At 63.8% G+C, this 57,671-nt stretch carries 48 protein-coding genes (2 of these 48 cut by a window edge); 31 read left to right on the plus strand and 17 right to left on the minus strand.

From position 1 onward, the window contains the following. The 3 genes from AB6807_RS35540 to AB6807_RS35550 all read right to left on the minus strand — a co-directional run. Nucleotides 1-362: the 5' end (the start) of a hypothetical protein gene (locus AB6807_RS35540; RefSeq protein ID WP_371088247.1), read on the minus strand. 820 nt of this gene lie to the left of the window's left edge; only the first 362 of its 1,182 coding nucleotides appear in the window; the start codon lies at nt 360-362; its stop codon lies beyond the left edge, outside the window. Further along, nucleotides 359-3,346 (minus strand): patatin-like phospholipase family protein, encoded by a 2,988-nt coding sequence (locus tag AB6807_RS35545; RefSeq protein ID WP_371088248.1) that lies wholly within the window; start codon nt 3,344-3,346, stop codon nt 359-361. The genes AB6807_RS35540 and AB6807_RS35545 overlap by 4 nt, the downstream gene beginning before the upstream one ends. Nucleotides 3,347-3,592: 246 nt before the next feature. Next, nucleotides 3,593-4,981: a glycoside hydrolase domain-containing protein gene (locus AB6807_RS35550; protein WP_371088249.1), complete on the minus strand. Its 1,389-nt coding sequence runs from the start codon at nt 4,979-4,981 to the stop codon at nt 3,593-3,595. 652 nt (nt 4,982-5,633) lie between these two features. On the opposite strand from AB6807_RS35550, the gene AB6807_RS35555 reads away from it, so the two are divergent. Further along, nucleotides 5,634-6,236, plus strand: a complete 603-nt coding sequence (locus AB6807_RS35555; RefSeq protein ID WP_371088250.1) for a PIN domain-containing protein — start codon at nt 5,634-5,636, stop codon at nt 6,234-6,236. Between the two features lie 712 nt (nt 6,237-6,948). Continuing rightward, nucleotides 6,949-7,593 carry a JAB domain-containing protein gene (locus AB6807_RS35560; protein WP_371088251.1) on the plus strand — a complete coding sequence of 215 codons (645 nt, stop codon included), beginning with the start codon at nt 6,949-6,951 and terminating at the stop codon, nt 7,591-7,593. 462 nt (nt 7,594-8,055) lie between these two features. Here the strand turns inward: AB6807_RS35560 and AB6807_RS35565 are convergent, their stop codons facing one another. Together AB6807_RS35565 and AB6807_RS35570 are read right to left on the minus strand one after the other, a co-directional pair. Next, nucleotides 8,056-8,517, minus strand: a complete 462-nt coding sequence (locus tag AB6807_RS35565; RefSeq protein WP_371088252.1) for a PIN domain-containing protein — start codon at nt 8,515-8,517, stop codon at nt 8,056-8,058. Next, nucleotides 8,518-8,991: a helix-turn-helix domain-containing protein gene (locus AB6807_RS35570; protein ID WP_371088253.1), complete on the minus strand. Its 474-nt coding sequence runs from the start codon at nt 8,989-8,991 to the stop codon at nt 8,518-8,520. A gap of 200 nt (nt 8,992-9,191) precedes the next feature. Between AB6807_RS35570 and AB6807_RS35575 the strand changes: the two genes are divergently transcribed. Next, nucleotides 9,192-9,329, plus strand: coding sequence for a JAB domain-containing protein (locus AB6807_RS35575; protein ID WP_371088254.1), 138 nt, complete (start codon nt 9,192-9,194; stop codon nt 9,327-9,329). A gap of 531 nt (nt 9,330-9,860) precedes the next feature. Continuing rightward, complete coding sequence (locus AB6807_RS35580; RefSeq protein WP_371088255.1) at nt 9,861-11,036, plus strand: ArdC family protein; 1,176 nt, start codon at nt 9,861-9,863, stop codon at nt 11,034-11,036. A 374-nt stretch (nt 11,037-11,410) separates the two neighbouring features. Here the strand turns inward: AB6807_RS35580 and aroQ are convergent, their stop codons facing one another. The 4 genes from aroQ to AB6807_RS35600 form a co-directional block, all read right to left on the minus strand. Then, nucleotides 11,411-11,854: a type II 3-dehydroquinate dehydratase gene (aroQ, locus tag AB6807_RS35585; RefSeq protein WP_371088256.1), complete on the minus strand. Its 444-nt coding sequence runs from the start codon at nt 11,852-11,854 to the stop codon at nt 11,411-11,413. Nucleotides 11,855-11,884: 30 nt separating this feature from the next. Further along, entirely contained in the window at nt 11,885-13,171 is a 1,287-nt protein-coding gene (locus tag AB6807_RS35590; protein WP_371088257.1) for a TRAP transporter large permease, read from the minus strand. Next, a complete protein-coding gene (locus AB6807_RS35595; RefSeq protein WP_116914304.1) occupies nt 13,168-13,734 on the minus strand; it encodes a TRAP transporter small permease in 567 nt (188 codons plus the stop codon). The genes AB6807_RS35590 and AB6807_RS35595 overlap by 4 nt, the downstream gene beginning before the upstream one ends. A gap of 115 nt (nt 13,735-13,849) precedes the next feature. Continuing rightward, nucleotides 13,850-14,860 carry a TRAP transporter substrate-binding protein gene (locus AB6807_RS35600; RefSeq protein WP_371088258.1) on the minus strand — a complete coding sequence of 337 codons (1,011 nt, stop codon included), beginning with the start codon at nt 14,858-14,860 and terminating at the stop codon, nt 13,850-13,852. 150 nt (nt 14,861-15,010) lie between these two features. On the opposite strand from AB6807_RS35600, the gene AB6807_RS35605 reads away from it, so the two are divergent. From AB6807_RS35605 to AB6807_RS35620, 4 genes are all read left to right on the plus strand, one after another. Further along, nucleotides 15,011-15,691 carry a GntR family transcriptional regulator gene (locus AB6807_RS35605; RefSeq protein WP_371088259.1) on the plus strand — a complete coding sequence of 227 codons (681 nt, stop codon included), beginning with the start codon at nt 15,011-15,013 and terminating at the stop codon, nt 15,689-15,691. Nucleotides 15,692-15,701: 10 nt separating this feature from the next. Further along, complete coding sequence (locus AB6807_RS35610; RefSeq protein WP_371088260.1) at nt 15,702-16,745, plus strand: Gfo/Idh/MocA family protein; 1,044 nt, start codon at nt 15,702-15,704, stop codon at nt 16,743-16,745. A 56-nt stretch (nt 16,746-16,801) separates the two neighbouring features. Beyond that, nucleotides 16,802-17,446 carry a hypothetical protein gene (locus AB6807_RS35615; RefSeq protein WP_371088261.1) on the plus strand — a complete coding sequence of 215 codons (645 nt, stop codon included), beginning with the start codon at nt 16,802-16,804 and terminating at the stop codon, nt 17,444-17,446. 1,619 nt (nt 17,447-19,065) lie between these two features. Further along, on the plus strand, nt 19,066-21,069 hold the full coding sequence (locus tag AB6807_RS35620) for a ParB/RepB/Spo0J family partition protein (protein WP_371088262.1): 2,004 nt from the start codon (nt 19,066-19,068) through the stop codon (nt 21,067-21,069). Between the two features lie 64 nt (nt 21,070-21,133). Here AB6807_RS35620 and AB6807_RS35625 read toward each other — a convergent pair whose 3' ends face one another. From AB6807_RS35625 to AB6807_RS35635, 3 genes are read right to left on the minus strand one after another with little or no spacing between them, the layout of a single operon-like run. Then, entirely contained in the window at nt 21,134-21,625 is a 492-nt protein-coding gene (locus tag AB6807_RS35625; RefSeq protein WP_116914298.1) for a hypothetical protein, read from the minus strand. A 4-nt stretch (nt 21,626-21,629) separates the two neighbouring features. Next, nucleotides 21,630-22,388: a StbB family protein gene (gene stbB / locus AB6807_RS35630; RefSeq protein ID WP_371088263.1), complete on the minus strand. Its 759-nt coding sequence runs from the start codon at nt 22,386-22,388 to the stop codon at nt 21,630-21,632. Then, complete coding sequence (locus AB6807_RS35635) at nt 22,385-22,816, minus strand: hypothetical protein (RefSeq protein ID WP_371088264.1); 432 nt, start codon at nt 22,814-22,816, stop codon at nt 22,385-22,387. The genes stbB and AB6807_RS35635 overlap by 4 nt, the downstream gene beginning before the upstream one ends. 481 nt (nt 22,817-23,297) lie before the next feature. Between AB6807_RS35635 and AB6807_RS35640 the strand changes: the two genes are divergently transcribed. From AB6807_RS35640 to mobF, 3 genes are read left to right on the plus strand one after another with little or no spacing between them, the layout of a single operon-like run. Then, nucleotides 23,298-23,654 (plus strand): hypothetical protein, encoded by a 357-nt coding sequence (locus tag AB6807_RS35640; RefSeq protein ID WP_371088265.1) that lies wholly within the window; start codon nt 23,298-23,300, stop codon nt 23,652-23,654. Continuing rightward, nucleotides 23,651-25,246, plus strand: a complete 1,596-nt coding sequence (locus tag AB6807_RS35645) for a type IV secretion system DNA-binding domain-containing protein (protein ID WP_371088266.1) — start codon at nt 23,651-23,653, stop codon at nt 25,244-25,246. Before AB6807_RS35640 ends, AB6807_RS35645 begins: the two co-directional genes overlap by 4 nt. Nucleotides 25,247-25,258: 12 nt before the next feature. Beyond that, nucleotides 25,259-28,264 carry a MobF family relaxase gene (gene mobF, locus AB6807_RS35650; RefSeq protein ID WP_371088267.1) on the plus strand — a complete coding sequence of 1,002 codons (3,006 nt, stop codon included), beginning with the start codon at nt 25,259-25,261 and terminating at the stop codon, nt 28,262-28,264. A gap of 103 nt (nt 28,265-28,367) precedes the next feature. Here mobF and AB6807_RS35655 read toward each other — a convergent pair whose 3' ends face one another. Next, complete coding sequence (locus AB6807_RS35655) at nt 28,368-29,210, minus strand: helix-turn-helix domain-containing protein (protein ID WP_132749195.1); 843 nt, start codon at nt 29,208-29,210, stop codon at nt 28,368-28,370. A 130-nt stretch (nt 29,211-29,340) separates the two neighbouring features. Here AB6807_RS35655 and AB6807_RS35660 point away from each other — a divergent pair, with 130 nt between their 5' ends. From AB6807_RS35660 to AB6807_RS35735, 16 genes are all read left to right on the plus strand, one after another. After that, entirely contained in the window at nt 29,341-29,967 is a 627-nt protein-coding gene (locus tag AB6807_RS35660; protein ID WP_371088268.1) for a lytic transglycosylase domain-containing protein, read from the plus strand. Between the two features lie 45 nt (nt 29,968-30,012). After that, the gene (locus AB6807_RS35665; RefSeq protein ID WP_371088269.1) at nt 30,013-30,384 is read left to right on the plus strand and encodes a hypothetical protein; all 372 of its coding nucleotides are present in this window, start codon (nt 30,013-30,015) and stop codon (nt 30,382-30,384) included. Between the two features lie 8 nt (nt 30,385-30,392). Beyond that, nucleotides 30,393-30,722 (plus strand): hypothetical protein, encoded by a 330-nt coding sequence (locus AB6807_RS35670; protein ID WP_371088270.1) that lies wholly within the window; start codon nt 30,393-30,395, stop codon nt 30,720-30,722. Beyond that, complete coding sequence (locus AB6807_RS35675; RefSeq protein WP_371088271.1) at nt 30,722-33,229, plus strand: conjugal transfer protein TrbE; 2,508 nt, start codon at nt 30,722-30,724, stop codon at nt 33,227-33,229. The genes AB6807_RS35670 and AB6807_RS35675 overlap by 1 nt, the downstream gene beginning before the upstream one ends. After that, entirely contained in the window at nt 33,229-33,951 is a 723-nt protein-coding gene (gene virB5 / locus AB6807_RS35680) for a P-type DNA transfer protein VirB5 (protein WP_371088272.1), read from the plus strand. The genes AB6807_RS35675 and virB5 overlap by 1 nt, the downstream gene beginning before the upstream one ends. A 2-nt stretch (nt 33,952-33,953) precedes the next feature. Next, nucleotides 33,954-34,220: a hypothetical protein gene (locus AB6807_RS35685; protein ID WP_371088273.1), complete on the plus strand. Its 267-nt coding sequence runs from the start codon at nt 33,954-33,956 to the stop codon at nt 34,218-34,220. A gap of 34 nt (nt 34,221-34,254) precedes the next feature. Then, nucleotides 34,255-35,211, plus strand: coding sequence for a type IV secretion system protein (locus AB6807_RS35690; RefSeq protein WP_371088274.1), 957 nt, complete (start codon nt 34,255-34,257; stop codon nt 35,209-35,211). Nucleotides 35,212-35,371: 160 nt separating this feature from the next. Then, on the plus strand, nt 35,372-36,154 hold the full coding sequence (locus AB6807_RS35695; protein ID WP_371088275.1) for a virB8 family protein: 783 nt from the start codon (nt 35,372-35,374) through the stop codon (nt 36,152-36,154). Between the two features lie 23 nt (nt 36,155-36,177). Next, nucleotides 36,178-36,963, plus strand: coding sequence for a TrbG/VirB9 family P-type conjugative transfer protein (locus AB6807_RS35700; protein ID WP_371088276.1), 786 nt, complete (start codon nt 36,178-36,180; stop codon nt 36,961-36,963). 4 nt (nt 36,964-36,967) lie between these two features. Continuing rightward, entirely contained in the window at nt 36,968-38,203 is a 1,236-nt protein-coding gene (locus AB6807_RS35705; protein WP_371088277.1) for a TrbI/VirB10 family protein, read from the plus strand. Between the two features lie 26 nt (nt 38,204-38,229). Next, a complete protein-coding gene (gene virB11 / locus AB6807_RS35710) occupies nt 38,230-39,270 on the plus strand; it encodes a P-type DNA transfer ATPase VirB11 (protein ID WP_371088278.1) in 1,041 nt (346 codons plus the stop codon). Nucleotides 39,271-39,617: 347 nt separating this feature from the next. Next, nucleotides 39,618-40,652, plus strand: coding sequence for an OmpA family protein (locus AB6807_RS35715; RefSeq protein ID WP_371088279.1), 1,035 nt, complete (start codon nt 39,618-39,620; stop codon nt 40,650-40,652). 2,605 nt (nt 40,653-43,257) lie between these two features. Then, entirely contained in the window at nt 43,258-44,757 is a 1,500-nt protein-coding gene (locus tag AB6807_RS35720; protein WP_286517847.1) for an ATPase domain-containing protein, read from the plus strand. 4 nt (nt 44,758-44,761) lie between these two features. Then, nucleotides 44,762-46,483, plus strand: coding sequence for a response regulator (locus AB6807_RS35725; RefSeq protein WP_371088280.1), 1,722 nt, complete (start codon nt 44,762-44,764; stop codon nt 46,481-46,483). After that, on the plus strand, nt 46,480-48,669 hold the full coding sequence (locus AB6807_RS35730; protein ID WP_371088281.1) for an ATP-binding protein: 2,190 nt from the start codon (nt 46,480-46,482) through the stop codon (nt 48,667-48,669). The genes AB6807_RS35725 and AB6807_RS35730 overlap by 4 nt, the downstream gene beginning before the upstream one ends. A gap of 294 nt (nt 48,670-48,963) precedes the next feature. After that, nucleotides 48,964-49,998: an IS110 family transposase gene (locus AB6807_RS35735; RefSeq protein WP_371088282.1), complete on the plus strand. Its 1,035-nt coding sequence runs from the start codon at nt 48,964-48,966 to the stop codon at nt 49,996-49,998. Nucleotides 49,999-51,208: 1,210 nt separating this feature from the next. On the opposite strand, the gene AB6807_RS35740 is transcribed toward AB6807_RS35735, so the two are convergent. The 3 genes from AB6807_RS35740 to AB6807_RS35750 form a co-directional block, all read right to left on the minus strand. Further along, a complete protein-coding gene (locus AB6807_RS35740) occupies nt 51,209-53,605 on the minus strand; it encodes a catecholate siderophore receptor Fiu (RefSeq protein ID WP_371088283.1) in 2,397 nt (798 codons plus the stop codon). Between the two features lie 497 nt (nt 53,606-54,102). Continuing rightward, entirely contained in the window at nt 54,103-54,387 is a 285-nt protein-coding gene (locus AB6807_RS35745) for a hypothetical protein (protein WP_371088284.1), read from the minus strand. Nucleotides 54,388-54,449: 62 nt separating this feature from the next. Then, nucleotides 54,450-55,373: an SOS response-associated peptidase family protein gene (locus AB6807_RS35750; RefSeq protein WP_371088285.1), complete on the minus strand. Its 924-nt coding sequence runs from the start codon at nt 55,371-55,373 to the stop codon at nt 54,450-54,452. 400 nt (nt 55,374-55,773) lie between these two features. Here AB6807_RS35750 and AB6807_RS35755 point away from each other — a divergent pair, with 400 nt between their 5' ends. The 3 genes from AB6807_RS35755 (at nt 55,774) to AB6807_RS35765 (ending at nt 56,950) form a co-directional block, all read left to right on the plus strand. After that, entirely contained in the window at nt 55,774-56,019 is a 246-nt protein-coding gene (locus AB6807_RS35755) for a hypothetical protein (protein WP_116914028.1), read from the plus strand. A 348-nt stretch (nt 56,020-56,367) separates the two neighbouring features. Continuing rightward, nucleotides 56,368-56,637: a hypothetical protein gene (locus tag AB6807_RS35760; RefSeq protein ID WP_371088286.1), complete on the plus strand. Its 270-nt coding sequence runs from the start codon at nt 56,368-56,370 to the stop codon at nt 56,635-56,637. A 94-nt stretch (nt 56,638-56,731) separates the two neighbouring features. Next, nucleotides 56,732-56,950, plus strand: coding sequence for a hypothetical protein (locus AB6807_RS35765; RefSeq protein WP_116914030.1), 219 nt, complete (start codon nt 56,732-56,734; stop codon nt 56,948-56,950). A gap of 20 nt (nt 56,951-56,970) precedes the next feature. On the opposite strand, the gene AB6807_RS35770 is transcribed toward AB6807_RS35765, so the two are convergent. After that, on the minus strand, nt 56,971-57,165 hold the full coding sequence (locus AB6807_RS35770) for a hypothetical protein (RefSeq protein WP_371088287.1): 195 nt from the start codon (nt 57,163-57,165) through the stop codon (nt 56,971-56,973). 145 nt (nt 57,166-57,310) lie between these two features. Here AB6807_RS35770 and imuA point away from each other — a divergent pair, with 145 nt between their 5' ends. Continuing rightward, a protein-coding gene (gene imuA / locus AB6807_RS35775) for a translesion DNA synthesis-associated protein ImuA (RefSeq protein ID WP_116914032.1) crosses the window boundary here: on the plus strand, nt 57,311-57,671 show its 5' end (the start). The gene runs 506 nt beyond the window's last position; the window shows 361 of its 867 coding nt (coding positions 1-361); the start codon lies at nt 57,311-57,313; its stop codon lies beyond the right edge, outside the window.

Consider the following 57,671-nt stretch of genomic DNA (forward strand, 5'->3'; position numbering starts at 1 on the left):
GAATAGAGTGTTGTGATCTCGCGGTATGCCCACGTCGCGTAGCCGATGAAGTAGACGGTGTACATGTCCGTCAAGAGGTTGTCAGCCCAGACAAGAAGCTCGGGCACGCCGATGAAAAATGGAGCGCCGTACAAGCGCTTCGGTGCATCGATGGCGTTTTTCAGTGTCGCTTTGCAGGCTGTCGGTGTATCCAGCGTGAGCGCCTGCAAAGCACAGGCTTCGCCTTGTGCGTTGAGCAACCAGGTGTTCAACACACCCAGGGTCAGAAGCAAAACGAACGTGAAGGCCCCCAAAATGGCGACCCAGTGCGCTTCGGTCCATTCGAGGTTCGAAGGTTTCAGGAGCGGGCGCGTGTAAGTCATGGCCGGTTCCCTGCGGTGGCGAAAGCGTTCTTAGCAAGGCACGCCTCGCCGAGTTGCTCGCCCAGTTTTCGATAGCTCTCGAATTGACTTTCCGAGAAGAATTGGTCGACCGTCGTCTCGTGTGGAAAGAGCGTGTTTTTTCGCGAGTAGGCAAACACGTCGACGCCGAGCTTGCGTATGGCGACGAGCGTCGGCTTGATGATGACGATGGTGCCCATGACCGTGCCGTAGTTGATCGTTCCGCGCACAAAGCCGTCGGACCTGTCCTGCCTTTCCTCAGAAGTCCCCAATCTGTCGAGATTGAAATCAATCTCGACGCCGAAATCGATTCGGCACTTGCGCACCAGGTTGGCCAGATCCTCCATCCCGCGTGCGGAGTCCGCGGTGGCGTCGACGGCCAGTATCATGGTGCACCTGCGACGCACCAACTCATAGACCCCGGAGTTGTCAAAGTGGCCGCCGTCCGAGAGGTAGACGAAATTGCTGGTCTCGTTGGTGTATCCAAACAGTTCGTGCAGCAGGCAGAAGAGACCAAAGACCGGACTTGACCTACGCCATCCCAGCCGCCAGAGCGGGTTTGGGGACCAACGGCCCAGACGGGCATTGAACACCGTCAGCAAGAACGCCAGGGCGGGCGTCGTGGCTGCCCCGCGGTTCGGACTGAGTGCGGCCCCGGAGGTCGCCATCGCCATTCCAAGCGTGAAGGTCTTCCCTTCGTCCTGCTCAGAGGCCCACTCCGTGGTCGGGCGGTAGCCGCCCACGCGCATGACCCCGGCACTCATGGCCGTTGCGCCCATGGAGTCTCCAGTGCTCGGGCCCAAGGCGAAACCGCACTGGTTCGGGGTGAACGTGAAAGATGCAGCCTTGCGTTCTTGCCATGCCAAGTTGCTGCCTTGCGTGATGTTGATGGCTGCATTCAGGATGTGGTGCGGTCGAACCGGAATGCTCGAATCCATTTTTGTGTGCCGCATGTTGCACAGGTACACGTCATCCTTGTCATCGAAGCCGGTGAAAGGGTGTGCCGTGCGCCTCGCCTGTCGGCTCGCACCGAGATAACAACGTATCAGTCGGGTCTTGTACATGTTGTGCAGAGAAAACTTGTTCACGTCCACGCGTGAGCCGAACAGCACGAAGATGACGAAGCAGAACATGAATGCAATGCCCGAGACACCCATGTTGAGGACGCCATCACAGCTCAGCGGTGGATTGGTGACCGTGATGTGCGGACTGTCAAACCCGTTTGGTGCCACGCAGACTTGGGCCGCGTACTTTTGCAGCGCAAAGCTTTCAGTGGCGAATTGCCGCAGTGACTTGTGCTCTGGCACCAAGGGCGCCATCGTCACGACGGCCGCCTTGCCAGGCTCTGCCTTGACGAAGAGTTCGACTTGCTGCGAAGTAGGGCGATGGTTCCAGATGTCGGGTCGCCTGGCGCATTCCTGCTTGCCGACACAGCCGCCGATGTACTCCATGGCCACGCCCGTGGTCGCGGCTACCCCCCAAAGCATTCCGACAACCACCAAGACGAGCGCCGTGCTCAGTACCGCGCTGCGCGCGGTGTCTAACAGCGGGGAACGGACTTCATCCTGCTTTTTTCGAGCGGGCGTGAACAGCGTCGCCACCAGGCTGACGAGCCATCCTGTACCTGCGATCGCGGCAAACCACTGCCCGCTGCGGTCGTCAACCCAACGGTAGATGGCCGCGCTGTAGAAGGACAGCAGGAACAGACCCAACCAGGACACTCCAAGTATGGCAAACCATGCATTCATGCGGGACCACCACTCCCGGGTGCGCTCGGTGTACGTTCGCCCAATGAGCCCGACCAGGACCGATCCCACGATTCCGAAGGTCAGCAGCAAGGCCGGTGGACCGAAGGTCAGAAGCGCTGCGGCACGCTCTACCGTGTTGTCCGAAGTGACCGTGATCAGCTCGATGAATGCGCGCAACAGAAGACCGCCGACGAGCAGCGCTCCCGCGTAAGCGAGGACATAGACACCCGCCTCGCGGATCAGTGAGGGCAACGTGCGGCCGCCCAACACCTGAAGAATCGCCCAGAAACCACCTCCCGATGCCAAGAGCGTCGTCGCGATGATCGCAATGGCGCTGAGATCACCGGTGAAGCCCGTGGCCTTGCCGAACAAAGCGATGCTGCCGAGAAGGGCCGTGATCAGCCCGGGAATCACGACGATACCCAGCACGCCCCAGGTCGAATTCATCAACGCGATCCTCTGCCCGGTGTCGAGCGCCATCGTGCGCGACAGATGAAAGGCAATGGCCAGCGGAAACAGGAAGAAGCCCATCCAGGATGCGGCGTAGCCCAGTTCCTTGTCGAGATACGCAACGGCATACATCGTCGGATGCAGAAGCAGGCGAGGACCGAGAAAGAAAAGGCAGAGGAAGGAAACGAAGATGATCAGGTTCAAGGCGACGTTGCGCAGCCAGGTCGCCACCACTGTCATCGAGTCAGCTGACAGCATGCCGAGGCTGGGTGTCAGGTAGTTGCTGTAGCGGCGCAACCAAGTCACTTCGTCGGCTTCCTTGGGGCCATCCCTTGCGGCCAGCGCCTTGCAGACTTCCGGCAGTCCCTTGCGATAGATCCATGCAGAGAGCCAGGCGCCGATGTAGCCGCCACCCGAGACGGTGGACAGATAGTCAACGTGGTGCAGCTGGTCCTTTTTTGCGAGCGCTTGCAGGACGCCCAGACAGAAGGTCGCAGAACGGATGCCCCCGCCGGACAGCGCGAGACCTGTGCGAGATTCACTGGCCTGCGAGGGCGCTGAACCGTTGGGATTCGTTCGAGGCGGATCAGAACTCGGTTTTGCAGACAAAGAAAGTTTGCCCTCGAGACGATCGCGTGCCACCTTGATGGCCGCAAGCTCCGAGGCTAGGACATCGGCGAACTTGAGCAGCTTTGCTGCCTCGGGAGGCTCGCTGGGTGTCCCGCCCAAAGGTTGCTCCTCGGCTTCCGAGACCGTGCTTATAAGCATGACCTACTCCTGCAAAGGACGATGCTGCGCCGCGGCGCATGCACCGGCATTGATCTTCCCAATGGCGCAGAGCAGCGCGCTCCCCGGCCCTGTCAATGGTCAGTGCCCGCCGAGTCGAACGGCAAAGCTCAGGGCTGCATGCCGTCGCCGCGTCATGACCATAGGCGGCAACTGCTTCGTCACTGTCGCCGTCGTCGGCGACGTTCTCGTGAACGGGACCGAGGCGATGCGTCTGTCATTGCGACCTCAGGGCCGAAGAAAATACTCGGTCGCCGTCTTGCCGTCTTTTCCGTGTGCGGATCGCGTGTGGGGCTCGTTGGCCGTGTTCTGGTTGTCGGTGACCAGCATCCTGTCGTCGTCGATGGCCTTGATCACGAGGTACACGTGATCTGAGCCTGGCGGGTCCGTGCTGTCGTACGCGGCGCCGACATCGCCGGGCTGCTGCTGTCCGACGGCGATCCGACTCCAGCCGCGCTTCTCGAGTCGGGCGGCCAGTTTGCCGGCACCGACCGTCATCTCCACCATGATGCCGGACTGGCGCAGCAAAGCACTCAAGTGAGCGGCACAGCCATTCTTGGGGTAACCGGCCACTGCGGATTTGGCTTCCTTCCTTGCTGCGGCGATTCCTTCGGCGGAACTGCCGTTGTCGATGAGCGTTTGCACAAAGGACGCATCAGATCCAGCGAGGGGCGCGGGTGGTGTCGCCTCCGGTATCGCGCGCATCGCAGACAGGTGCGTCGCGCTCCCCAACCGCGCGTTGGCCCCATCAATGAGGAATCCGGTGTTGACATAGCCGTCCACGGCGCCATCGCCTTGCAGATCGATCGACGTCCATGTCCCTGTCGTTGCCAGCGAATGAACCTGCGTGCCGTATGGAAGAAGTCTCTGGATGCCAAACTCGGTGCCAGGTCCCTCTCTCAAGCGAAGCCCGTTGCGGGCGTTCACAACCTTCGCAGGCGCCGTGCCCAGGGCTGCGACCGCCGGCACCGGCAGCACGAAGTCGCCGATGCTTATACCGGCTCCGACCGTGTTCGGGTCGCAGCGAACGCCTGCGATGGTGGTGTCCATCGCCTGCAGCAGCGTCCAGCGTCTCGAATCTAGGAACTGCTTGTATCCCGTCCACCCCGTCGATTGCGCAAGCCAGGTCAGCTGTACCATGTCGGCTTCGAGCAGCGCCTGGCAGACCGCGCCGCTGCCGTAGACACCCAGCAGATACGTGGCGCCGCCATTGTCTTGCGCGAGGGCCTGCGCAACCCCTTCGAAGTAAGGGATGACGCGTTTGTTGATCGCGTCCTTGCCCTTGCGAGGATCGGCATCGGTGTCCACGCCGAAATAGATGGCAGTCCCCGCCGGCTGTTCGATGGTGTGTTGCGCATACATGCGCGCGTAGGCACCGTCCTTGAGGCCCGCGTCATTGTCGAAGTAGTCGATGTCGTCGCCATACCGGCCTTCATAGACGATGCCGATTCTCAAGCCCGCGCTCGAGAGTGCCAGCGCTTCAGGGCGATGCAGGCGCTTCGCCGCGCTGGGAACCGAATCGCGCGTGTAGTAGCGCATGACAGTCTCCACGCCCGCACTTCGCAAAGCTGCGGCATATTTCTCGCAAGGGTAAGACACGTCGATGATCCGGGTCATGCTTTTCTCCTCGAAAGTGAAGGGGCGTGCGCGCGGGCCTTGAGGCGGTGACGTCTTAACGTGCGGGAAAATTCCAATCGACGGCGTGGCTATGACGCAGCACCTGGGTCCCGGATGGCAACGTGAAATGCCTGCTCAACGTCCCGCGCGTTCGTGCGGCCGGCGCGTTCAAGCATCGTCAGCGCAGGTTGGTGGAGGGATGCCGGCCCCTGCGTGGCTTGCTGCTCGACACGTCACGCCGTGTCGGATGCAGATCTGATTCGGTGCGCATCACGAGGTCCGGGCAGGGCACGCGCTGTCGCGCCGCAAGAGCATCCAAGGCCATGTCCGTCTCCTCGCATCGTTCGATGCGTCTTTATAGATTTGTGCGTGGAGTCTGTCTCTCCTATATATACGGGAGGGCGGAGTTGTCCAGAACGCTCATCGAGCGCGACTTCGCTGCGCGCGTCGGCCAAAGCACGCTCTTGTTGCGAGCACGGCTGGTGGATTGGCAGGTGGGTAACCATCTTCTGTGCGCCGGCAACAGCGCCACCACGGACATCTGCGCAGTCCAGTCAAAGGCGGGCGACGCAGAGTCGGTGCCCGATTGCAAAACGATGGGTGAGCGGCCTTTGGCTATGATCCCGTTGCACCATCCAACTCAAAATTACAAATGGGCCTGCGCATCAACTATGTCTTCATCGACTACGAGAACGTGCAGCCAGAGGCGCTGTCGGTCCTCCATGAGGATCACTTCCGCCTCATCGTCTTTGTGGGTGCCACACAGGCAAAGGTCGCGTTCGAGACCGCGGCCGCTTTGCAGCGCATGGGCGAACGCGCGTCCTACGTGAAGATTTCCGGCAGCGGGCCCAACGCGCTGGACTTTCATATCGCCTTCTATCTGGGTCAACTCGCGTTGCCGGACCCGAGCCCGTACTTCCATATCATCTCGAAAGACACCGGCTTTGATCCGCTGATCCAGCACCTGAAGGGTCGGAAGATTTTTGCGGCGCGCTGGCGCGACGTGACCGAGATCCCGCTGCTCAAGGCTTCAAATGCGAAATCGCCAGCGGAGAAGCTGGCAATCATCATCGAGCACCTGAAAGCCCGTGGCGCGGCGCGGCCCCGTAAGGTCAAGACGCTGATGAATAGCATCGGCGCGCTCTTCCAGAAGCAGGTTCCGCAGGAGGAGCTGCTCGCCCTGTTAGGCGAACTTCAGGCGCAAGGCCTGGTTTCCGTCAGCGACACGAACGTCTCTTACAGCCTGCCAGCCTGAAGCGAGGGCTGGTGTGAAATTGAGTTCATCCGAGCTCGACCGGTGTCATACCTTTCAATCTCGTTCACCACTCGAGAAAGGTTCGGCTGGGCCGCTGAAGTCTTCGTTGCAAGTTTGATTGCGCTGTGCTGGACCCCGGCCGGATTTGGACAGCCAGTCGATGTACGCGCTGATCCAGGAGGAGGGCGCTCGCTGCGGGCAGTGACCGCGGCCTGCCAGGCTCCGCCTTGCTATCCCCGAACGGGCCTGCCGTCGGTCGACGACGAGCAAGCGCCAGGTTGCGCACCCATACGAAACCCTGAACTCGGTCGAGTTGGCGGCCGGTGTGCTGGCCGGACGAGCAAGTCGATGCCGAATCAGGCCGCCGCGCAGTACGGCCTGGGCAAATGAGTGCGGGCCGCCTGGTGGCCGCCGTAGAGACAAGGTGGTGCCCGGCAGCGATGGTGAATGGGCGTGGTGCGTGGCTTGCACGAATCCGCGCCGCAGAGGAAGCGGAGACCTGGCGCGGGGACCTTCGTTGGCGTTGCGAAGGGTGGGGGAGGGCTTGCCTGTGAGCCCTGAGGCTACCCCCTCGTTCTCGCGTTCAAGGCCCTGCGCGCGCTGCGCGTGCTCGGCGCGTGCCGCGCGCCTGCGGCGGCCTTGAGCGCTGCGCTGCGACGGGGTGGCGGGGTCTCGCAGGCAATCCCGCCTGTGTCACCCACAGGAGTTCGTCATGAACGCTCTCACTTCTTCCGTCGTTGCTTCTTCACCCGATGCTGTTGCTGATTCGTCGCTGTCCACCTGGAGCGTGCGCGAGCGCAGCGTGCTCGCGGCGCTGCGGCCGTTCCTGGGCGCCGATGCCGAGGTGCTGTACGAGGCGCAGGGCCGTTCCCTGCACAAGCTGGTGTGCTTCGCGCGCGACTCGTCGCTGCCGGGGTGCGCGCAGCTGCTGTGCGGGCTGCGCCTGGCGCGGGAGCTGCTCGCCGAGGAACTGCGTCCGGGCGAGGCGTTCCGCTCGATGTACGCCGTCTCGGACTATCTGAAGCTGCACTTCGCGGGTCAGGCGCACGAGAGCTTCGCGGTGCTGTTCCTCGATGCGCACCACACGCTGCTGGCGTTCGAAGACCTGTTCCGGGGCACGCTCACGCAGGCCGGGGTCTATCCCCGCGAGGTGCTCAAGCGCGCGCTGCAGCACAACGCGGCGGCTGTGATCCTGGCGCACAACCATCCGTCGGGCGAGGTCGAGCCGTCGGCGGCGGACCAACTGCTGACGAATGCGCTGAAGGAAGCGCTGGCGTACATCGACGTGCGCGTGCTGGACCACTTCGTGGTCGCGGGCAACCGGGCGGTGTCGATGGCCGAACGCGGCCTCGTCTGAGTGAGGCCACGGGGCGCTTCGGCGCCCCTTTTTTCCAGCAGGCGGGTCCCGCGCGTGAAGGACCGGCCTCGTTTTCGGTTCGGCTCGCGTGGCCTTCTGCTCGTTGGATGGATCGCGCATGGCACCGGTCTCGCGTGGCAAGCCAGAGTTCGACGCTTGCACGGGCGGCCGTGCCCGCGACGAGCGCTCACGCCGCCTTGCGCGCATCGACCGCGCGCAAGGCTGAGCGTCGACACGCTGGTGTCGGCGGTGCAGATCGCTTGCGGCGGCGTCGCCGCCTGCGCTCAAAAATCGGCTGTTCCGAAAGGCGTCTTGTGTCGTCGCCCCCTGGGAGGACATTGGGGACTCGTCAGATCAAGGCCACGGCGTCGCGCAGCGTGTCTGCCGTGAGCGGGAGCTTCCGGTCGTGGAGTGCCTGGATCAACGCTTCCGCCGAGCGCGCTGGCTGGGTCCACCGCGCCCTCATTTTCTGACCGCGGTCAGAGCGGTCAGCTTGTGCAGGTTCAGCTGATTGTTGACGAAGCGATCGGGATGCTGGACCTCAATGTTGAACGGGTCCAGCCGCTCTTGCGGAAAGTCATCGAGGTTGAAGGTCACGATCGCATCTGCGTGACCCGCGATGGCCACCGCCAGCACATGGCGATCCTGCGGATCCGGCAGGCTCAGGGATGGGATCAGCGACTCGAAACCGGTGACGAGGCTGTCCGGGATCGTGCTGTTCATCAGCGCCGCGACAGCGGGCAGCCTGTCGGCGATGTCCGGCCGGTCGGCTGAGAGATTGCGCATCCATTCCTCGTGGATCAAGGTGCTCCATTTTGCGTGGTAAAGCCCTTCCACGGCCAAACTCATCAGGACATCGCGCACCAGCGTCGGATACAGAACGTTGGCGTCCAGCACCGCGGTGTAGCGTGAAGAGCCCGCCACTCAGAACTCCAGGTCGAGCGCTTCCGACAGCTTGGTGAGGTCCTGAAGCTGTTCTTCGGAGCGGCGCTTCTGTTCGGCCATGTAGCGCCTGAGTTCTTCGAACTCGATGCGCCGATGGGCGCCCACGAGTCGGCATTTCAGGTGACCGGCCTCGATCTCCTTCACGACGAAGGGACGCGAGACATTCAGAAGGTTGGCTGCGTCCTGGGTCGTGAGTTCGTGTTTCTGTGGCATCAGAAGCATCGGCTCGCGCTTGGCCATCTGTCGCAGCACGTCGGCGAAGAACCGAAGCGCCCTGGGCGGCAACGCGAGCACGGGCGCTGCACCGCCGGCATCGTTTTCAGGCAGTTCCAGAATGACGTTGATGTGGTCAGCCTTCGAATGATCCAGCGCCACGAGCAGGCACTGATGTGCCACCGCCGCCATCTGCGCTTCGGCTGCGCTGGCGGGGTCCAGTACATCGTGGTCTTTCATGGCGTTTTCTCCGTGCAGTTGCCGAATCGTCGAGCGGGGCCTCTGGTGGGCCATGGCCTCTATGGTAGCCACATTCGAAACAAACGCAATAAACGAAGCAAACGACACTTGCTTCAAGGGAGTTCGGACGTTCTTGTCCTGCCTATTTCTTCGCCCGGCAACCCGAAGAGGAACGGGCGCGGCAAACCACGCCGGGTGAGGTGGAACCGTCCGCTTCGGACCGGCCACTGACGAATGAGCTGAAGGAAGCGCTGGCGTTCATCGACGTGCGGGTGCTGGACCACTTCGTGGTCGCGGGCAACCGGGCGGTGTCGATGGCCGAACGCGGCCTCGTCTGAGTGAGGCCGGGGGGCGCTTCGGCGCCCCTTGTTCCTGTCGTTCTGCGGGGGTACTGCTTGCGGCCCCGTCTTGCGCCGCCCGTGCCCTCGACGTGCTGCGAGGCCCTCTGTCAAGCGCGTTCCGCGGGCGATGCGGCGTGAGCCGCTGCGCGGCTGAAGCTCGAAGACAGAAAGGACGCAGAACTTGGCGTGCGCGGCGTGGCCGCGCAGGATGCGAACGGATGCGCCACTCGGTGACGCGCCCCGGTCGTGGAAGGTCGGGACTTGGACGCGTGGCGGCGTGGTCCTGCTCGTGGTGGCCGGTCGCCTGCTGCCGGTCCGCCTCTGATCGACGCATGGCGCGGGTCGCTCCCCGCTCCAGGGTGAAGGCTGCGCCCCCGTCCTCGCCCGGTCCTCGCGGTGCTCGGCTGCGGCCTGCGGGCGGGCCCTGGACCCGCTCGCTGGCCCCTTGCCCGGTCTGCGTCGAGGCGGCTCCGACAGCAGGTTTTCTTCCACCCCCACCGCGGCGTGACGCCGCAGAAAGGCTTCGCCATGACCTCCGCTTTTCCTTTCCGTGCCTCGCGTCGCGTTGCGCGCGACGACCGCGCCTCGCGTTCCGCGCATGCCTCGGCCGCTGCGCGGCCCGTCACTGCCACGGGCGTTCCCCCCGTACCCCCCGAGGACCCTCCCACCGCAGAGTCTCCGGATGCGATGACGGCCTTGCGGGCGGGCGGGCGCATCGATGTGCGCCAGGCGGTCACCGAGCGGATCGTCGCGATGCTCGAACAGGGCGGCCACGTGTTCCGCGCCCGCTGGGTCGCGGCGGCGTCGCGCGGGTTCCCGCGCAACCTGTGCACGGGGCGGCCGTACCGGGGCGCCAATGTGCTGCTGCTGTGGGACGAGGCCCTCACGCAGGGCTATGCGACCCCTCTCTGGATGACCTACCGGCAGGCCCAGGCCCTCGGCGGGCAGGTGCGCCGGGGCGAGCACGGCGTCCTGTGCGCGCACTTCGAACGCGTGGGCCAGCGCCGTGACGGTGTCGGCGACGGAGGGCGAGCGCGCGGGCGCGCGGATGGCGAGGCTTCGGACAGCGATGCCGCTGCCGATGCCCTTGCTGCGCGCTCGGGTTTCCTGCGCTGCAGGCCGTTCTGGCTGTTCAACCTGGCGCAGGTCGACGGGCTGTCCGAGGGGAGGGGCGCGGTGGTCGCCGAGGCCTCGGACGCGGCCGCCGAGGCGTCACGGGCGGATGCGCAGGGCAGCGGGCGCGAGGGCCGCACGGCGGTGGAAAACGCGCTGCGCCTGGTGGCCGGCTGCGATGCCGTGGTGCGCCATGGCTTCGAGCGCGCGATGTACCTGCCGGCGCTCGACGAGATCCGGTTGCCCCTGCCCGGGCGCTTCGTGAACGCAGACAACTACTGCGCCACGCTGCTGCATGAGCTCGTGCACTGGAGCGGCCATCCGTCGAGGCTGCACCGCGCGTTCGGCGCGCGTTTCGGGGATGCGGCGTACGCCTTCGAGGAACTGGTGGCCGAGCTTGGCGCGGCCTTCCTCATGGGCCGTTGCGGGCTCGTGGACGCGACGATCGAGGGCCATGCGGGCTATCTCGAGGCCTGGCTCGCAGTGCTGCGAAATGACCGTACCGCCATCTTCTCCGCGGCGCGCCATGCGAGCGACGCCTTCGACTGGATCGTGGCGCAGGCGTTGCCGGAGATCGGCGAGCTGTGTTGAGTCGCGAGCGGGTCGATCCGCTGGCGCTGCGGGCGACTGCCCAGCGGGCGTGGGTGGCTGCGCACGGGGCGGAAAGGAGGAGGCGGGGGGAAGGTGGGGGAGGGGAGGGTGGTCTTGCTGTTCCCTCTCAGCGTTGCACGTCGTTCTCGCCGTCAAGGTCTGCGCGCACGGCGTGCGCTGAAGTCGTCCAATGCCGCAACCTGGGGCGACATCGCGGAAACCCGGGCGACTGCGGGCGAAGACCCAGCCGAGGGCGGGGAGCGCAAACGACACGACGCAGTCAGGGCAGCGGCGCCCCGCTGAGCGGTGCCAGCAGGCCGACGGACCCAACCTGCGAATCGGAACGGCTTCGAACAGCCGCTCAGACAACTGAGTCAGGCCGGCTGTTCTCGGAGCATCTCCCACATGGCCTTGATAGCAGCCCGGTACCCGCCAGGTCCTAGACCGGCGATCACGGCGGTGGCCACCGCGGACATGTAGGAGTGGTGGTACATCTCCTCTCGGCGATGGATGTTGGAGATGTGGACCTCGATGATCGGCCCTGGAAACATCTTGAGCGCATCCATGATGGCCATGGACGTAAACGAATAGGCCGCGGGATTGATGATGATTCCGCTGCCCGCGTCGATGGCCTCGTGGATCCAGTCGATCAATTGGGTCTCGCTGTTGGACTGATGGAACTCCAACGGGATCGCCCCGGCCTCGTCGCGGCACATGGCCTCGATTTCGGCGAGCGTGGTCTTGCCGTAAATCGCAGGCTCACGCTTGCCGAGACGGTTGAGGTTCGGACCGTTCAGAATGAAAAGCGGCTTGGTCATGGGTGAGTACGCGTGCAACGCGAGAGGGTTTCAGAAGCCGCTGTGGAACAGCTTCGCGGGGCCGGTGACAAGCCAGGGAAAGAAAACCATCAGGAACATGATCAGGAACTGCGCGATCATGAATGGCATCACTCCCTTGGTCACTGTGTCCATCGACATTCGACCGACGCCGGCCACCACGTTGAGTACCACGCCAACCGGTGGCGTGACCAAACCGATGGCGTTGTTCATGATGAACATGACGCCAAAGTAGACGGGGTCGATCTTGGCGGCGATGACGACCGGCATCAGAACGGGCGTGAGGATCAGGATGGTGGGCGTCATGTCCATCGCGGTGCCGACGATCATGACCAGCACCATGATCGCCACCATCAACAGGATGGGACTGTCCATGAAGGGTTGGAGCATGCCTACCACCTTGCCGGGAAGGTCTGCCACCGTGATGAGCCAGGCTGAAACCATGGCCGCAGCCACCAGGAACATCACCACCGCGGTGGTCTTGGACGCCTTCTTGAAAATGCCGAACAGCTGCGAGAGTTTGAGGCCGCGGTAGATGACCGTCGCGACGAACAGGGCGTACACCGCCGCCACCACGCCGGCCTCCGTCGGCGTGAACACGCCCATGCGCAAACCGACCAGGATGATCACCGGCAGCATCAGCGCCCACCCACAGCGGCGCAGCGTGGTCAGCAATTCCTTCAATGGCTTGCGCGGCGGAGGCAACACGCCTTCGTTGCGCGCGACGTAGGCCCAGGTCACCCACAGCGCAAGCCCCATCAGCAGGCCCGGCGCGATGCCGGCCATGAACAGCTTGGAGATCGAAACGTTGGCCGTGACGCCGAAGATCACCAGTCCGATGGACGGCGGCAACACCGGCGCAATCACCCCGGACGCCGCGATGAGACCGGCCGCGCGATGCGGCGCGTGGCCGGCGGCCACCATCATCGGCAGGAGCATGGCGGTCAGGGCAGCGGCATCGGCCACCGCGCTGCCCGACAGTGCCGAAAGCATGATCGATGCGACGATGGTCACGTAGCCCAGGCCGCCCCTGATGTGACCGACAAGTGCCATCGCGAATTCGACGATGCGCTTCGACAGTCCGCCTTCGTTCATGAACTCGCCAGCCAGCAGGAAGAAGGGCACTGCCAGCAGGGGGTAGCTGTCTGCGCCGCCCAGCAGGTTCTGCGCGAGGATCTGGGCTTCGAACAGGTCCATGTGCCACATCAGTGCCACGCCGCTGACCAGCAGCGCAAACGAGATCGGGATGCCGATGGCCATCGCCAGCAGCAGGGACCCAATGAAGATGGTGAGTGTCATGCGCGCTCGCTCTGTTGTTTGGGGAGGTCGGCGCCATGCGGGAGGTTGAGCGCGGCCAGGTCTTCGGATTCCTGGACCATCACCAGGTCGTCATCGTCCATGTGACCGGTGAAGAGCAGCCACAGGTCCAGAAGCAGCACGATGCATGCGCAGGCCGAAAAAGCCACGCCAGCCGCATGCAACACGGCCATCGGCAACTGGGTGGAAGGTGCCAGCACATCCATGTTGATGCTGGTTTGTTCCAGCGCGCCCCTGAAGACCAGGTAGCAGACATACAACATGGTCAGATGGCCGAGTACCAGGCAGATCTTTTTGCCGAATGGGGGCAGGCGCGACACCAGGGCGTCGGTGCCAAGGTGCGCGTGCTCGCGCAGCGCGACGACGCAGCCCATGAAGGTGATCCACACGAACAGCCAACGCGAAATCTCTTCGGACTGCGTGATCGACGAGTTGAAAACATAGCGCAGAACCACGTTGCTGAAGACCAGCGCCACCATGATCATGAGCGCCACGGCCATCACGTTGGTGACACCGCGGCAAAAAGAATCGATCAGCTTTACCATGCCTGCTCCTCTGTACGACCCGTCGGCGCGCGATGCTCTCGGTTGCATCGCGGCGCCCCCCAAACGACCGCCGACTCCAACTCTCAGGAATTGGGGCGGGCTTGAATTCGCAGAATCAGAACTTGGAGACGCGGTCCAGTTCGGTCTTGAAGAGCGTGATCACGGCCGGGTCATACGCAGCGGAAAACTTGTCGTAGATCGGCTTGACCTCGGCGCGCATGCGGGCCGTCTCGGCGGGTGCAACGGCGTTGTACGTCATGCCCTTGGCCTGGAGTTCGACCAGGGCCTTGCCGGCGGCCTCGCGGCTCGCCGCACGCTGGTAAGTCTGGGCTTCCGTGGCGGCTTCCTGCAGCAACTTGTGCTCCGCAGGTGACAGCTTGTCCCAGAAGCGCTTGCTGATCTGAATCGGGTTCGTCGCGTACACATGATTGGTGCCGCTGACGTACTTCTGCACTTCGTAGAACTTGCTGGACAGGATCACCGAATACGGGTTCTCTTCCCCGTCGACCGCCTTGCTCTCGAGGGCGTTGTACAGCTCGGCGAAGGGCATCGGCAGAGGGTTGGCCTTGAAGGTCTTGAAGGTCTCCAGGAACACCGGATTCGGGATGACGCGCAGCTTCAGGCCATCGAGATCTTCGCCCTTGGTGATGGGCCGCTTGCTGTTGGTGACGTTGCGGAACCCCAGGTCGAAAAATCCCAGGATGACGATGCCCTTGTCGGCCAGCTTGGCGCTGACCATCTTGCCCAGCGGGCCGTCCACCATGGCGTCTGCCTGCTTCCCGTTGCTGAACAGGAAGGGGAAATCGAACAGTCCGAATTCCTTGACGACGCCGGTCAGCGAAGTGGTGGACGCCACGAGCATCTCCTGCACGCCGCCCTGCAGCGCGGATTGCTGCTGCAGCTCGTTGCCGAGTTGGCTGCTGGCGAATTCCTTGACCGTGAACTTCCCGCCGCTCTTGGCTGCCACGAGCTCGGCGAACTTCTTGACGCCCCAACTGGTCGGGTGGTCGGTGTTGTTCAAGTGGCCGAAGCGGATCGTTCGTTCCTGAATGTCCTGGGCTTGGACAAGCGTGGCGGCGATGAGCAGTGCGAGGCCGCCTGCCAGTTTCAAGAATTTCGATGCCATGAATGTCTCCTTGGATTTGGAATGTAAGAATATTATTGAATCATCTGGTGAATCGCAATGCATATGATGATCAGGGTATTCTCTGATTGCCGAAGAAGCGGCCCGAACCGAAAACTGCGCAGAATTGCGATCCGCTCAGGAGCAACCTTGTTGACCGACCAATCCCTAGATCCCCAGGACAGCCCCACCGTCGGCGAGGTCGCCTATCGCCGTATACGCTCGGACATCGTGCTGGGCCGCCTGACGCCGGGGCGGCGTCTGCCGCTGGAACGGATGAAGGAGGCCTACGGCACCAGCGTCAGCACGCTGCGCGAGCTCTTCAGCCGCCTGGCCACGGAGGGACTGCTCGTCGCGGAAGGGGCCCGTGGGTTTCAGGTCAGCGCCGTCTCGTCGGCCAACCTTCGAGACGTGGCGTCGATGCGGCTTCTTCTGGAGGGCCATGGACTCAAGGAGTCTTTTCAGCGCGGTGACCTGGAGTGGGAAGGACGGGTGGTCGCGGCTCATCACAAGCTGGCGACCATGGAAAAGCGAATGGCGACCGATGCCCAGGCGCCGGCGGAAACCTGGCGCCAGTACGACTGGGCCTTTCACGTGTCGCTGATCTCGGCTTGCGGGTCCGACTTGCTGCTGCAGACCTATGCATCGATTTGCGACAAGTACCTGCGCTACCAGATGATCGCCGCCGTCTTTCGCGGCAAAGAGGCCGAGGACGAGCACCAGGTTCTCCTGGAATGCGCACTCCGCAAGGACTGGCAGCGCGCGCAACAGACCCTGACCACCCACGTCGAGGATTGCGTCACGCAGATGGCCTCGGTGCTGGACGCCGCCTGAACCGAATTTCGTGAGCTATCCCATGACATCGTCAACTGACCCGCTGCGCATCGGCATCCTCGGCGCCGCGCGAATCGCCCGTTCATTCGTGGAAGCGGTTCGGCCGTCGGCCAAGGTCATGGTCAGCGCCGTGGCGAGCCGGGACAGCGAGCGCGCTGCAGCCTTCGCGCGCGAGCTCCACATCGGCCGGGTCCATGCCAGCTACGAGGAGCTCCTTGCCGACCCCGACATCGACGCGGTGTATGTGCCGCTCCCCAACAACCTGCATGCGGCGTGGTCGATCCGGGCCGCCGATGCCGGCAAGCACGTCCTCTGCGAGAAGCCGCTCGCCGCCAGTGCGGCGCAGGCACAGGCCATGTTCACGGCTGCCGAGAAGAATGGCGTGTACCTCGTGGAGGCCTATCCATACCGGGCTCAGCCGCAAACGCTCATGGTTCGCGAACTCATCGCGGCCGGCGCGATCGGCCGCATCCAGCTCATCCAGGCATCCTTCGGCTTTCCCATGGCCGACGCCGCCAACATCCGCATGGACCCCGGCCTTGCGGGAGGCGCGCTGATGGACGCAGGCTCGTATCCGGTGAGCTTTGTGCGCACCGTGGCAGGCGCGGCGCCGTTGCGCGTGTCTGCCGTGTCGCGATGGGGCGCGACGGGCGTGGATCTGACCACGATGGCAACGCTCGAGTACCCGGACGGTGTTGTTGCGCAGATCTCGTGCAGCTTCACCACCGCGCGTCACCGGCACGCATTCATTGCGGGCGATGCGGGTTCCATTCACACCACCTACTTCAACGATACCGGCGCCGACTTTCCTCCGCTGGTCGACCTGCGCCGAGGCACCGGATGGGATGCGGCACGCGAAGTGATCAAAACCGAAGCGCTTGCCGGATTTCTGGCGGAGGCAGAGTCGTTTCACGACCTCGTGCGATTCGGTTGGGGCGGATGGACGGGCGCCACGCCTGCCGAATCGATCGACATCGCAAGAACGCTCGATGCGATCGCGGCCAGCAGTCGCGGCGGCGCTGCGGTCGACGTCGCCGATGCGCGGGGGAATTGAGAATGTTGCTTCCAGGCAGTGCGGCGTTGGCAATGTGGTGGGACATGGCGCCTGAGATGAAGCTCGAATTCGAGCATTGGCATTCCCATGAACATTTTCCCGAGCGCCTCGGCGTGCCCGGGTTCCAGCGGGCATCGCGCTGGACGAGTGCTGCGGGGGGCGAAGGCATCTTCGTCATGTACGAGCTCGCTTCGCATGCAATTCTTTCGTCGGATGCTTATGTCAGTCATCTGAACACGCCCTCGCCATGGTCCGTGCGAATGATGCCGCACCATCGGAACATGGTCCGCAGCCAGTGCCACGTGCTCGAGTCGTCGGGCAGCAGCGTTGCAAGGAACGCGCTGACGCTGCGCGTCTCGCCGCTGCAAGACAGTGCCGACACGCTGCGTGGCTTTTTCAAAGCGCTTTGCACGGCGCTCGTCCAGCGGCCGGGCATCGTGGGTGTGCACCTGTTGCGTCATCAGACGCCACCCGTCGCGGAAACCACCGAACAACGCATTCGCAAATCCGCTGACCGCGTGGCCGATTGGGTGTTCGTTGTTCATGGGTACGAGACACACGCCGTGCAATCGCTCGTCGATGCCGATCTTTCGGCTGGGGCCTTGCGGGCGTCAGGCGCGGCCGAAGGTGCGATCAGTGGTCTCTATACGCTATCGCATTCGGCGACGCCCGCCGACATGGCCGGCTTGAACGCACTTTGACGGCCATGCAACGGGAATTGCTGCGAGCCGTTCTCCACTTGAAACTGGCGCGTGATCATTGCGTAGAAGATGGGGATGACCTTGCCAGTCAGCCGGTACGTTCACAACGCCTGCACTTATGACGACTTTGGCTGATGCGGGGTGAAGTTGCATGCGGCTCCTAGAACCCGCAGGCCTCCAAACTCCGTCGGATTGAAGTGACCTGAATAGGCACCTCGTTGCCCTCGCATTCGCCGGGCATGGCCCCGGCCCAAACGGCTTCGCTGCTGATGACCTGAACGAACTGGGCGCCGCTGGCCAGCTTCATGCCGCCGCCATCCGGGCCAAGAGAGCGGGGGACGCTCGTCGTCGGAATCGACCAGGCACATCGGCGCGCCGAACTGGGCACCTTTGCTGCGGTCGTCGGGACCCACGCTGAACTGGCGCCAGTTGGCCATCGTTTGGCGGATGGCTTCGGCGCCTCACGCGACGGTTGCACCGAAGTCGCCAGAATGAACTCAGACGGTGAGGTTTTCCGTGCCGTTTTGGACGGAGTTCCAGCCATCGGGCAGCACTTCGCCGCGCTGGCTCACATGAGCTGACAGGCCCGACATCTCGACGCGCTGCGAGCTTTACAAAAAGAGCTCGGCAATCGCATCGCCCTTGTCGACGTGGCAGGCGGTCGCCAGAGAGGCAATCCGTTCCAGTTGAAAGGCCCGGCAACTGAATTTCTCTCGCATCGGATGGTGCATCCGTTCGCAGCGACGGCAACCTGGCCATCGATGCGATGGATCAATGACGGTCAGACGGTCAGACGGGCTGCGTGAGCGGCGGGTGCAGGCCAGCCGGGGCGACGCACAGGGTCCGCCGATGGCGTCGAAGGTGTTCCACGCGGCGAGCCTGACCGGCGCAAGGGTGGGCCAGGTCGATGAGGGGCCAATGCCGATTCGGGCGCCCCGGCGTCTGCGCCGACGTCGGGCTGCTGCAGGTTCGCGCGTGCACGCTCATCCCCTGCGGGGACGGGCCCGCGGCCGGCCTTGCGCATCCCTGGCGCGGGACTGCGTCCCGACTTCCGATGCATGACGTGCCTGCGGCACGTGGGGGCGCTCGCCGCGCGGCGGTTCCGTGCCCGCACCGGTGGCCCCGTGGGCGGCCGTTCACCGGAGTCCTTCGCTTGTTGCCGGTGACTGTGCGCGCGCGGCGCCGGGCGACCGGCTGCGCCTGCAAGGGGGTGTTCGTAACGCTGGCGCGTGACGAAGGCTTCCCCCTTGCTCTCCCGTCCCCGCGCGCGCCGGGCGCCACCGGGCGAAGAACTCAGGAGAACGGCAGCCAGCCGCCAGGAGGCGACCGGCGCGTGCAAGGAACCCTTGTCCGAAGGGCTCCGAATCTAGGAATCCGGCCTGCCCGAAGAGGAGGGGCAGCGGCCGCCGGGCTCCGGGTGCTTCGGCCCTTGTGGGGTCGAGTCCATCGACCTGTTCATTTCATCGAAAGGAAAAGCCATGACTGCGATTGTTGATGCAAAGAAGACAGGAGCCGCGAAGGCTGCGGGATCGAAGACAAAGACAAGCCAGGAGGCGAGTGCCAGCGCGAAAACGCCACCGAGACGGGCGCGGGCGGGCGCGCGCACCAAGACTGCTGCCGTGGGGTCGGGGGGCGGGGCCATGCAGGGCGCGCCGCGCGACCTTCTGGTGCCGCTGGACCAGCTCGTGCTGGGAGAGGCGAACGTGCGGCGGGTCCACGGCGCCGAGGGACTGGAGGAGTTGGCCGCGCTGATCGACGCACAGGGGCTGTTGCAGCGCCTGAGCGTGGTGGCGCAGGACGACGGTCGCTATGCCGTGGTCGCGGGCGGGCGCAGGTTGCGCGCACTCCAGTTGCTCGCGCGGCGCGGGCGGGTGCAGGCCGACCATCCCGTCGAGTGCCGCCAGTGCGATGCCTCGCAGGCGCGGCAGGTCTCGCTGGCCGAAAACTCGGGACGCGAGGCGATGCACCCGGCCGACCAGATGATCGCGTTTCGTGAGCTCGTCGAGCAGGAGCACCTGAGCGTGGCGCAGGTGGCGCAGCGTTTCGGCGTCTGCGCGCTGACCGTGCAGCGCCGCCTGCGGCTGGCCCGCCTGGCGCCGCGTTTCGTGGCAATGTACCGCGAGGGCGAGATCGACAACGACCAGCTGCAGGCGCTCGCGCTGATCGACGATCCCGTCGCGCAGGAGGCGGTATGGGACGGACTGCGGCCGCACGACTGCAGCGCCTGGCGCATCCGGGAGGTCGTCACCGACGAGGCCTGCAGCGCCGACAGCCGGCTCGCGCGCTTCGTGGGGCTGGACGCCTACGAGGCGGAAGGCGGTGCGGTGCGCCGCGACCTCTTCGCCTCGGACGACGACCTCGGCGGCATCTTCCTGGCAGACCTCCCGATGCTGCAAGCACTCGCGATGGACAGGCTTCGCGGCGTGGCCGCCGCCGTGCAGGCCGAGGGCTGGGCATGGGTCGACTGCACGCTCGACACCGAGCGCGCGGCATGGCGCGGCTTCGGCATCGAAGACCGCTCGCCGCGCGAGCCCAGCCACGACGAGGCGTTGCAGTTGCAGCGGCTGGCCGCCGAGCTGCATGGCTGCGAGCTGGCGCTCGACGTGTACCGCGACGAGGGGGACGTCGAGGCAGAGGATGTCGAGCAGCGCGAGGGAATGCTGTGCGACGCGGTCGATGCCGCGCAGGAGCGCCTGGACATGGCACGCGAGGCACTTCGGCATTGGACGCCCGAGCAGCTGGCAGGCGCCGGTGCGCTCGTGCGGCTCGACCCTCGCGGCGACATCGTCGTCGAACGCGGTCTGGTGAAGCCGGCGGACACCGACTCCTCGGCGCGGCCCGTTTGCAGCGACGATGCTGGCATGGACGCCGGCATGCCGGCGCACGCCCGTGCGGAGATCGGTGAGCGGCTCATGCGCGACCTCGGGTCGCACCGCACTGCCGCGCTGCAGGCGGCCCTCGTGCAGTCTCCGCAGGTGGCCCTCGCGGCGCTGGCGCACCGCATGGCCGAGGCCGTGTTCGGCCTCTACGGACGCGGCAATGACATCGTGCGGGTCACGACGCGCGTGTGCGGGGACGGCACGCTCGCGCTGGCGGCGAGCGGGTACGCCGACAGCCGCGCGGGCGCCGTGCTCGCGCAGGCCGAGCGCGACTGGGACGAGTGCCTGCCCGGCCGCCCGGAGGCGCTGTTCGCCTGGCTGCTGGCGCAGCCGCAGGACCGCGTGCTGGAACTGTTGGCTTACTGCACCGCGCGCAGCATCGATGCAATCGGCACACGCTCCCAGTCGCGGGCCGACATGAGCGATGCGCTCGCGACGGCGCTGGGTGTGGACATGGCCGACTGGTGGCAGGCCACGCCGCAGCACTACCTGCAGCACGTCAGCAAGCGCGCCATGCTCGACGCGGTGCGCGAGGCCACCGGCGCGCAGCCGCCGCTGGCGCTTGCGGCGCTCAAGAAGCCCGAGCTTGCCGCGCACTGCGCCGCGCTGATCCAGGGCACGCGCTGGCTGCCGCAGCCACTGCGCGTTCGCGGGCTGCAGGACGCCTCGAACGGCGAGGAGACGCCGCTGGACGAGCAGGAGGGCATGCGGCAGGCGCAGGAACGAGAAGCCGCGCAGGACTGAGCTTGCGCTGCCCCCGCGCTTGAACCGGGGCGGCGCATGCGGCGCGCCCTTGGTCCCAGCGCGATCATGGCCGCAGCACGGCCTCGACCTTGGTGCGCGTCGCGGCGTCCAGCGACGACCAGCCGCGCTGCAACGCGCGTCCCAGGCGCGCCTGCGACGCGTCTTCGCGCGCCAGCGCCACGGCAGCCGCAGCACCGCACACCGCGCCGGCCAGGCACATCAGCGCCGCACCGATGGCGGTGCGCCGCCGGTGCCCCGGCGAGCGCGCCGCTGCGCTGGCGCCGGCAGGACTCCCTGGCGCGTGGCTCGGTAGCGTGTCGGCGGCGGCGGCCTCGATGCGCGCGGCCGCGCGGTCGAGCCGGCGGCTGGCCTCCAACAGCGCCGTGGGCGCGTCCACGCTGCGTTGCACCAGTGCCGCGAGCGTGGCCAGGTCGCCCTCCAGAGACTCTCGGGCCGCCTGGACCATCGCCGCGGCCGCCTCGGCGCGCTGCAGCAGCGGTTCGACGTCCTCCAGCAGGATGCGCAGCGCCGCCTGCTGCGCGGTGACGGCACCCATGGGTTCACGCCCGGCGCGCCGGCCTCGCAGACGGAAACAGCAGTGCGTGCACGCGTGCCAGGTTGTCCTGCGCGGTGACCGCCAGGTCGTGCGTCATCTGCGCGGCCATGGCACGCTCGAGCGCCTCCATGTCGCCCGCACGCCGCGCGTCGCCGCGTGCAGCCTTCCAGTCGGTGGCGTCGCCCGCGAGGTCGCGGATCGTGCGGCGTGTGCTCTTCGCAAGTTCGAACACCTCGCTGCGCGCGACCACGGCATGGGGCTCGAAGACCGCCTTGTCGCGGCCTTCGCTCAGGCCGTAGCCCACGACCTGCGGATAGACGCTGGCCACGGCCTCCAGGCTGTCGGTGGGGTACTGGTTGAACAGGACGCGGACCTTGCGCGGCAACACCCCGAGCGCGTGCAGCCAGTCGACGGTCGCGATGGTGTCGCGCTGCTGCTTGTCCGCCGGCACGGCAGGCACCAGCACCAGGTCGAACTCACCGACGGCGCTGCGAAAGCGCGCCATCTCGCCCATGAACGCAGCCACGTTGGAGGCGCCGACGTCGACGATGACCTCCTCGTGAAGCATGATCTCGCGAAAGATCTCCCGAAAGCGACTTGCGCTGAATGCCTCAACATCCAGCGCGTCCACGGTGTCCACCTCGCTGGCATTGATCGACTCCACGCTCACGATGCGCGCACCCGGCGTGAAGGCCGCAAGCAGGTGGACCGCGAGCGTGCTCTTGCCGACGTTGCCCGAGAGATTGAGGACACAGGTTTTCATGGAGAGGTCCTGGCCTTGCGGCCGCTGGCCCGCGCGACCTGGGCGTAATCGCGCGCCGCCGCGCGCTGCGCCGCGGCGAACGCGTCAAGCAACTGCACCGGCGCGCTCGCGCTCGCGGGCGCGGCGGCTGCAGTGTCGTCGGCGCGGGCAGGCCTTACCGGTGCCTCGGCCGGTGCCGGGGTCGGCTCACCTGTCGCACCCGGCGGCGTGCGACGGCGCGCGCGCACGAGCGCCGCGCGGTAGTTGTTCCAGCTCACCGCCAGGCCGCCCGCGCGCAGGTGCGCATGGATCGCCGCATGGCTGTGGCCCAGGGCATGCGCGTGCCCAATGGCATCGCACAGCCGGGCGATCACCACCGACGCGCTGCGCAGCCGCTGCGCCACGAGCGCTTCGGTCTGACCCTGCAGCCGCTTCAGAGGGTCGGGCACGGATGGGTCCATGGGTTGCCTCGATGATCGTTATGGCGATACATTTCGCGCATGAATCGAATTTTGTCTTCTAAAACGAGACATTGCAAGCCGGGCGCTGAGCCGGCGCGAGATGCACTTTGGGCACGGTTCGGATGCCGGCGCGGCGCGTCGGATGCGAAAGGAGCACGCGATGGAGACAGCTTGGATCCGGTCGCCGGCCTTTGGCCGGTGCATGTCACGCTGTCGGGCGGCCTTGCGGCCCGCCCGACGGTGGTGGGGCGCGGCTTCCCCTGGCGGTGTGGTGGGAGAGACGGGCTTCGGGGACGGCCAGCGGCCGCCCCCGAAGCCCCCGCCCACCGCCCAGCGGGCGATACACCATACGCACCCACAGGGTGCGGTGCAACCCGCATCCGGGCTCGATTGTTCGGTGTTACACGACTGCATCCTGTGTGACCCGGCCACCGTTTCTCCTCCTGGACAGAGAGGCACGGAGTAACACATGGGCAAGTACGTTCCGCTGCGCTTCAACGACGCCGAGGAGGAGGTGCTGCTGCGCCTCCATGCAGCCTCCACAGACGCGGCCCTTGGGACCCATATCAAGCGCGTCTACTTCGATGCCTCGCAACCCAACACGAATGCGTTGCAGGGCATGCGCCAAGAATTGGGAATGTTCAGGGAATTGCTCGCGCGCCCGAACGGGCTCAGCGCGACGGGCATCGACACGGACCTGTTGATGGGACTGATTTGTGGCCTCTATCTCATGGTGCGCAAATCGGTCGGCGAGGGCGTTCGAACGCAGGCGGATGAGTTCATCGACGTCTCTGCCGTGGAGAACTACCTCAGGGGACGCCGATGAGCGGCGAGCACCGGACACCCGACAACGCCTTGCGTGGTTGGCTGGGCGTGGCGGTGTTGGGGATGATCCTGGCGGGTTGGTTCGCCGGCATTGCCGTCTACTACCGCCCGCCGGCGGCGGTGTTCGTGCACGTGGTCTGGTTCGCCGCCAGGGCCACGCCAATCGTCCCGGCGCTGTGGCTGGGGCCCATGTGCGGTTTGCTTGGTGGAATCACGCTATTTGCTTTTGCCATGCGCCGCTATGCAAATCACTTCGGGGGCGCGGTCTTTCTTGCAAGGCTGCGCGGCCCACGCATGGTCAGCCAGCATGTGCTTGCATCCAGAACCCGCGGCGCGAAAGGACAGCTTTCATTTGCAGGGATCCCGGTGCCTCAGGCGGTCGAAAGCACGCAATTCTTCGTCGGCGGATCCACCGGCACCGGCAAGAGCGTGTGCATCGGGGGATACATCGAGAGCGCGCTTGAGCGCGGCGATCGTCTGATATGCATCGACCCGGACGGCGCATCGATGCGGTACTTCCACGCGCCGGGAGATCGGATCCTCAACCCCTTCGACAAGCGCAGCCAAGGATGGAGCATCTTCAATGAGATTCGCACGAGTTTCGATTGCGAGCAGTACGCGATCAGCCTGATTCCGCGCAGTCCGTCCACCGAACAGGAGACCTGGAACAGCATGGGCAGGACGATCGTCAGCGAGACCCTGACCGTTTTGCTGAGGCAAGGCCAAGGCAGCACGGAGCGTCTTGTGCACTGGCTGACCGCTGCGAGCAACGAGGACCTGAAAAAGTTGCTTGCCGGAACGCCGGCGGTGGGATGCTTTCATGGTGCGACAGAAACCCTTGCAAGCATCCGCACCGTGCTGACCCAGTACATCACGCCGCACAAGTACTTGCCGTCGGGCGACTTCTCGTTTCGGGACTGGCTGGACGAGGGGCGCGGCAGCCTGTGGATCACCTGGCGCGAGGACATGCTGCAAGCCCTCAAGCCACTGATCTCGTGCTGGGTCGACGTCACGTGTGCGAGCGTACTCTCGATGCCCGAAGACCCATCCCGCCGCCTGCACCTCGTGTGCGACGAACTCGATTCGCTCGAAAAGCTCAACTACATCGTCGACGCGGCGACGAAGGGGCGCAAGAAGGGGCTACGCATCTTGCCGGGTGTGCAGTCGCTTGCGCAGCTCGACAACACGTACGGCAGGCAGGATGCGCTCACCCTGCGCAACTGCTTCAGAAGTTCGTTTCTCTGCGGCATCGGCGAACTGGACACCTACACGGCAGAGGAGTTCTCCCGCGGACTCGGCGAACACACCGTGCTCAGACGCGTACCCAGTCACACCGCGGGCGGCGCGCGCGGCAGGGGTAGCATTTCCCATCGCCAGGATACAGAGCGCGTCGTTTCTCCGGCAGAGTTTCATTTGCTGCCAAACCTGACCGGCTACCTCAAGTTGGCCGGTAACTATCCGATCGCGCGCGTGACGTTGAAGTATCAGGCGCGTCCAGTGGTGGTGGCGCCCCTCGTGATGGCGCGTGACTTCACGGACCGGCCTCAGCGCAGCAACGTGTTGTTCGGCGCAGGCGCTGAAGCGTGCCTCTGAGGCGCCGGCAGCATGCTCTCCTTCAAGTTCATCACGAGCGCGGCGGGGGCGGCGCACTACTTCGAATCGTCGGACGACTACTACGGCAAGGAGGGCCACCGCGGCGAATGGATCGGCGCGGGCGTTGCGTTGATGGGACTGACGGATAGCGCATGCGTCGCGCCTGAGACGCTGCGCCAGCTTCTGGATGGCCAGTTGCCCGAAGGACAGCGCACCCGATTGAGTCGCACGCGCGCGGGCAAGGATCGCAAGGGCATCGACTTCACCTTCAGTGCGCCGAAATCGGTCAGCATCCAGGCACTGATGCTTGGAGATCCACGCATCACCGCGGCGCACGACGCTGCCGTTGCCGAAAGCCTTCAACTGCTACAGACTTTCGCGGCCGCGCGCAAGAAAGAGCGCGGCCTCTCCTTCCGTGAACGAACGGGGGTGCTCATCGGTGCGGCTTTCCGGCACGAACTGTCCCGTGCTCAGGATCCACAGCTGCACACGCATGTCCTTGTCATGAACCTTACGCGGCGTGCAGATGGGGAGTGGCGAGCCCTGTCCAACGAGGATCTGTTGCGCAACGTTCGCATGGTGGGTGCTTTCTACCGGTCGACGCTGGCCGCGAAGCTGCGTGAGCTGGGATTTGACTTGCGAGCGACGAGCAAGGGCGGCTGGGAACTCGCTCATGTCTCTGATGCGGCGGTCCGGCTTTTCAGCCAGCGCAGCCGGGAAATCGAGCGGTTGCTCTCGCTCGGCGGGCGCGATCGGGAAGGTGCCAGTTCCGCCCAGAAACAGGCCCTCGCGCTCGCATCTCGGCCCCGCAAGAGCGAGAGTGACCGCGCCTGGCTGCGAGCGCAGTGGCTGCAGATTGCGCGAGAGGCAGGACTCGATCTAGCTAAGCAGCATCGACCCGACGTTGAGTTTCGGCGGTTGCCACGCCGCTTGGGTATGGTCCTGGACACAGCCACTCAGAAACGCTCTGTCATCACGGCCGCAGCAGACGAGGCGGTAGGCTTCGCCATCGCGCATCTGGCGGAACGCCAGGGGGTCTTTTCCCGCGCGGAACTGCTCGAGGTCGCTTACGGCCGCGCTGCGACAGCCGCGCCACCAGGAGCGGTAGAAGGCGCACTCGACCGGGCGCGGACTGACAAACGGCTTGTTCCGGAGCTCGCGCTGTTCCAAACTGCACGGTCCTTGAATGTCTCAGCCTCGGAACTGGCCAAGGATCCGAGCGCCGCTCGCTTCAAGGTGCATGACGAGTTCGAAAAGCTCAGCCGATCGTCATGGATCGCCCTGACCATGATGGCGCGTGGGCAGACAGAGGCGCAAGCGGAGCGCGCCGTTGACGCGGCCATTGCGCGCGGCGCGCTTGTTGCCTCGGAGCCACGCTTCGCGACGCCTGAGGCTCGCCGCAGCGAACTGCACGTGCTCTCTCTGGAGAGGCGTGGCCGAGGTGCCGTTCCGTCAGTTGCGTCGGCGCCTGCCGTCGCGCGGCTGCTGGCCGGCAGCAACCTCAATGCCGGGCAGCGCGACGCTGTGGCCATGATCCTTTCCACGCACGACCGGTTTGTCGGCGTGCAGGGGTTGGCCGGAACCGGCAAGAGCCACATGCTCAGCAAGGCGGTGGAGGGGATCAAGGCGGAGGCGACGCGGTTGTCCGTGTTGCGAGGCTACAAGGTGGTAGGACTGGCGCCCTATGCCTCCCAGAATCAGGCGCTCGCGGCATTGGGGATGGAATCGCAGACGCTGGCCTCGCTGCTTGCAAGAAAGAGTCTTCAGGAGCGTCTCGGCAGCCGCAGCATCGTTTTTCTCGACGAAGCGGGTGTGGTTCCCGCACACCAGTTCGAGATGCTGATGTCAATCATCGAACGCCAGAATGCGCGCCTGGTGCTGACGGGCGATCGCCACCAGACGCATGCCGTTGAGGCTGGCAGGCCCTTCGAGCAGCTTCAGGACGCGGGCATGACCAGGGCATTTCTTACAGAGATCCAGCGGCAGAAGAGCGAGTCCCTTCGAACCGCTGTCGTGCATGCGGCGCGCGGGGAGGTGCCGCTTGCTGTGGCTCGACTGCAGCATTCAGTGGTCGAGGCACGCGACGACACCCGCCGGCATACGTTGATTGCAGACGCATACCTGCGGCTGGCTGCCGAGGATCGCGCAGAAACGCTGATCGTGTCAGGTACGAACGAGGCACGTCGCAGCATCAACGCGAAGGTGCGCGCGGGCCTCGGTCTGCAGGACAACCATCAGGTGAACATCCTGGATCCGGTGGACATGACTCGCGCAGAACTGAGATCGGCCCAGAGCTACGATGTCGGTCAGGTTGTCGTTCCCCAGCGCAGCTATGGCACAGAGCTTTTCAAAGGCGAGCAGTTGCGAGTGCTCGATGTGGTGCATCGCCCGGGGCATGGCACGCTGATCGTGCAACGGGAAGATGGCACTGTCCTCAACTTCGATCCATCCAAGCGCTCCATGCTCAGGGTGTACCACGCAGAGACCGTGGACATGGCGACCGGGGACCTTGTGAGGGTCATTGCGAATGACAAGGGCCTTGGCGTGCGCAACGGCGAGCGGTACCGCGTGGCGGCCATCGATGACCGACACATAACGCTGGAGGGGCAGGGCGCTGTCATTCGCGTGGATCGATCGCGCGCTGCGTACCTTCAGCACGCGTACGCCAGCACCGTTCATTCGGCACAGGGTCTTACAAGCACCCGTGTGCTGGTGGACGCCAACACGCGCAGCCTGTCAAGCAACAGAGCGGTCTTCTATGTCGCGATTTCGCGCGCACGCGAGGAGGTCACGCTTTTCACGGAAGATGCATCCAGGCTCGCAGTCGCAATGAGTCGGGAGCCGAAGAAGTTCGCCGCGCTGGACCTACGTGACCCGCAAAACGAGGCAAATCTTCTCAAGGTGCGCACGCAACGGTTGCCACAGCGAACACGCACTGCCGATGCTGCTCGGCACGGACCAGCCGCAGCGCCAAAACCAACTCTGGATGGCATGCAACCGTCGCGGGCGATGCATTGAGCGCCTCAACGGGTGTTCGGCGGAGTGGCGTGTTCGTTTGACCGCATCACGGCGCAAGTGCTCCGAATGTCCTGCCCCTATTGAGCTCGTGGAAGTGTCGCGTTCAGGCGCCAAGACTGTTTTGGAGCACGGAGGCGAGAAGAGGGAGTTGCACGGGTTTTTCCAGGATCTGGGCCTTGTACTGCGCCATCGTCTGTGCAAGTTCAGCGATGTCTGCTGCCGTTGTGCGCCTGCGATCGCAAAGCAGGATCACGGTGGGTGGCATCTCACGGGCTCGAATGGCCGACAACAGGGCATCAGTCTTTGACCGTGCAACGGACCAGTCGATGACGTAAGCAGCGAATCCGCCGTCGACGGCAGCCTGGGCGAGGTCCGCCAGCGTGCCAAGCGAATGAGCGTCCATGCCCGCGCCTCGAAGGTAGTCGCGAAGTGCGGCAGTCGCTTTCTCTGTCGCATCCAGTACGGCAACACGCGGGGCACTGGGCACCGATTGGTCCAGCTCGAGGCGCGCGACGCGCAGTGCGTGCGCCGGTGGCACAGCAGCCACAGGCATCACCACATGGTCGTCGCCAGTGCGCAACCCGACGAATGCATCGTGAGGCGATGGCAGATTACCCGGGCGTAGCCAGATGCGACATGCGACCTTGGCGTCCCCCACGCAGAGCGTGGCCGCGATGCCCGTCCTGCTTTCGGCACGCCCGTCCGCTGGATGAGTTGCCACCACGCCGGCGAGCGTTTCTCCGAAATGCTCGGCCAGCGCGCTGAGCTCTTCAAGTGTCCATGCCGTGCTCTTGCTGACACGCTGATGCGCTGCTGCGCGCGACAGTTCGAAGAACTCGCCCACGAAGGCAGAGTGGCGGTGCTTCGGGATTCCGTGCCGCTCCAGCAGCGCGCGAACTGCCTGCGCGCCGCGGGAAAGGAGTTCGTCGTCGTACGAAACGGGCATGAATTGTTCCAACACGTAAGCGGCACTTCTCAAAAGTGCACAGCAGTACTAATCTTGTAAAACAAGACAAAAATGCAGAATGTCTTGAAATAGTGGTTCTCAGGACGTCGTTTTTGCCGAGGAGTCGGTAATGGTAGACAGTTTGGGCTTGCTTGAGCAATGCGCGCCTCAGGTCCCTACGCACCTGATGCACGCGTTGGTACGGGTCGAATCGGCGTGGCGCCCCTTGGCCATAGGGATGGATGCCCGTGAGGGCCGGGTGCCACAGCCACGCACTCTCACGCAGGCCGTCGCGCAAGCCAAGGCCCTTGCTTCAGCGGGCCGGGGATTCTCGGTCGGGCTGGCACAGATTCATGTGGGCAACGTGTCGCGCTTTGGCATGGCATGGGAGCAGGCCTTCGACCCTTGTCTGAACCTAGAGGCAGGCCAACGCGTCTTGCGCGGCTTCTACGGTGTGGCTACAGCGAGGGGCTACGCAGGACAGGCGGCTGTGGAAGCAGCCTTGCGCGGCTATAACGCCGGCGCCATCGATCGCGTCGCTGGCGACGGTTACGCGAAGCGGGTTGTCGGTTATGCGCAGGGTCGCCTGCAACCGACGGTCAAGGCGGGCGGCCCGGCCTCTGAATTTCCAACGCCCGCTTCGCCCCGGATCCGCCCCGAAGCGTTGCGCGGCAGCGCAGACCCGTTGGTTCCCCCGGGTTCGCAAAACGAAGCGGAAGACGTCTTTGCGAGACGGGCCGTCGTCCCGGGCTTCTAGCCCAGGGCCGATGCGCCGCGTGAACAACAGCATGAAGGAGCAATGATGAAACCAGCGATATCGTCGAGGCTTTGGAACACCGGACGCCCGCGGCAATGGCTCGCAGGTGCAGTGAGGCTTTGCAGCGCGAGCGTTTGCGCTCTGAGCACGGCCGATCCCGCGCTCGCTCAAAGTCTCAAACAGGCTGGCGTCAACATCTTCACGGCCATCTACGGCGTGGTGGGAGTGATCGGTGCCATCGCGTGCCTCGTGACACTGCTGAACTGGGTCACCGGAAATTGGCTTGGGCGAGAAGACCCAAAGAAAATCTTCTTTCATGCCCTGATCGGCACAGCGTTGGCGTTTGGCGTGGTCGCGATCATCCAGTTCGTCAAGGATGCCGTGGGTGGTTCGGCCTCCGGCATCTCGAGTCTGTGAGCCCGACTGTGAGCGACCTTCGCCACGAGGAGCCGCCGCTGGAACGGGTGGCGGTATATCGCGGCCCCCAAGTGCCCGCGTTGCAAGCGTACGTCCCATTGCCCGTGTTCGGCATCGAATGCATGGTGCTATTGCTGGGCATGCGTCTTTTTGGGTTCTGGTGCCTCCTGCTTTTGCCGCTGCATCTGATTTTGGTCATGCGCACCAACGAGAATCCGTTCTGGGTGCGGGACTTCGTTGCCAACTATCGATACCGCTGGTTTGCAGCCAACCGCAGCGGGAATGCGGAACGCGCTGTGGTCTTCAGTCCCCATCTGAGCCGTCGGGAGGTCCTCTGATGCGAAGCGACGCCATCGAAAGCGCGCAACGCAGCGTCGCCAGCTGCCTGCCCTATTCGCAGCAGGTCGACGATTACACGGTGATCACCTACGAGGGCGACCTGACGCAGACCATCGCGTTGCACGGCGTTGCGTTCGAGACCCTTGGCCACGGGGAACTCGACAGCCTCAGCCAGCAATGGCTGGCCGCTCTCAACAGCATCGCCCGCAGTCCTCATATTGCCCTGTGGACGCACGTGGAACGTCGCCGCGTGCAGTACGACACTTCGGATACGACCTATGACAACGACCTGTCGCGCGAGTTCGCCCGGCAATATGCAAAAAAGTTCGAGGGCGAGCGGCTTTTCACGAATCGCCTGTTCGTCTCGCCGGTCTACCGCATCGCTGGCAGCAGGATCGATCGCCTCGGCCTGCGACTGTCGCGCGACGACGGCGAGTCCATGGCGCAGCTTAGGCGCAGCGCGCGTGATGAGCTGGCGCGTCTGTGCGCGCAACTCATGGCAAGCCTGCGTCGCTACCATCCTCGCGCGCTGGGCACGCATGAGGTCGACGGCCAACTGTTCTCGCGCGTCGCCCGGTTCTACGGACGGCTCATCCATAACGTCGACAGGCATATCAGACTCGATGCCTGTGAGCTCAGTCACAAGCTACAAGGAGGAGCCCTGAATTTCGGCGCGGAGACCGTGGAAATCGAAGGCGCATCGGGCTCCCGAGTGGCCGCATGCCTCACGCTGGTCGCGCCGTACCAAGCCGAGTTTATCGACGTCAAGGTCTTCGATGGGCTTCTGTCGGCGCCTTTCGAGTTTGTTCTGAGCCAGTCCGCGACCGTGATGGCGTTCGACCGTGCGGATGCGATGCTCAAATCCCAGTTCAACCGCATCAAGAGCACCAGCGCCAACGAGGACCAGCTCAACGAGGTCGCTGCGGCGCGCACGCAGCTGCAGGCCGGACGCTTCAGCATGCTCGATCATGAACTCGTGCTGATTGTCTACGGCGACACAGTCAAGGAACTGAATCTTCATATCAACATGGCGGTTACGTTGCTCGACCAGAAGAGCATGGGGGTGTCGCGTGAGCGAGGCGGCTCGTTGATCTGCACGTATTTCAGCTGCCTGCCGGGCAACTTCCGGCACGGGCGCATCCGCGCGATGCCCATCAGCAGCCGAAACTTCGCGAAGCTTTTTCCGATGCACAACCATCCCACGGGCAATGCCGCCGGCAGCCAGTGGGGCGAACCAATCGCCCTGATGAAGACGGCAGCTGCCGGACCGTACTTTTTCAATTTTCATGTCAGCCGCGACCGGTTGCTCGAGCAGGGCGTACGACTGGACTACGACGATGCTTCGGCATCGGACGGCCGCGTCACTGGTCCACAAGAAGACAAAGAAAGTGCGCAGGGGCAGCGCACCCACAGAAAAGAACTTGGCAACTACAAGATCATTGGGCGCTCGGGCAGCGGAAAGACCGTGCTCAAGCTTGCACTGAGACTGCTGGCGCGCAAGAGCGCACTGGCCGGGGGAAGGAAACTGAAGGTCTTCAGCTTCGACAAGGATCATGGTGAGGAGATCTGCATCCGCGCCATGGGGGGGCAGTATTTCGACATCGCCGCAGGGGAGCCGACAGGCATGAATCCGTTCTCCTTGCCACCCACGCCCGAGAACGTCGCGGTCATCCTGAGCATCATGTCGTGGAACGCTCAGTTCGACGGCAAATACGTCATGTCCCACCGTGACGAGGATGTCCTGCTGCGCAGCATCCGGCAGGTCTATCAATTGCCTCCACAGCAGCGCCGCTACGCCCGCGTGCGCGATGCGCTGCCCACGCACCAGGAACACAGCCTTTATCAGGCACTGGGACGCTGGTGCGACGGGGGCCCGTTCGCATGGGTGCTCGACAACGCACACGACCGGTTCGACCTGGACGGATGCGACACCTACGGATTCGACATGACGAGTTTCCTGGACATCGAGGAAGCGCGCACGCCGATCCTGCGCTATCTGACCCACAAGATCGCACGACAGGCGGCGGGAGCACCGCACATCATCGACATCGCCGAGGCGTGGCGTGCGCTCAAGGACCCGTTGATGCAGCGTTTCATCGAGGACAAGGGAAAGACGATCCGTAAGGAAGACGGCGTGATCGGGCTGGACACGCAGGAGCCAAGCGACATCAGTCGCTCGCCGCTGGGCAGCACCCTGCTGTCTCAATTTCCCACGCAGCTGCTGCTGCCCAACGGCGAAGCGGAGCATGCGGACTACATCGAGGGTTTGAAACTGACGCCGCGTGAGTTCCATCTGGTCAAACACACCGAAGAGAACTCGGGCCAGTTCCTGTTGAAGAAGGGCGCTGAATCGGTACTCGTACGGCTGGACCTCTCAGGGATGGAGGACATGCTGTCTGTGATCTCCGCCAGTCTTGACAACGTCGAGGTGATGCGTGCGGCCATCGACTCCGTCGGATCTGAGCCAGCGCGATGGCTTCCTGTGTTTCTGGAAAGGAGAGTGTGATGACTACGTTGCAAGCGGCAAGAAATCTTGGCATGGCCATCGTGGTTTGCTTGAGTCTGACGCACATCGCGCACGCCCAGATACCGGTGACGGTCACGAGCGACATTCCCGCCACGATGAACCAGATCGAGACGATCGCCAAGTGGATGGAGCAACTCAACGCCATGAGCAAGCAGCTCGACCAGATGAAGCAGCTTTACGGCACGCTGCAGGGGGCTCGCAACATGGGAAGCCTGCTGAACAATGATCTTCTCAAGCAGTACCTGCCTGAAGACTATGCGACCGCCGCTCGTGCGATGCGGGACCAAGGCGGTGCATTCGCCGGCGTCTCGGGCGCTCTCGAGGACATCGTGCGGGCCAACCAGCTGCGCTCGTGTGCACAGATGAGCGCGGATCCTGGCGTGCGACTGCGTTGCGCGCAGCAGTGGCAGCAGCTTGCGCTGCAAAAGCATGTCGGTGATCTCGGCTACCGCAAGGCGGCGGAGAACATCCGAAACCTGCAGACCTTTGTCGGATCGATCAACGCGTCCTCCGATCAGAAAGCCATTGCCGAAGTGCAGGCGCGCATCCAGGTCGAGACTGTGCGAATGCAGAACGAGCAGATCAAGCTGTCGGCCATACAGTCGATGCAGGAGGCGGATCGCCAACTGCGTAGGCAGGCAGCGGCCGACAGTTTCAATGCTGGCATGGCACGTGGCGCGGCAGGCGGAATCCGCTTTTGATCATGACCAAGATCGATGCGCTGTCGCGACGCTGCTGCGTCGTCGCTGTGTTGCTCCTGGCTGCCTGTGGAAAAGACGACGCGGCCAAGGACAAGTCGTTCGACGCCGCATTCGTCGCGGCAGAGGCGGACAAGGGAAATCTTGAACCACTTAAGGCGTTAGTCGACGCTTGCCATGCAGAGGCAAGTAAACAAGGCCATAGAGATGAAGCTTGCGGAGTACTCGATTCTGTGGGTCCTTTGCGCAAGCCCCTATCCATCCGCTTCTAACAACGTATCACCAAACACGCGCAGCAGGTAGGCCATGACCAACGACATCATCGGCGATATCTACACGAATTTTGAGACTGCGATGAGTGGCTTCTACGAGGCAGCCGCCACAGGCATCTCGGGCTACGTCATTCCGGTCGCGTGGGTTGTGTTGGGCATCAGCATGCTCCTCTGGTGCTACCTAATCATGGAAGGCAAGGTCGCCATCCCCGTGACCGACTGGTTGCTGAAATTCGTAGGCTTCATGCTCGTTCTTCACGCCATGGGCAACGGGTACCTCACTTGGGTGGCTAAGCCAATCTTCCATCTACCGTCGGAGCTGACCGCGGCCGCAAGCCACTCGTCCACCGATGCGCCCGGCCTTCTTGGCGAAGTGAACCAGAAGGTGGTGGACTTGATCTCGGCGCTGTTCACTGCCGCTGGCAGTCTCGCGAGCGATCTTGCCATCGGAGCCGCCATTGCGGTCTTCCTGCTTGCCGCGCTCGTGACCGTGGCGGCTTACCTGCTGTTGGCGACGGCGCTGTTCGCAATCATCTTCTCCAAGCTTGGATTGAGCCTGGTACTTGCGGTTGGCCCGTTCTTCCTTCTCGCGCTGGTGCTGTCACAAACGCGGAGTTTCTTTTTTTCCTGGATCAGCACGGCGCTCTACTTCGTTTTTTACTATGTATTCACCGTGCTTTTCGTGTTTCTCTTCATGGGCATCCTCAATGCTTATCTGGGCAAGCTCGCCACGCAACTGGGCGGCTCGGCCGGGGCGACCGTCCCGGCAATGGCGCTTCAGCTGACAGGAGCAAGTGGCTCCAGCGCAGGGGTCAATGTCGTAGCGATCTGTATTCCCGTGATTCTGATTTCCTTGGCGATGTTCTGCATGTTCCTGCAGATACCTGCGATCTGCGCCTCCATGACCGGGGGCAATGGCGGCACATTTGTGTCAGGACTGGCGAGCTTGGCGCGCGCTCGGCCATCCTTTGGCAGATCCCGCGCCAGGTAGGAGGCAAGATGGCAATCACTGCGTTGAGAGCGTGCCATGTTGGGTTTGTTGCTGCTCTGTGCCTGATCCTAAGCGCGTGCGGCGTCGCAAAGGGACCGCCGGGTTGGCCCAGCGGAGAAGCCCGGCCCATCAACACGGTCCCGTCCCAGAAGGCCGAAAGATGATCGACAAGAAGTCCTATTTCGAGATGGCCATGGATTGGGATGCTCAACGCACACTTGCGTTGGAGCGGCGGGCGGCCCGCAGCACGGCGATCGCCTGGGTGTGTGCGTGCCTGAGCGGCGTGAGCATCCTCAGCGTCAACGTGTTGCTTCCATTGAAGCAGTTCGTGCCTGCCGTCATCCGTGTGGACAATGCGACCGGCGCCTACGACGTGCATTCGCCGGGGGAGCTGGCGCGCGTTGGTCTGGCTCGTGACCAGAAGATTCTCCTCTCGGATGTCGCTCGCTATGTGCTGGCACGCGAAGGCTTCACGCGTGGCGAGGCAGAGGCCAGTTACAAGACGGCCTATCTGATGTCGTGCGGCCCGGTGCGTGCGCAGTGGGACAGCTACTTTAACCCCCAGGTCAACGCCCAGTCGCCGGTCAAGACCATGAGTGCGACCGATTCGGAACGCGTCGAGATCCTCAACATCACGTTCCTGCCGACCGATCGCGACGACCTGCGCGTGGCGCAGGTTCGCTTCGACAAGACCACCACGCGTGGCGTGGCGGCGCCGGTGCGCACCCGATACATCGTCACGATGACCGTGCAATACGACGCAGCCAATGTTCCCGCGCAGATCAAGGACCTGCATGTCAATGCCTTCGGCTTCTGCGCGCTGAACTACCGGCGCGACCAGGAAGGCACGCCGCAGTCAATTCCGGAGCCCGCCAGCGCGGCAGATCAGCGCGGGGCGAACGGCGAGCCTCCCGCTGCCACCGCGCTCACGGGGCTGCGATGAGGCCACGTCTTTGCGCGACGTTGATGGCGGTGCTTGCGCTGTCCTCACACCATGTGGTGGCGGAGATCGGCACGCTGTCGTCAGGGCGCGACGCGCGGATTCAGACGGTGCGCTATACGAACAGCGACGTGATCCGCATTTTTGCGGCTGAAGGTGTCGCCACGACGATCGAACTCGCCGCGGGCGAGCAGATAACCGATTTCGCCATGGGGGACCGCGAGGCCTGGCACGCGGCGGTCAACGGCAACCTTTTCCTGGTGAAGCCCAAGGACGTGAAAGCCGATACCAACCTGACCTTGTTCACCAACCGGCGACCCTACCTCTTCGTACTCAGGACCACGGCGCGAACGTCCCGCAATGTTGCGTATTGGGTGCGGCTCGAATACCCCGACGAAGCGCGCGCAGACGGCCCCGACAGCGCGCGGGCCGAACGGGTGAAGCTCCAGAAAGACCTGGCAGGCTCTGCAGCCGAGGGGCATCTCAACCGTAACTACTGGATCGTGGGTGCGAAGGAACTTCAACCACTGTCGATGCACGATAACGGGCGCCAAACTTTCATCACCTTCTCCGCGGCGCATGCCTTGCCTGCCGCTTTCGTGCTCGAGCCCGATGGCGGAGAAAGCCTTGTTGATTTCCATGTCGAGGGCGACACGATGGTGCTGCACCGGGTGGTCCAACGCATTCTTCTGCGACGCGGGGGTCTGGTCGCTGGCATCACAAACCGCTCGCCTTTGGCGCCGGTCGGGTCGGCGCCCAGTGGCACGGTGAGCGAGAAGGTCCACCGCACGATCCGCCTGCCGGGAGGGTGAGCCTGTGTTTAAAACGAGGCATGAGCAGCCGCTGGCTGAGGAGGAGCGCGACGGCATCGTCGAGGCACCGCGCCGGAGTTCGCCTGGCCAGAAGCTCATCCTTGGGGCCACGTCGGCGGTGGCAGCGCTGCTGATCCTCTTCGGCGTCGCAAGCCGGAACAATTACTTCGGCGTGTTTGGCGCTTCGTCGTCCGCCAAGGGGGAAGTTCAGCTCGACACGCGGCCAACGAACGTCCCAGAGATTCCCGTGCCTCTGTCCGCAGGCGCGCCCGTGGTGCCTTCGCCCGCCGCAGTGGAGTGCCCGGGCGGGCTGCGGCTGCCCCCGGGCATGGAGTGTCCGCCACAGAGGATGCCGGCGGCGGTCAACGACCCGCCGCCTGCGGGCCAATCGCTGGCCCAGCGGGTACGTGAGCGGCGGTTCAAGGGGGCGATCGCGCTGGGTGGGGCCGCCGGCGCGGGCGGTGCCGTCCGACCAGTCGCCACCGCGGGCGAAAGCGTGGGGGTGGCAAATGCGACCGGCAGCGTTGCAACGGGCGCGTTGGGCCGGTCGTTGAATGGCACAGACACGCGCGGGGCGCGTGCGTGGGTCATTGCGACCCCCTCCTTCACACTGGCGAAGGGCACGTTGCCAGACTGCACGCTGCTGACGGCGATCCTGACCGACCAGCCCGGTTTCCTCAAATGCGTGCTCAGCGCGCCCGTGATGTCCATGGACGGCAAGGTCGTGTTGATGGAGGCGGGGACCAGCATGGAGGGTGAGTACACCGCGGGCGTACAGGCCGGCCAGACGACCATCTTCACGCTGTGGACGCGCGCGGTGACGCCGAACTTCATCGCCGTGCCGCTGAGTTCTCCGGGCACCGACGCGCTGGGGCGTGCGGGGAGTTCGGGCTTTGTCGACAACAAGTGGATGGAGCGCTTTGCCGGGGCGGTGTTCTTCTCCCTCTTCGAGGATGCCAAGCAGGTGGCGATCGCCAGGGATGACGCACGCGCGGCCCGACGCGTCGGCAGCCAAACGGGCGTTACCTACAACATCGGCTCGCAGGGAACACTTGCGCAATTGGGCAACACCGGCAGCACGACGCAGTCGATCGTCCAGGAGATGCTGCGCCAGGGAAGCCAGGCGCGTCCCAGTCTGTACAAGAATCAGGGCGAGGTGGTCCGGATCTTTGTGGCCCGCGATGTCGACTTCTCCGATGTGTACGAACTGCGGGCTGCGCCCGCGCCGGGTCGGCCATGAGCGAGGGGGACCGCTACCTTTCCGTCATGCTGCACCTGCGCACGTTGCGGACGTGGCTCGACGACCCCGAGGTCAACGAGATCGCCGTGAACGAGCCCGGCGCAGTGCAGCTATGGCGTCAGGGCACTTGGGCGCGGGTCGACGCGCCAGCGGTCACCTTCGAGTATCTGCAGACGCTGGGTGGCTTCCTGGCGAATATCTCCCGCAAACCCTTCGACGAGGCCCACCCCATCCTGTCGGCCCATCTTCCGGGTGGCGAACGCGTCGAGATGACGCTGCCGCCCACGGCGGCGCGCGGGATGATCTACCTGAACCTGCGCAAGCACACGAGTCGTCCATTCACACTCGAGCAGTTCCAACGGCAGGGCTATTTCACACACACGCGACATGTCTTTGCTTCCGGGCTCGGTGAAGAATCCCATGCAGGCCCAAGCGCCCTGCTGGAGCCGGCGCAGTTGAAGCGGTGGCGGCTCGCGCAGGAGGGTGACTGGCAGGCCTTCCTCACGGACGCCGTGCGTGGCCGGGATAACATCCTGGTGTCCGGCGCCACGGGCAGCGGCAAGACCTCATTCATCCGGGCGCTGATCGAGCTCATTCCCCATTGGGAGCGTCTGATTACGGTGGAAGACACCCCGGAGATGCCGCTGAACAGCCATCCGAATTCGCAGTCGCTCTTCTATCGGCGCGATGGCCAGATGGGCGAGCGTATCGTAGGCGCCACGGCCAAGGAAGTCCTTCAGTCGGTCATGCGCAAAACACCTCAGCGCGTGATGCTTGCGGAGCTGCGCGGGGACGAGACCTTCTACTATGTCCAGAACGTTCTGAACTCGGGCCATCCTGGCGGCATCACCACGGTGCACGCCAACTCGCCCAGGGAAGCGTACCTGCGTGTGGCGCTTCTCATCAAGACCTCCGACGAAGGGCGCAGCCTCAAGCTGGAAGAGATCATCCGTTTGCTGCACATGCTGGTGCATGTCGTTGTGCAGCTGACCTTTGACCCGATGTCCGGGCGGCACGTGCCTTCGATCTACTATGACCCGATGCACGCCATGGCGGCGTCGCGCTGAGACATCGCGGTGGTGCGCAGCCGGCCGCTTGCGCGAACCGGAGTTCGTGCTGGCTTGATCCGTTGATCGTTGTCGCTGCTGTGAACGTGCGCGAGCTTCAGGCCGAGGCTGAGATCCTGCCGTGTAACCACGATCGCCAGAGGCCGCGAGTTCTCAGTGCAGGTTCGTAGTCTTCGTCTAGGTATCGGACGTGCGCCACGACCACCGCAGACGATCCTTTCGCGTCGTGCTTGTCGTGCCTCGCAGACCCGCGTTTGTGCAACAGACGTTCTTCATATGCCGAACGGCCGTGCAGCCAGAGCGGGCCTAAATCGTCAGAATCGCGCCGTCGTTTCCTGGAGTCATCGATGCGCGCGTGTTCTTTCCTTGCTTTCGCCCGGCTGCTGCTCGGACCTGCATTTGCTGGCCTCCTGTTCCTTGCGACCACCGCGACGGCACAGGACCTTGCTGGCGCCAAGGACAATCCGTTGCTCAAGCGCTTCGCGGGCTCGACCATCGTAGGGTACGACTTCAAGCGCTTCGACGAATACGTGGTCCCCACGGGCACGTATAAGGGTTACGACACCACGTCGAGGAAGCGCAGCTGGGCAGGCACCGTGCCGGTCGAAGGGGCGTTGACCCGGCTCTGGTACGAATCCGCGGGCGACACGTCCACGGCGGAGCTGATCCGCAATTACGAGAACGAGGTGCAGGCGGCAGGAGGTGTCACGCTCTACGACTCGGGCCGTGACGACAACTTCAAGAGCCGCTCCTGCTTTCTGTGCCCGTACAGCTGGAACGAGATCAAGACGAGCCGTAGCACTTACACTTTTTCGGCGGCCGACCCTGCGACCGCGCGCCTGGCCAGCTTCAAGGTTGCGCGGCCGCAAGGTGATCTTTACGTCGTCGTCGAAGCCGTGCAGTGGGCCAAGGACAGCAAGGACTACAAGTCAGTCAAGGGCGCCTACGCCGCCGTAGACATCATTGAAGTCGGTGCAATGAAGCAGAACATGGTCAGCGTCAGCGTCAGCGCCGGAGACATGTCGAAGGCCATCGCCGCCACCGGCCGTGTGGCGCTCTACGGCATCCTGTTCGACACCGCCAAGGCCGACATCAAGCCCGATTCCAAGCCTGCCCTGGACGAGATCGCCAAGCTGCTGAAGGCAGAGCCCGCGCTCAAGCTGCGCGTGGTCGGACACACGGACAACCAGGGCGCGCTGGAGAGCAACATCGCGCTGTCGAAGCGGCGTGCAGAGGCCGTCAACGCGGCCCTGGTCGGCCAGTATGCGATCGCCGCAAACCGACTGGGCGCGTACGGCGTCGCGGACCTTGCGCCGGTCGCCAGCAACGCAGCCGAAGACGGTCGCGCCAAGAACCGGCGTGTGGAGCTGGTGCCGCAGTAGACGCGGTGCCTGACACCGCAAGCTGGATGCGCAGCTTTTGATGATGGAATTTTGAGCATGTAGCTCGAATTCAGAACGAGCTGTTGGCGTGCGAGCTTTCATGTCGGTCCGTTCTGCGAGGCTGAGATGCCATGCCGCTGTTCCGTGATCGTGCTCCAACTCGCTTTGCTGGCACGGCCGTCCTATTTGCCGTTTGAGCTGGATCGCAAACGGGTTCGACGCTTATCAGGCGGTTCCCGCTTGCGGCGCAGATTTCGATGGGGCGGAGGCAAGGCCGGAAGAGGTGTTCATGTGCGTAGCTTTTTCGGGCGACGATGGACGAGGTGTCGGGGAATGTCTTCCTCGGAATCGCTTGGGTGGGCCGAATTTCCTTGTCCATATCGTCCCCTGACGACGTTGGCGATAGCGCTTTAGCGGCATGCCCTTTGGCGCGAGTGCAGCGCAGAATTCTTGCCGAAGCCAGTCTCTCAAGGAATAGCGATGACCACCCGCGTGCTGATCGTCGAGGACGAACCCGAGTTCTTGCGGCGGTTCTCAAGCGCGGTGCTGCGCGACCCGTCGCTCGCCCGACGTTCTTTTGGTCGATCTCGGCCTGCCCGACATCAGCGACGTCGAGGTCATTCGTCACGTCGCCGCGCGACATCCGAACAGCGATGTGCGAGCTGCTGAGCTTGAGATCACCGACGATGGATCACTTAGCCGAGCCGGTGGACGCGGCATTGTCAATATGCGTGCCCGTGCGCGACAGCTTAGGGCCTCGCTGGAAGGGGTCCGCACTGAGGTCGGCACCCCGCGTGCTGTCGCAGGTGCCGTGCCGTCTGCAGCTCATAGGGCGTAGAGCGTTTGGCTTAGCGTCGATACGGCATTCCCCGGCCACCACGCTTTGCCTAGAGTCGCATTCAGGAGACGTGCAACATTCCAACGGCCGACACCGATGCATATTGACGCTTTCGCCACCGCCGACGGGCCGCTGCTGGCCTTGATCGGCTGGCTCTCTCTGTGACCAGCGCAGCGCGCATGCTGACGTAAATCCCACAGATCGTTGTGGTCTGGCGCTGCACCAACGGGGCCGTCTCGGTCTCGCTGCTGACCTGGGGTCACGGGTGCTGTCGAACGTGGCGGCGACGGCCTACGCAGTAGTGGTGGTGCGCGATGCGCTGTTCGTCGTCGCCTCATTGCTCAACCTGCTTGGATGCGGCGCCGCGGCGTTGATCGCAGCACGCCACAGCACGCCGCAGGGCGCGATGGCGGGCGGTCAGATGAGCGTTCGCGCGAGTGCGGCAGCGGCGCGCACTCCGAACTGCGCAGAGTGGCTGACCGTGCCGCTTTTTGCACCGCCTATTGATGAGTCTGTTCAACACCAATCCGATCGCGTGGAACCAAGCGGTTTAAAATACACTAACGGCAAAAGTTTAACGGATTGTCATGCGAGAGGCTCGACAGCTTGCCACGACGGAGGGACGGATCCCCTATGGGTCTGCCGTTAGTGTATTTATTGCGGCGCCTCCATGTGCCCCGGGTCGCGCTTCATACCCGCGATGTGCATCCCGAAGAAGTAGGACGGTTGATGACCCAGGACCCGTTGTCTTTGCGAAGGGAAGCTTTGGTTTCATTCTTATCGACACTCGATACAGGGTGAGGCTCGAAGGAGCTGCTTGCATGCGAGACGATCAAGACCCCGCAGAACACAAATCGCGCCAAAGTACTGCGGCAGGCATTGGCACCAACGGCCAGCGCGAACCACGCGCATGGAATAGCTCCGCCCAATCGCGCGCATCGAGATTTGCAAATACGTGACGCCGCACTGAGTGGCACCATCGAGCCATGAAGATACGCAAACTCATTGGCCTTGCAATCAATGCCTCTGGCCTCGCCATTCTTTTTGCCGGCGTCATTCGCTGAGGAGCAATTTCATTCGCGCTCGCGCACTCTGTGTCCACTGCTACTGGCGGAATGGGAAACCTTCGCCCGCACGATGATCCCGCCAGCGGAGACCATGCACGGTGACCCCAAATTCCCTGTGGCACTCACGGCAAGTCAGGGAGATCGGTCTGCGGTCCTGACCGTCAGGAATCGCGGGACACCTATTCCGCCCGATTCGATGCAGGTGATATTCAACCCGCTGGTTCAAGTTGCATCAACCCCACCTGAGCGCATGAGCGTCCGTCCACGAGCCTGGGTCTGGGCCTTTTTTCCCGGGAGATTGTCAAAGGTCAGGCACCATCGCAGTCGCGTCCTCCTTGGAAAGCGGGACGTCATTCATCATCACCCTGCCGCGTTGACGGCGTTGCCAAGTGGCGGCGCGTACCGGCTACCGATCTTGCGAAGCATCGAAGTGCTCGCGCTTCCAATCGACAACTGGGCTGGGCGGATCGGATAACAGGAGTCGCAGGCTAGGCGCGGTCGCAGGCCCGAGCGGTCTGCCGCGTCCGAGGCGCTGCGCCTCATCGCCACGGCTTCCACGGTGTGCACTCATGTGCGCCGCATTTCCTCATATGTCGGGTATTTGGCCTACAGCGGAGCACGTGCGCAAATCGCCTTTGACGCGGTCTCGAGCCGTTAGATTCTCCGTTTCTCCACGAAGTAACCTTTCACGATCCGAGCCATGGCAAATCAAACCAAGACGGTGGCGCTGCCGAACGCCGAACCCACGGGGGTACCAGGCCTCGACGAAGTGACCGGTGGCGGCTTGCCTGCCGGTCATCTGTATTTGATCGAAGGCACTCCGGGGGCAGGCAAAACCACGCTGGGGCTCCAGTTCCTTCTGCAGGGGCGCGCGCTTGGGCAGAAGGGCATGTACGTCACCCTGTCCGAGACCTCCGAGGAACTGGCGCAGGGCGCGCTGTCCCATGGTTGGGATCTGGAGAACATCGAGATATTCGACCTGGTGAGCGACGAAGGCTTGAGCGCCGAGGCCGAGCAAAGCATTCTGCAGCCCTCCGACTTCGAGCTGGGCGAAACAATCCGCGGGGTGATGGCACTGGTGGAGCGCGAGCAACCTGTGCGCGTGGTGTTCGACAGCCTGTCAGAGCTTCGGCTTCTGTCTCAAAATCCGCTGCGCTACCGCCGGCAGATCCTTGCGCTGAAGCGCTTTTTCCTCAAGCATCATTGCACCGTGCTCATGCTTGATGACAAGTCGGCTGCGGCTGGTGATATGCATCTTCACAGCATCGCGCATGGCGTCATTCAACTCGAACAGAACACTGGTACCTACGGGCCCGACAAGCGCCGCATGCGCGTGGTGAAGTTGCGGGGCGTGAGCTTTCGTGAAGGCGATCACGACTTCCGGTTGGGCCGAGGCGGCCTGCAGGTGTTCACTCGTTTGGTCGCCAACGAGCACGGTCGCACGCACGCAGATGAGCGCTTCAGTTCGGGCAATGCGGATCTTGACCGACTCCTTGGAGGAGGCCTGACGCCCGGCACGAATCTGCTGTTTGCGGGCCCGGCTGGCGTGGGCAAAACGACAACGGCCGTCTCCTGCGCGCGCGCCAGCCTGGAGCGTGGCGCGAAGGCAGCTTTCTTTCTTTTTGACGAGGGCATCAAGACGCTATTGACCAGGTCACGTGCACTGGGCCTGGGCGTCGACGATTACGTCGCCAACGGGCAGTTGACGCTGAACGCCGTTGATCCGGCAGAGATCTCCGCAGGGCAGTTCTCACACCGCGTGCGCGAAGCCGTAGAGAACCAAGGTGTGACCACTGTGGTCATAGACACCTTGAACGCGTACCTGATTGCAATGCCCGGCAACAACTTCTTGCTGCTGCAGATGCACGAGTTGCTCACCTACCTCAATTTGCAGGGCGTCACGACCATCGTGGTGCTGTCGCAGCATGGCCTGTCAGGTGACACGCCCAACGATGTGGATCTGAGCTACTTAAGTGACTCGATGCTTCAGCTTCGTTATTTCGAGGCTCGCGGTCAACTCCTGAAGGCCATCTCCGTGGTCAAGAGCCGAACCAGCGAACATGCCACGTCGATCCATCAATTCCGCCTAGGCCGGGGCGGGTTGGAGATCGGCGCCGCGCTCACGGATTTCGAGGGGGTTATGGCTGGGGTTCCCCGCTACCGCGGTAGAACCAAGTTGCTCGGCGACGCCGAGGCGTGACGAGATGGAGCACCGAGTATTGGTACTGGCGCCCTACGGGCGTGACGCGCAGGTCATCAGCGATGTTTTGGCCGCTCGTCAGATCCGCACCCACATCTGCAAGGACAGCCGCGAGTTGATCAGCGGGATTGCCAAGGACTCCGCCGCGACCATCCTGACAGAGGAGTCGTTGAGCGAGGAACTGGTCTGCGAACTTCGAGCGATGTTGGCCGACCAGCCACCTTGGTCCGACTATCCGTTCGTGGTCCTTGCTGCTCGTTTGACCGTGCATCGCAGCAACCGCGCCCAATCGGCATTGCAGGGACTGAGCAATTTGGTGCTGCTCGAACGTCCGGTCAACGCGGATACGTTGGCCAGTGCTGCCCAGTCGGCGTTGCGTGCACGTCGACGGCAGTATCTGACGCGCGAGCATCTGGCCGACCTGGAAGAATCCAAGCGCAGTGTCGAGCGCATCAACAACGAATTGGAGGCGCGCATCGCCGAGCGCACTGCGGATCTCGCTGGGGCCAACGATCGGCTTATGCGCGAGATCATGGAGCGAGAGCGCGTTGAAAATTCGCTGGTCCAAAATCAAAAAATGGAGGCGCTGGGGCGGTTGACCGGTGGGATCGCGCATGACTTCAACAACCTGTTGCACGTCGTCAACCTGAATCTGCAGCTGCTGGAGCGTTTGAAGGTGCAGGAGGAGCGCGTAGGCGTCTATGCGCGACGCGCCAAGGAGGCTGTGGAGCGGGGCTCACGCCTGACCGCACAGTTGCTGTCCTTCGCGCGCACGCAGAGCCTGGTGCCCAAGCTGCATGATGTGAATCAGCTGATTCGCAACATGGCAGAGCTCATCTCGATTTCCATCGGGTCGCATGTCAATCTTTCTTTGACATTGTGCTCGCAGGCAGCGTTCGTTATTGTGGACGCCTCACAGATGGAGATGGCGATCCTCAACCTTTCGGTCAACGCGCGAGACGCCATGCCACATGGCGGGGCACTGGAGATTCACACCCAGATTGCACCGGCCGATGCAGTCGGCACTTCCGAGGCATCCGAATACCCCTTGGGTTTTGTGGACGTCGTCGTCCGAGACAGCGGCACAGGCATTCCAGAAAACCTTTTGGACAAGATCTTCGATCCGTTTTTCACCACCAAGCAGCACGCTGGAACCGGACTTGGTTTGAGCCAGGTCTACGGGTTCGCTCGCCAGTCGGGTGGCAATGCCATTGTCGAAAGCGTGGTCGGCGAGGGGACATCGATCAAGTTGCGCTTTCCGCTGGCGCCGCAGCCGCAGGACGCTTCAAGCGCGGTTGCGAACGTGGAGCCGGCATGCAGAGAAACGGTACAGGCAGAAATCCTGGTTGTCGAGGACGATCCCGGGGTACGCCGTAGCATGGTCGAATGCCTTCAGGTGCTTGGATTTCGAGTGCGGCAGGCTGCGGACGGTGCGGCGGGCCTTGTGGAATTGCAAAAGGCGCGCCCGGACCTGCTGCTCGTGGACTATCTGATGCCACGGATGAATGGCGCTGAACTGATTGGGCATGCCCAAGCGATGTACCGCGGCATGCCGATACTGATGGCCACGGGCTATGCCGATATGAACGCGGTGCAAAAGCTGATCGGCCTTCAGTCGGTGCTGGCCAAGCCATTCGACCTCGACACACTCGGCTTGGCTGTTTCGGCAGAGCTGAAGCGAAACAGCTCGCCGAGCCAGGCAGCGGTGGATTCAGACCTTTTATGACCCAGACCGTCACCCTGGAAAACTGCGAGAGCGAGCCCATCCACATCCCGGGGCTGGTGCAGCCGCACGGGGCGCTCATCGCGTTCGACGCCTCCACGCTGAGCGTGACGCGCCTGAGCGCGAACGCCGCCGCGCTGCTGGGCGGCACGGCCCCGGCGCTGGGCGAGCGGCTGGCGCCCACGCACTTCATGGGCGACGCGCTGGTGCACGAGACGCTCCACGAGGTCAACGACACGCCCATCGCCGCGACCGAGCATTCGCCGGTCAATGTCGAGGTCGCGGTGGCGGGGCGGCTTTTCGACCTGATCGTGCACCGCATGGGCTACGAGCTCATTGCCGAGTTCGAGGAGCGTTCGGCCTCGGCGGACGCGGTGTCCGACTTCGCGCTGAAGGCGCACCGCGCCATGGACCGGCTCAAGCGGCAGGGCTCGATCGACGCGTTGCTCAGCCTGGTGGTGGACACGGTGCACCAGCTCACCGGCTTCGACCGCGTGATGGCCTATCGCTTCCGGCACGACGACAGCGGTGACGTGGTGGCCGAGCGGCGCCACGAGTCGCTCGAGCCCTTCCTGGGGCGCCGCTACCCGGCCAGCGACATTCCGGCTCAGGCGCGCCGGCTCTACGTGATCAACACGCTGCGGCTCATCGCCGACGTGCATTCGGTGCCGGTGGCGCTGGTGGTGGGCGACCCGGGGCTGCCGCCGCTGGACATGAGCTACTGCACCCTGCGCAGCGTGTCGCCCATTCACATCGAGTACCTGCGCAACATGGGCGTGGGCGCGTCGATGAGCATCTCGATCGTCATCAACGGCCGGCTGTGGGGCATGCTGGCCTGCCACCACCGCGCGGCGCTGCAGGTGCCGTACGCGGTGCGCATGGCGTGCGATGTGCTGGCGCAGGTGCTGGCCTCCAACGTGCAGAGCCTGCTCTCGCGCGAGCAGGCCGCGCGCGCGTCCGACGCCGCCAGCCTGCGTGCGCGGATGATCGAGTCGGTGCTGCATGCCGAAGACACCTTCGGCGCGCTGGCGAGCCTGGCCGGGCCGCTGGCCGCGGCCTTCGAGGCCCAGGCCGCGGTGATCGCCGAGCAGTCGCGCCTGCACGTGGAGGGCGAGATTCCGCACGAGACGGCGGCCGCCGTCGTGCAATGGCTGGCCGTGGCCAAGGCCAGCGACGAGATCGTGACGCTGCACGAGCGGGCCAGCCTGCCCGAGCACCTGCAGCCGCTGTGCGGCGTGTGGTGCGGCTTTCTGGCGCTGCGCTTCGACGCCATCGACAACGGCTGGCTGCTGCTCGCGCGCAAGGAGCAGATCGAAACCATCAATTGGGGCGGCAAGCCCGAGAAGCACTACGTGTCGGGCCCGCTGGGCCCGCGCCTGACGCCGCGCGGCTCGTTCGACATCTGGAAGCAGACGGTGAGCGACACCAGCGTGCCGTGGGGCGCGCCTGAAGTCGAATTCGCGGGGCAGCTGCGCGACGAGCTGATTCGCGCCAGCGCGGCGCGCAACGCCGAGACCTACAAGGCGCGCACCGAACTCATCGCCGTGCTGGGCCACGACCTGCGCGACCCGCTGCAGTCGATTTCCATGGCCGCGAAGCTGCTGGAGCGCAGCCTGCCCGAGGGCAACACGGTGGGCGAGCGGCTGGGGCAGCGCATCCAGTCGTCGAGCAGCCGCATGGGGCGCCTGATCGGCCAGGTGCTGGACGCGTCACGCCTGCAGAGCGGGCAGGGGCTGCAGGTGCAGGCGGTGGCGATGGACATCGCGCGCCTGCTGGAAGACGCGATGGACGAGGCCCTGATGGCCTACCCCGGTTCGCAGATCGAGCTGCAGGCGCCGAAGTCGCTCGCCATGGTCGGCGACCCGGACCGCATGGCCCAGCTCATCGGCAACCTCGTGAGCAATGCGCGGCACCACGGCCTGCCGGGCGAACCGGTGCGCGTGGCGCTGGAACAAGAGGGGAATGTGATGGTGCTGCGGGTCGCGAACACGGCGCCGGCCATCGACGCTGCCCTGGTGCCCGAGCTGTTCAGCGCGTTCAAGCGCCGCATCGGGCCGAACGAACGCAACAAGAGCGGGCTGGGGCTGGGCCTGCACATCGCGCAGGCCATCGTGAAGTCGCACAACGGAAGCATCGCGTACAGCCATGTCGACGGACAGGTGGTGTTCACGGTGCGGATTCCAAGGTGAATCACATATCTGGGGCCGCGTAGAGTGCAGTTTTAATGGGCTATCGATACTAGAAGCAGCCCACGCCAACCACCCGAACAACTTGACAATGATTTTGGTATTTAAGTCACGGCCCCGTACACCCAGGCGGGCATGACCGGTGCAGTGGTGCGCAGCGAGCGAATCGAGGACGTACTCAAGTGCCAATTGCGTCCGCTGAACGTAAGCAATGGGATGGACGCCCCCACCCGTACCGGCATTCGCGTGCCACAGTGGAAGTGTCACCAACCACTTGAACCGAAAGGGGCGTCCACCATGAAGATTACGACTGTTGGCATCGACCTTGCCAAGAACGTGTTCCAGGTCCACGGCATCGACGAGCATGGCAAGGCAGTCTTGAAGAAACAGTTGCGGCGCGACCAGATGGCTGCGTTCTTCGTCAACCTGTCGCCTTGCCTGATCGGCATGGAGGCTTGCGGCAGCGCGCACCACTGGGGTCGCGAGCTGCAGAGCATGGGCCACACGGTGCGGCTGATGGCTCCACAGTTCGTCAAGCCCTATGTCAAGACCAACAAGAACGATGCGGCCGACGCAGAAGCCATCTGCGAAGCGGTCGGGCGGCCTAACATGCGCTTCGTCCCGGTGAAGAACGTCGAGCAACAAGCAGTCCTGGCGCTGCACCGGGTCCGGCAGGGATTCGTACGGGCGCGCACAGCGCAGGCGAACCAGATCCGCGGGCTACTGGGCGAGTTCGGGCTCATCGTGCCGCAGGGTATCGGCCACATCGCCAAGCGTGTCCCCGAGCTGATCGAAGACGGTGCCAACGAACTGCCGGGTGCGTTCCGACTGCTCATCCAGCGGCTGCTTGATCACCTCAAGGAGCTGGATCGCCAGGTCGAGGAACTCGAAGACAAGATTCATGCATGGCATCGCAGCAGCGACCTCAGCCGCAAGCTGGCCATGGTCCCTGGCATAGGGCCGATCACCGCCAGCGCGCTGGTCGCATCGATCGGTGATGCGAAGAACTTCGACGGCGGCCGGCAGGTTGCTGCCTGGCTCGGCTTGGTTCCCCGCCAGCATTCGTCGGGTGGAAAGTCAAACCTGCTCGGCATGAGCAAACGTGGCGACACCTACCTACGGACATTGCTGATCCACGGCGCGCGCTCGGTGATCTACCGCGTGAGCCAACGGGCCGACGCATGCAGTTGGATCAGCTCAGTCGTCAACCGACGAAACAAGAACGTGGCCGCAGTGGCACTCGCGAACAAGAACGCGCGAATTGTGTGGGCGCTGCTTGCGCATGACAGGCAGTTCGACGCCGGCTACGTTCGCAGCACAGCGGTGGCCTGAGTCAGAGTAACCAGCAACAACAACGTCAGGGAGAACAAACCACCGATTGCTCAGGCGATCATGAAGTGATGGCAAGACAGGTCAGACCGTGGTTGGCAAAGCCCGCGCCGGACGAGGCACCCAGAGTGCGTGTAAGCGATCGAGGCGTCAACCAGCAAATCCCATCAGGGACAGCGGCTCAAAAGGCCGCGTCAAAGTCCGGATGTACGGGTGCAATCTTTACCTTCAAGTCGTTGCAGATTGAGAGCTTGGCATAGGGGGCGTCCATGTACGTCCAGTCATCCCATCTTCACCGGCCGCACGCGGTTCACTCGGACTGCTGCCGTGCTCCGACGAGCAACGCGTTCTATGAGATGAGGACGGCCAGCAGCAAGAATTTCTCGGCGTCAGTTCGCACGCGGAGGGGGTCGTGCTCGCCGAGGTAGACGGACACGAACACAAGCAGGCAGCGCTCGGGTGGTCGGCGCAGGACTTCGTGGTCATTTATTCGACGAGGTCTGGCGGCACGCCTTCGGTGAACCTCACCGTCGCCGTCACCCGCCGCAAGCAGGTTTCCTGGAATTTTCAGAGATCGTTGCCAAGGCGTGCACACAGTGCATCATGGCCTGGAAGGCGACCAGCAGAACGTGGATTGGCACCTTGAGCTGCAGCATGTCGACACCGTCGCGAGGCAACACGAGGGATTGAGGCCAGCAGGTTGGGCTGCTGGACGTGGGTTTCGTCAGCAAGCTCAATCTTTTGCTGCGTGCTCATGCGATCGACGGCGATGGCCCGTGGCTCCGAGCCAGCTTTCAAGATGGTCGATCTGGAGGCTCACGGGAGTTCAACGAATCCGACACAGTGCCATCCCTGCGATGTTTTGGATGGGAGGCGACAGCACAAGCGTGTCGCATTATTCTGCCGATGGTGGGGCGAGGCACATGCCGATGCGTAGCATCTTCCACCGGCTTGCATCTCCACTGGTTGCAGGCCGCTTCGCTGGCGACGTTGTACATCTGCGTATCGCGCCTCGCAGCTCGGCAACGAGCATGGTCCGGCGTTCAGGTGAATGCCCTCGGTTTGGCACACCCAGCGGGAGCGATGAACGACGTTGACGCCCGAAAAGGCGAACGGCCACAGGGGTCAGAGCCCTGTGGCCGTCCTAACCAAAGAATCACGACCTTGGAGGGGATTCGTGCGTCATCGGCTGCAAAATTATCGCGCGAAGCGATCAGAACGCGAAGTTCGCGGTGACCTTGTACGAGCGCGGCACGCCCGGCGTGTAGCGGTAACCGCTCTTGTTGATGGACGCCACGTAGTCCTTGTCGAACAGGTTGTACACGTTGAACTGGATGTCGATGTTCTTGTTGATCCGGTAGGACGCCATGGCGTCGACCACCCAGTACGCGTCGACGAACGCCGGCGTTCCCACCGCGCCGTCGGTGCCGCGCGAGAGCTTGCCGTTGTAGCGTGCGCCGCCGCCGACGGTCAGGCCGAACGGCAGCTGGTACGTGGTCCACAGCGTGAACGCCTTCTTCGGCGTGTAGGCCAGCGCGGTGGAACCGTCGGCCAGCACCGAGGGGCCGCTCAGCACGCGGGTGTTCATGGTCGTGAAGCCCGAGGTCACGCCCCAGTTCTCGGTGATGGCGCCCGACACGCCCAGCTCCACGCCCTGCACGCGCTTCTTGCCGGTCTGGTAGTACTGCTGCGAGACCGAGTCCTGCACCACCTCGTTGCTGACGTCGGTGCGGTACAGCGCCGCCGTCAGCGCCACGCGCTTGTTCAGCACGTCCCACTTCGTGCCGAGCTCGTAGGTCTTGGCCTTCTGCGGCAGGAAGTCGGTGCGCGCGGCGCTGTTGCCGGTGCCGCCGGCGGCCAGCTGGAAGTTGGCGCCGCCCGGTGGCTGCGCCGCCGTGCCGTAGGCCGCGTACACGCTGCTGTTCTCGGTCGGCTTGTAGACCAGGCCGATCTTGCCGGACAGCAGGTTGTCGGACAGCTTCAGGTTGGTCGGCGCGATCGTCGCGGTCTGCGGGCCGTTACCGGTGCGTGCCAGCGTGAGCGCGGTGGCGTCGTAGGTGGTCGAGTAATGGTCGTAGCGCAGGCCGGCGGTCAGCTGCCATTGCTCGTTGAACTTCAGCGTGTCGAAGGCGTACAGGCCGATGGTGTCGGTGCTGCCGTCGGAACCCGTGCCGTTGGGAATGCGGGTGTAGCCGCTCACGTACGGGTTCGGGTTATACAGGTTGGCGGCAGGCCACGAACCGGCTGCGGCCAGCGTGGTGCCCACGCTGGCGAAGCCCGGCGCGTAGAAGTTGTTGGCGCGCTGCGTCTCGCGAATGAACTCCAGTCCGCCATTGAACGAGTGGCCGATGCCGCCCGTGTCGAACTTGGCCGACACGCTCGTCTGGTTGGTGAAGATCGTGTTTTCCTGGTCCTTGTTGGTCGGCAGGTTGCGCGTGACGGTCCAACTGGCCGGCAGCGTCGGAATGACGGTGTTCAAGAAGCCCGCGTTGGCGGCCGGCAGCGTGCCGACGCCGTTCGTCGACGTCAGGCCACCGCCCATGAACGACGTCAGCATGTAGTCCTGCGAGGTCTTGCCGTAGCGCGTGGTGTTGCGGATGGTGATGTCGGGCGTCAGGTCGTGCTCGATGCGCGCGGTGAACATGTCCGCCGTGACGTTGTCGAAGTCGGAGCTGGTGCCGTAGAAGTTGCTCGAATCCACGCGCTGCGCGGCATTCAGGTAGGTGCGGCGGGCCAGGCCGCTGCGGATCGCGGTGGCGTCCGGGTTGGTGTAGCCCGGCAGGCCGATGGTGGGCACGCCGCCGTCGGGAATGTTGTTCTGCTTGACGTGCAGGTAGTCCAGGAAGATGCGCGTCGGGCTGTTCAGGCCGAGCGCGATCGAGGGCGCGATGGCCTCGCGCTTGTTCTTCACGAAGTCGCGCCCGGCCACGCCGGCGTCTTCGACCACGGCGTTCAGGCGGAATGCCGCGCCGATGCCGTTGGCGCTGCTGAGCGACTTGTTCCAGTCGACGCTGCCGCGCTTGAAGTCCGCGCTGCCGAAGCTCATCGAACCCAGGAAGCTGTCCTCCAGCTTGGGCTTCTTGGTCACCAGGTTGATGTAGCCGGTGGGCGAGGTGCGGCCCACGTCGGTGCCCGACGGGCCCTTCACGACCTCGACCTGATCGATGTTGAACACGTCGCGCGACACCGAGCCCAGGTCGCGAATGCCATCCACGAAGATCGCGCTGGAGCTGTCGAAGCCGCGCATGAACACCGCATCGCCGGTGTTGGTGGCGCCGTTTTCCCCGAGGAAGAACGTGCCCACGCCGGGCGTGTTGCGCAGCGCCTCGGTCAGTGTGGTCGCGCCCTGGTCGCGAATGACCTGTTCCTTGATGACCTGGATGGTCTGGGGTGTGTTCACCAGCGGTGCCGTGAACTTGGGGTTGGCCGAGGTGTCGGTTTTGTAGTCGGTGACGGCGGACGAGTCCTGCACGCGCACTTCGGGCAGCGCGTTCGACGACTGAGCGAAGGCGGATGAGGTGGCGATGGCCATGAGCGTGGCAGCGGCGGCACCGGACAGGTGTGGAACAGCGCGCGCAACGGTGTGTTTGCGGCTCTTGATGTAGGCCATGAAGTTTTTCTCCGAAAGGGGCGGCGGCGAGGACTCGACTGGCGACGTCCTGACGGCGGCGTTCTCGGAAAGAAGCGGGGCGGACTGGCTGGGTGAGTGATTTACAAAGCGTTTGTAAATCGCTGCGAATGATATTGGTTCTCAATATCAAAAGCACATTTTTGTTTTCAGCCCAGCGGAGTTTGGCCTGCTTGTGTTGTCGGTTGGCAACAAAAAATGGACGCTGGTTCAGCGCATACGGCGCCAGTGCACCCTCGACTCACCGGAATGCGCGCACGCGTCCGTCCCCTTGGTTGCTGAACTGCAGCGTCGCCACGGCTCAAGGTTGCCTATTTGAAGAGCATGCACTGGGCGGCTATCGGATGTATCTCTAAGACTTCGAGCCCGCGCGCGTCGAGACATGCATGACCAAGCTTCCGCGTATGTGCCCGGTACCAGCACTGGATGGTGCGACAACTCATCACGGCTGCGTGAGCGCTACGCACGGGGCACACAAATCAAGATGTTTGCAGCCGCTTGCTCAAACGATACAAATACCAACCGGACGCCGCCATCACCAAGCCGACATACAAAATGACCAGGGCGGCTGCCGGCCCCCACCCGGAATGGGAAGACGCCAATGTTGCGAACAATGAGTCGCGGGGCAACTGAACAATGCGCCACATGAGAACCAACGGGATGGCGCCGAGCACGGCAGTCCACCCGCACCACCAGAGTTCGCGCCCGCGTTGCCGAATGGCGCGACAGTTTCCGTCGAAGAATTCCAGTAGCCAGTCGTCCATTCGCTTCCTCCTCGTATTCACAGAGAGTATCCGCAGCGCTCGTGGGCCCCTATCGAAACGCGTCAGGCCGCAAGGCGGTGTTCGTAGTACGGGCGCGCGCGGTCATCGAGGATGGCGTACTGCTCATCCGGCTTTCCCAAGTCTGGCCGCAACCAGGCGTCGATGTTTTCAGCCTTGAGGGGGATGGGGCAACGGTCGTGCCCAGCTGCGCGGATCTCGTCCGGCGGCTCGTCCATGATCACGGCGAACGAGAGAAGGTCGGGCTGGCCAGGCGCCGTCCACCTGGACCACAGGCACGCGAGCCACATGTCTTGCGCTGGCTGTGGCATGAATTCGAGGATCGTGTCCTTGCCATCGCGATCAACGTGTTCGTAGAAGGCTTTGATGACCAGCACCCCGTGCGTCACGCCGAACTGGTGCCTCCAGAAGCCCTCGAGGTTGTCGCACCGTGCGTTGTAGGTGCCCGGGTAGAGCACGTCGAAGTTCGCGGGCTTGCCAGCGGGCCGGCAGTGGTAGCGCATAGGCTTGACCACGCGCTGTCCGTTCTCCCAGATCATCACCGGCGCATACACGCCCGGAAAGATCCGCGCGTCACGCGATTCGGGCTGCGTGCGTTTGAGGTCAGCCAGCTTGCCCAACCCCCATTCGACTTTTGCCGTCGCGATGCGCACCTCGTTGGTGGCTGTTTTCGTCGTCTTGACCAGGAGCTTGCGCTCGGCGTCGGCCAGTCGCTCGCGCTGCGCAAAGATGTCCTGCTCGAGCTTCAGGGCTTGGTCGGCGTTGAAAGCGTCGATCAGCCCCTTGATCTCACGCTCCTCATCGTTCTCTGGCGCCTCGAAGGCCGCGTCCATCGCCTTGGGAATCTTGACCTTCGGATTGCCTTGGCGCTCGTAGTACAGCTCGGCGAACGCGCGCAGGGTGAGCACGCCGCCGAAGAGGCGAAAGAACTGCTTGTAGTCGGCTCGGATCTGGGCTGAATAGCACATTCGGCAACTCCACAAAAACCCGCAGGCCGCGGGCCAAGGTTCATTGAAACATCGAATCTCCTGGCTGAGCGATAAGCGCTTGCAGACATCGATTCATGAGTGCTATCGACTGTCCACGCGATCCCGCGTAAAAGGAGTTTCGAAATGGGCGCAAGGTTGCCGATCGCATACGGCAGCTTCGTAGGCGAACCAGCGGCAGCCGAAGTCAGGATTCGAGCTGAGCTTGCTTCGCTACTGCCACGGCTGTTTTTTCTCTCGGCAGTGAAAAGCGGGTCTGGCGCTGACGAGTGAACCCCGTGAAGGACGATCCAAAGATGACTTGTCTGGAACTCAGCTTATTGCCCACCGGCAGGGCCGTGTGCAACTCAACGGAGGCGATGCACGTCTTCCGGGAGAAGAGATGAATTCGCGCATTCGCCGTATCTCGGTGCTCGTCGATGAGCCCGAACAAGGGCTTTTCTTCTGGGTGCTCATGGAGGAAGGCGGCGAGGCCCCGTTATGGCTTGAGATTGAGTCAGCAGCGCAGGGCTACGACACCTGGCTTGACGCGCTGCAAGCAGGGACAAGAGCGCTCATTGAGTACGCTTTCGACGAACGCATTGGACCGCGCAAGCTTGGCGGTGACGAAGACGCGGCGCCCGTGTGAGGGGCCGGTGTGCGTGTTCAGGTGGACGGCTCTTGGCGTGCGTTACTGCGGTTCCGTTTTCAACAATTAGGGTTTTGCGGCCTTTTTTCTTACATTGGCAACAAGCTGAAACAACTAGGGTCAGCGCCGAGATGCCGCTTTTCTGCGGTTCACGCCGCTTTATTGAGCACCGTGTTCGTACCTCGATTCTCATTTCGAGCGGCATCTCACCTTCTATCGCACACCGCCCCTAGTCGCTGTGCACGACCGGGAGCGCAAGCACAGCGTGATGCGAATATCCAGACTGGCAGCGGACGCCTCTTCTCCGCAACCATCGAGGGGGCACGCCCGACTCTTCAGGACACGATGGTGGCCACCAGCGTTTACATCGGGCATCTTGAGGAAGCATTTCCCGATGCTGCCGAGCTGATCGAGTGCTACACCGCCTGGCAGCAGGAGGAGCGCCCAACTCGAGACGGCTATTCGTATGCCGACTCCGACCGTTCACTCCGATGGCAGAAGGCACACGCTGCTGCAGAAGGCGCTGGACGGGCATGGCTCAGCAACCCCTTGCAGCAGACCTTCCAGTTCAGGCTCCACGAGGGTGCGGCGACCACCGGCCGGTCAGTTCCAGCTTAAAAGGCGCGCGTGTGCGCATGTCGCTAGCCAGCGACCATCCCTTCATGGGCAACCGCCGGTCCATCATCGTGAGCCGACGACGACAATTGCCCCAATGAGCCAACCCGACTTTTTCAATGACCAGGTCACGATCCTCCGAATTCCTTCTTGGCTTGGCCGGGACGTGCATGAAGAGCGCGAGCTTCCGCTGACCCTGGGCGACTACAAGGTGACGCCGGGCGACCGCTGGACCGTCACATCGCTGAAGACGAATGAGGTGGTCTACAACGGCATTGGCCCGGTAGACGTTGTGCGAGAGCGCGCGAAAGCTTGAAGCGATACCGGATGACCAGACTAGTCGCGCGAAACCAAAAGGGGTTCGAGCCACTTCGCCGCAGCTGCTCGCGGTGATAGCTGACGAAGATATGGCTCCCTCGAGAGGTCCGAGGCCAACTCCTCGAGCTGCTCGGGATCAACGGTGCGCCAGTGCATCTTCAGTTGTCTCGCGCAGTAATAGATCCAAATGTCGGTGGGAATGTCGTCTTCCATGGCGAAGTTGAAAGCAGGTCGGCTGACTCCTGTTGCTGGCGTTGCAGCGCCAGCGGCCCCGATGACCTACAAAATTTGTAAACCTTCTTGCTCGGTGCCGAAGCGTCCTCGATACTGTACATCCATACAGTAATCGGAGCCGCAAATGGCCATCTCCCTGTCATGGGCTGATGGCGAACGTACGCCGGCGGCCTCCCAGCCTTCCTCCCGAGCGAGCAGCGCCCCGCGCTGGCCCCTGGCTTTGCCGCACGCCGTCGAATCGGCCATCTGGCGTGGCGATGCGCTCGGTACGCCGGTCACAACGACCATCGGTACAGGCTTCGAAGCCCTCGACGCCGAATTGCCCGGCAACGGCTGGCCTTGCCAGTCATTGACCGAGGTGCTGCAGGTGCAGCCTTCAGTGCTCGAGTGGCGGCTGCTCGCGCCCGCGATGCGCACGCTGGTCGACAAGGGCAAGCAGATCGTGATCGTCGGGCCGCCGAAGCCACCGCACCTGCCAGGCCTGA

Origin of the sequence: Variovorax sp. RCC_210 (assembly GCF_041355175.1) — a bacterium.
Taxonomy (GTDB): domain Bacteria; phylum Pseudomonadota; class Gammaproteobacteria; order Burkholderiales; family Burkholderiaceae_C; genus Variovorax.

Bases quoted from the DNA above. Each gene is read 5' to 3' on its own strand.
- AB6807_RS35645 (WP_371088266.1), top strand. From the start codon at position 23,651: ATGAGCGGCGAGCACCGGACACCCGACAACGCCTTGCGTGGTTGGCTG.
- AB6807_RS35695 (WP_371088275.1), top strand. From the start codon at position 35,372: ATGATCGACAAGAAGTCCTATTTCGAGATGGCCATGGATTGGGATGCT.
- AB6807_RS35555 (WP_371088250.1), top strand. From the start codon at position 5,634: ATGGGCCTGCGCATCAACTATGTCTTCATCGACTACGAGAACGTGCAG.
- AB6807_RS35755 (WP_116914028.1), top strand. From the start codon at position 55,774: ATGAATTCGCGCATTCGCCGTATCTCGGTGCTCGTCGATGAGCCCGAA.
- stbB (WP_371088263.1), bottom strand. From the start codon at position 22,388: ATGAAAACCTGTGTCCTCAATCTCTCGGGCAACGTCGGCAAGAGCACG.
- AB6807_RS35720 (WP_286517847.1), top strand. From the start codon at position 43,258: ATGGCAAATCAAACCAAGACGGTGGCGCTGCCGAACGCCGAACCCACG.
- AB6807_RS35655 (WP_132749195.1), bottom strand. From the start codon at position 29,210: ATGCCCGTTTCGTACGACGACGAACTCCTTTCCCGCGGCGCGCAGGCA.
- AB6807_RS35700 (WP_371088276.1), top strand. From the start codon at position 36,178: ATGGCGGTGCTTGCGCTGTCCTCACACCATGTGGTGGCGGAGATCGGC.
- AB6807_RS35545 (WP_371088248.1), bottom strand. From the start codon at position 3,346: ATGCTTATAAGCACGGTCTCGGAAGCCGAGGAGCAACCTTTGGGCGGG.
- AB6807_RS35675 (WP_371088271.1), top strand. From the start codon at position 30,722: ATGCGAAGCGACGCCATCGAAAGCGCGCAACGCAGCGTCGCCAGCTGC.
- AB6807_RS35665 (WP_371088269.1), top strand. From the start codon at position 30,013: ATGAAACCAGCGATATCGTCGAGGCTTTGGAACACCGGACGCCCGCGG.
- AB6807_RS35660 (WP_371088268.1), top strand. From the start codon at position 29,341: ATGGTAGACAGTTTGGGCTTGCTTGAGCAATGCGCGCCTCAGGTCCCT.
- AB6807_RS35600 (WP_371088258.1), bottom strand. From the start codon at position 14,860: ATGGCATCGAAATTCTTGAAACTGGCAGGCGGCCTCGCACTGCTCATC.
- AB6807_RS35595 (WP_116914304.1), bottom strand. From the start codon at position 13,734: ATGGTAAAGCTGATCGATTCTTTTTGCCGCGGTGTCACCAACGTGATG.
- AB6807_RS35640 (WP_371088265.1), top strand. From the start codon at position 23,298: ATGGGCAAGTACGTTCCGCTGCGCTTCAACGACGCCGAGGAGGAGGTG.
- AB6807_RS35590 (WP_371088257.1), bottom strand. From the start codon at position 13,171: ATGACACTCACCATCTTCATTGGGTCCCTGCTGCTGGCGATGGCCATC.
- AB6807_RS35580 (WP_371088255.1), top strand. From the start codon at position 9,861: ATGACCTCCGCTTTTCCTTTCCGTGCCTCGCGTCGCGTTGCGCGCGAC.
- virB11 (WP_371088278.1), top strand. From the start codon at position 38,230: ATGCTGCACCTGCGCACGTTGCGGACGTGGCTCGACGACCCCGAGGTC.
- AB6807_RS35570 (WP_371088253.1), bottom strand. From the start codon at position 8,991: ATGAAAGACCACGATGTACTGGACCCCGCCAGCGCAGCCGAAGCGCAG.
- AB6807_RS35765 (WP_116914030.1), top strand. From the start codon at position 56,732: ATGAGCCAACCCGACTTTTTCAATGACCAGGTCACGATCCTCCGAATT.
- AB6807_RS35740 (WP_371088283.1), bottom strand. From the start codon at position 53,605: ATGGCCTACATCAAGAGCCGCAAACACACCGTTGCGCGCGCTGTTCCA.
- AB6807_RS35745 (WP_371088284.1), bottom strand. From the start codon at position 54,387: ATGGACGACTGGCTACTGGAATTCTTCGACGGAAACTGTCGCGCCATT.
- AB6807_RS35725 (WP_371088280.1), top strand. From the start codon at position 44,762: ATGGAGCACCGAGTATTGGTACTGGCGCCCTACGGGCGTGACGCGCAG.
- AB6807_RS35750 (WP_371088285.1), bottom strand. From the start codon at position 55,373: ATGTGCTATTCAGCCCAGATCCGAGCCGACTACAAGCAGTTCTTTCGC.
- mobF (WP_371088267.1), top strand. From the start codon at position 25,259: ATGCTCTCCTTCAAGTTCATCACGAGCGCGGCGGGGGCGGCGCACTAC.
- AB6807_RS35735 (WP_371088282.1), top strand. From the start codon at position 48,964: ATGAAGATTACGACTGTTGGCATCGACCTTGCCAAGAACGTGTTCCAG.
- AB6807_RS35770 (WP_371088287.1), bottom strand. From the start codon at position 57,165: ATGGAAGACGACATTCCCACCGACATTTGGATCTATTACTGCGCGAGA.
- AB6807_RS35715 (WP_371088279.1), top strand. From the start codon at position 39,618: ATGCGCGCGTGTTCTTTCCTTGCTTTCGCCCGGCTGCTGCTCGGACCT.
- AB6807_RS35625 (WP_116914298.1), bottom strand. From the start codon at position 21,625: ATGGGTGCCGTCACCGCGCAGCAGGCGGCGCTGCGCATCCTGCTGGAG.
- AB6807_RS35685 (WP_371088273.1), top strand. From the start codon at position 33,954: ATGACCAAGATCGATGCGCTGTCGCGACGCTGCTGCGTCGTCGCTGTG.
- AB6807_RS35615 (WP_371088261.1), top strand. From the start codon at position 16,802: ATGAAGCTCGAATTCGAGCATTGGCATTCCCATGAACATTTTCCCGAG.
- virB5 (WP_371088272.1), top strand. From the start codon at position 33,229: ATGACTACGTTGCAAGCGGCAAGAAATCTTGGCATGGCCATCGTGGTT.
- AB6807_RS35730 (WP_371088281.1), top strand. From the start codon at position 46,480: ATGACCCAGACCGTCACCCTGGAAAACTGCGAGAGCGAGCCCATCCAC.
- AB6807_RS35560 (WP_371088251.1), top strand. From the start codon at position 6,949: ATGAACGCTCTCACTTCTTCCGTCGTTGCTTCTTCACCCGATGCTGTT.
- aroQ (WP_371088256.1), bottom strand. From the start codon at position 11,854: ATGACCAAGCCGCTTTTCATTCTGAACGGTCCGAACCTCAACCGTCTC.
- AB6807_RS35690 (WP_371088274.1), top strand. From the start codon at position 34,255: ATGACCAACGACATCATCGGCGATATCTACACGAATTTTGAGACTGCG.
- AB6807_RS35550 (WP_371088249.1), bottom strand. From the start codon at position 4,981: ATGACCCGGATCATCGACGTGTCTTACCCTTGCGAGAAATATGCCGCA.